This is a genomic window from Streptomyces sp. sk2.1 (assembly GCF_008120935.1).
Lineage (GTDB): Bacteria > Actinomycetota > Actinomycetes > Streptomycetales > Streptomycetaceae > Streptomyces.
On record NZ_RDBO01000016.1, the window covers coordinates 1 to 56384 of the forward strand.

General features: G+C 72.0%; 38 protein-coding genes and 5 pseudogenes. 27 read left to right on the plus strand and 16 right to left on the minus strand.

Annotated features, from left to right (window positions below; all coding sequences use genetic code 11):
* Positions 1-1105 (plus strand): CdaR family transcriptional regulator (locus EAO76_RS02860; RefSeq protein WP_148832991.1); only part of this gene is annotated, 1105 nt, incomplete at its 5' end.
* A gap of 1186 nt (positions 1106-2291) precedes the next feature.
* On the plus strand, positions 2292-2897 hold the full coding sequence (locus EAO76_RS02875; RefSeq protein WP_148832993.1) for a dihydrofolate reductase family protein: 606 nt from the start codon (positions 2292-2294) through the stop codon (positions 2895-2897).
* Between the two features lie 286 nt (positions 2898-3183).
* Here EAO76_RS02875 and EAO76_RS02880 read toward each other — a convergent pair whose 3' ends face one another.
* Both EAO76_RS02880 and EAO76_RS02885 read right to left on the minus strand, forming a co-directional pair.
* Positions 3184-3492, minus strand: a complete 309-nt coding sequence (locus EAO76_RS02880; protein WP_262375249.1) for a helix-turn-helix domain-containing protein — start codon at positions 3490-3492, stop codon at positions 3184-3186.
* Between the two features lie 143 nt (positions 3493-3635).
* Entirely contained in the window at positions 3636-4064 is a 429-nt protein-coding gene (locus EAO76_RS02885) for a hypothetical protein (protein WP_148832995.1), read from the minus strand.
* A gap of 302 nt (positions 4065-4366) precedes the next feature.
* On the opposite strand from EAO76_RS02885, the gene EAO76_RS02890 reads away from it, so the two are divergent.
* A complete protein-coding gene (locus EAO76_RS02890) occupies positions 4367-4639 on the plus strand; it encodes a DUF6225 family protein (protein WP_148832997.1) in 273 nt (90 codons plus the stop codon).
* A 433-nt stretch (positions 4640-5072) separates the two neighbouring features.
* Here the strand turns inward: EAO76_RS02890 and EAO76_RS02895 are convergent, their stop codons facing one another.
* Positions 5073-5876, minus strand: coding sequence for a phosphatidate cytidylyltransferase (locus tag EAO76_RS02895; RefSeq protein WP_187438443.1), 804 nt, complete (start codon positions 5874-5876; stop codon positions 5073-5075).
* Positions 5873-7636, minus strand: a complete 1764-nt coding sequence (locus tag EAO76_RS02900) for a histidinol-phosphate transaminase (RefSeq protein WP_148832999.1) — start codon at positions 7634-7636, stop codon at positions 5873-5875. Before EAO76_RS02900 ends, EAO76_RS02895 begins: the two co-directional genes overlap by 4 nt.
* 295 nt (positions 7637-7931) lie before the next feature.
* Between EAO76_RS02900 and EAO76_RS02905 the strand changes: the two are divergent.
* Positions 7932-8214: pseudogene (locus tag EAO76_RS02905) on the plus strand (transposase); the annotation flags it as partial.
* Positions 8215-8307: 93 nt separating this feature from the next.
* On the opposite strand, the gene EAO76_RS02910 reads toward EAO76_RS02905, so the two are convergent.
* Positions 8308-9237, minus strand: coding sequence for a LysR family transcriptional regulator (locus tag EAO76_RS02910; RefSeq protein WP_148833001.1), 930 nt, complete (start codon positions 9235-9237; stop codon positions 8308-8310).
* 114 nt (positions 9238-9351) lie between these two features.
* Here EAO76_RS02910 and EAO76_RS02915 point away from each other — a divergent pair, with 114 nt between their 5' ends.
* Positions 9352-9879 (plus strand): DapH/DapD/GlmU-related protein, encoded by a 528-nt coding sequence (locus EAO76_RS02915; protein ID WP_148833142.1) that lies wholly within the window; start codon positions 9352-9354, stop codon positions 9877-9879.
* Between the two features lie 320 nt (positions 9880-10199).
* Here EAO76_RS02915 and EAO76_RS02920 read toward each other — a convergent pair whose 3' ends face one another.
* The gene (locus EAO76_RS02920; protein WP_148833003.1) at positions 10200-10862 is read right to left on the minus strand and encodes a response regulator transcription factor; all 663 of its coding nucleotides are present in this window, start codon (positions 10860-10862) and stop codon (positions 10200-10202) included.
* Positions 10859-11986: a sensor histidine kinase gene (locus EAO76_RS02925; RefSeq protein WP_148833005.1), complete on the minus strand. Its 1128-nt coding sequence runs from the start codon at positions 11984-11986 to the stop codon at positions 10859-10861. The genes EAO76_RS02920 and EAO76_RS02925 overlap by 4 nt, the downstream gene beginning before the upstream one ends.
* Positions 11987-12213: 227 nt before the next feature.
* Here EAO76_RS02925 and EAO76_RS02930 point away from each other — a divergent pair, with 227 nt between their 5' ends.
* The 5 genes and pseudogenes from EAO76_RS02930 to EAO76_RS02945 all read left to right on the plus strand — a co-directional run bounded on the left by EAO76_RS02930 (position 12214) and on the right by EAO76_RS02945 (position 14369).
* Positions 12214-12648 (plus strand): DUF6223 family protein, encoded by a 435-nt coding sequence (locus EAO76_RS02930; protein ID WP_148833007.1) that lies wholly within the window; start codon positions 12214-12216, stop codon positions 12646-12648.
* A gap of 180 nt (positions 12649-12828) precedes the next feature.
* Positions 12829-12963: a hypothetical protein gene (locus tag EAO76_RS45815; RefSeq protein WP_262375250.1), complete on the plus strand. Its 135-nt coding sequence runs from the start codon at positions 12829-12831 to the stop codon at positions 12961-12963.
* A 248-nt stretch (positions 12964-13211) separates the two neighbouring features.
* Positions 13212-13433: pseudogene (locus EAO76_RS02935) on the plus strand (transposase); the annotation flags it as partial.
* A gap of 68 nt (positions 13434-13501) precedes the next feature.
* On the plus strand, positions 13502-14134 hold the full coding sequence (locus EAO76_RS02940) for an isochorismatase family protein (RefSeq protein WP_148833009.1): 633 nt from the start codon (positions 13502-13504) through the stop codon (positions 14132-14134).
* A gap of 4 nt (positions 14135-14138) precedes the next feature.
* Positions 14139-14369 (plus strand): phosphopantetheine-binding protein, encoded by a 231-nt coding sequence (locus EAO76_RS02945; protein WP_148833011.1) that lies wholly within the window; start codon positions 14139-14141, stop codon positions 14367-14369.
* A gap of 86 nt (positions 14370-14455) precedes the next feature.
* On the opposite strand, the gene EAO76_RS02950 is transcribed toward EAO76_RS02945, so the two are convergent.
* The 3 genes and pseudogenes from EAO76_RS02950 to EAO76_RS02960 form a co-directional block, all read right to left on the minus strand.
* Complete coding sequence (locus tag EAO76_RS02950) at positions 14456-14710, minus strand: twin-arginine translocase TatA/TatE family subunit (RefSeq protein ID WP_148833013.1); 255 nt, start codon at positions 14708-14710, stop codon at positions 14456-14458.
* Positions 14710-15711 carry a sporulation protein gene (locus EAO76_RS02955; RefSeq protein WP_148833016.1) on the minus strand — a complete coding sequence of 334 codons (1002 nt, stop codon included), beginning with the start codon at positions 15709-15711 and terminating at the stop codon, positions 14710-14712. The genes EAO76_RS02950 and EAO76_RS02955 overlap by 1 nt, the downstream gene beginning before the upstream one ends.
* A gap of 376 nt (positions 15712-16087) precedes the next feature.
* Positions 16088-16381: pseudogene (locus EAO76_RS02960) on the minus strand (electron transfer flavoprotein subunit alpha/FixB family protein); the annotation flags it as partial.
* Between EAO76_RS02960 and EAO76_RS02965 the strand changes: the two are divergent.
* Positions 16269-17339: a serine/threonine-protein kinase gene (locus EAO76_RS02965; RefSeq protein ID WP_148833018.1), complete on the plus strand. Its 1071-nt coding sequence runs from the start codon at positions 16269-16271 to the stop codon at positions 17337-17339. The pseudogene EAO76_RS02960 and the gene EAO76_RS02965 sit on opposite strands and share 113 nt — an antisense overlap.
* A gap of 43 nt (positions 17340-17382) precedes the next feature.
* On the opposite strand, the gene EAO76_RS02970 is transcribed toward EAO76_RS02965, so the two are convergent.
* A complete protein-coding gene (locus EAO76_RS02970) occupies positions 17383-18108 on the minus strand; it encodes a DUF4232 domain-containing protein (protein ID WP_187438445.1) in 726 nt (241 codons plus the stop codon).
* Between the two features lie 715 nt (positions 18109-18823).
* Here EAO76_RS02970 and EAO76_RS02975 point away from each other — a divergent pair.
* The 7 genes and pseudogenes from EAO76_RS02975 to EAO76_RS03005 all read left to right on the plus strand — a co-directional run bounded on the left by EAO76_RS02975 (position 18824) and on the right by EAO76_RS03005 (position 27652).
* Complete coding sequence (locus tag EAO76_RS02975) at positions 18824-20122, plus strand: sensor histidine kinase (RefSeq protein ID WP_187438446.1); 1299 nt, start codon at positions 18824-18826, stop codon at positions 20120-20122.
* A 30-nt stretch (positions 20123-20152) separates the two neighbouring features.
* Complete coding sequence (locus EAO76_RS02980; RefSeq protein ID WP_148833024.1) at positions 20153-20863, plus strand: response regulator transcription factor; 711 nt, start codon at positions 20153-20155, stop codon at positions 20861-20863.
* Between the two features lie 341 nt (positions 20864-21204).
* Positions 21205-22045: pseudogene (locus EAO76_RS02985) on the plus strand (helix-turn-helix domain-containing protein).
* A gap of 165 nt (positions 22046-22210) precedes the next feature.
* On the plus strand, positions 22211-23107 hold the full coding sequence (locus EAO76_RS02990) for an ABC transporter ATP-binding protein (protein WP_148833026.1): 897 nt from the start codon (positions 22211-22213) through the stop codon (positions 23105-23107).
* Between the two features lie 74 nt (positions 23108-23181).
* Positions 23182-24249, plus strand: a pseudogene (locus EAO76_RS02995) (iron-siderophore ABC transporter substrate-binding protein).
* A gap of 68 nt (positions 24250-24317) precedes the next feature.
* Positions 24318-26420, plus strand: coding sequence for an iron ABC transporter permease (locus tag EAO76_RS03000; protein WP_148833144.1), 2103 nt, complete (start codon positions 24318-24320; stop codon positions 26418-26420).
* A gap of 179 nt (positions 26421-26599) precedes the next feature.
* The gene (locus tag EAO76_RS03005) at positions 26600-27652 is read left to right on the plus strand and encodes a peptidase C39 family protein (protein WP_399461388.1); all 1053 of its coding nucleotides are present in this window, start codon (positions 26600-26602) and stop codon (positions 27650-27652) included.
* A gap of 274 nt (positions 27653-27926) precedes the next feature.
* Here the strand turns inward: EAO76_RS03005 and EAO76_RS03010 are convergent, their stop codons facing one another.
* Positions 27927-28580, minus strand: a complete 654-nt coding sequence (locus EAO76_RS03010; protein ID WP_262375251.1) for a TetR/AcrR family transcriptional regulator — start codon at positions 28578-28580, stop codon at positions 27927-27929.
* Between the two features lie 398 nt (positions 28581-28978).
* On the opposite strand from EAO76_RS03010, the gene EAO76_RS03015 reads away from it, so the two are divergent.
* Positions 28979-30592 carry an MFS transporter gene (locus EAO76_RS03015; RefSeq protein WP_148833032.1) on the plus strand — a complete coding sequence of 538 codons (1614 nt, stop codon included), beginning with the start codon at positions 28979-28981 and terminating at the stop codon, positions 30590-30592.
* A gap of 41 nt (positions 30593-30633) precedes the next feature.
* On the opposite strand, the gene EAO76_RS03020 is transcribed toward EAO76_RS03015, so the two are convergent.
* A complete protein-coding gene (locus tag EAO76_RS03020; RefSeq protein ID WP_148833034.1) occupies positions 30634-32340 on the minus strand; it encodes a hypothetical protein in 1707 nt (568 codons plus the stop codon).
* A 243-nt stretch (positions 32341-32583) separates the two neighbouring features.
* On the opposite strand from EAO76_RS03020, the gene EAO76_RS03025 reads away from it, so the two are divergent.
* Entirely contained in the window at positions 32584-33927 is a 1344-nt protein-coding gene (locus tag EAO76_RS03025) for an endonuclease domain-containing protein (RefSeq protein ID WP_148833035.1), read from the plus strand.
* Between the two features lie 795 nt (positions 33928-34722).
* Positions 34723-35718, plus strand: coding sequence for a helix-turn-helix domain-containing protein (locus EAO76_RS03030; protein WP_262375252.1), 996 nt, complete (start codon positions 34723-34725; stop codon positions 35716-35718).
* Between the two features lie 87 nt (positions 35719-35805).
* Here the strand turns inward: EAO76_RS03030 and EAO76_RS03035 are convergent, their stop codons facing one another.
* Positions 35806-44664 carry a non-ribosomal peptide synthetase gene (locus EAO76_RS03035; protein ID WP_148833037.1) on the minus strand — a complete coding sequence of 2953 codons (8859 nt, stop codon included), beginning with the start codon at positions 44662-44664 and terminating at the stop codon, positions 35806-35808.
* A 376-nt stretch (positions 44665-45040) separates the two neighbouring features.
* Here EAO76_RS03035 and EAO76_RS03040 point away from each other — a divergent pair, with 376 nt between their 5' ends.
* The 6 genes from EAO76_RS03040 (at position 45041) to sbnB (ending at position 51078) form a co-directional block, all read left to right on the plus strand.
* Positions 45041-45511, plus strand: coding sequence for a cobalamin B12-binding domain-containing protein (locus EAO76_RS03040; protein ID WP_148833039.1), 471 nt, complete (start codon positions 45041-45043; stop codon positions 45509-45511).
* Positions 45498-46781: a methylaspartate mutase gene (locus EAO76_RS03045; RefSeq protein WP_148833041.1), complete on the plus strand. Its 1284-nt coding sequence runs from the start codon at positions 45498-45500 to the stop codon at positions 46779-46781. Before EAO76_RS03040 ends, EAO76_RS03045 begins: the two co-directional genes overlap by 14 nt.
* An 83-nt stretch (positions 46782-46864) precedes the next feature.
* A complete protein-coding gene (locus EAO76_RS03050) occupies positions 46865-47878 on the plus strand; it encodes an asparagine synthetase A (protein WP_148833043.1) in 1014 nt (337 codons plus the stop codon).
* Positions 47875-49101 carry a glutamate synthase-related protein gene (locus EAO76_RS03055; RefSeq protein WP_148833045.1) on the plus strand — a complete coding sequence of 409 codons (1227 nt, stop codon included), beginning with the start codon at positions 47875-47877 and terminating at the stop codon, positions 49099-49101. Before EAO76_RS03050 ends, EAO76_RS03055 begins: the two co-directional genes overlap by 4 nt.
* Complete coding sequence (gene sbnA, locus EAO76_RS03060) at positions 49098-50045, plus strand: 2,3-diaminopropionate biosynthesis protein SbnA (protein WP_148833047.1); 948 nt, start codon at positions 49098-49100, stop codon at positions 50043-50045. The genes EAO76_RS03055 and sbnA overlap by 4 nt, the downstream gene beginning before the upstream one ends.
* A gap of 25 nt (positions 50046-50070) precedes the next feature.
* Positions 50071-51078 carry a 2,3-diaminopropionate biosynthesis protein SbnB gene (sbnB, locus tag EAO76_RS03065; protein ID WP_148833049.1) on the plus strand — a complete coding sequence of 336 codons (1008 nt, stop codon included), beginning with the start codon at positions 50071-50073 and terminating at the stop codon, positions 51076-51078.
* A 593-nt stretch (positions 51079-51671) separates the two neighbouring features.
* Here sbnB and EAO76_RS03070 read toward each other — a convergent pair.
* Complete coding sequence (locus EAO76_RS03070; RefSeq protein WP_148833051.1) at positions 51672-54452, minus strand: alpha/beta fold hydrolase; 2781 nt, start codon at positions 54450-54452, stop codon at positions 51672-51674.
* Positions 54449-56384 (minus strand): condensation domain-containing protein (locus EAO76_RS03075; protein WP_262375253.1); only part of this gene is annotated, 1936 nt, incomplete at its 5' end. The genes EAO76_RS03070 and EAO76_RS03075, both read right to left, overlap by 4 nt.

Sequence of the window (56384 nt, forward strand, 5' to 3'; positions counted from 1 at the left end):
GGACCGGAGCGGGCGGGTGCTGGCCTTCTCCAGCAGACAGGACGAGGCCGACGGGGCCAGGATCGCGACCGTGCTGGGCCGTCAGGTCCCCGCCGAGAAACTGCGAGCCCTGGAGATGGCCGGAGCCTTCCAGGCCCTCTACCGGAAGGAGGAACCCGTCTACATCGACGGTGTCTCGGACCGGCCCCGGGCCGCGATCGCCGTCCGCGCCGGCGGCGAGATCCTCGGCTCGATCTGGGTCGTCGTCGACGCCCCGCCGAGCGAGGACCGCACCCGGGCACTCCAGGAGGCGGCGAAGGTGGCCGCCCTGCACCTGCTGCGCCGCCGCACCGGCGAGGACGCCGAACGCCGACTGCGCGCGGACCTGCTCGCCACCGTCCTGGAAGGCGGCATGCACGCCCCGCAGGCCGCCGCCCGGCTCGGCCTGGCCGCGCAGCCGGCCTGCGTGCTCGCCCTCACGGTGACCGGCGAGCCGGCCGCGCCCGACCGGGTCGCCGCAGGCCACCGCGCCGCCGAGGCCCTCACCCTGCACCTGGCCGCGATCCACCCCCGCACTGCCACGGCCACCCTCGGGGGCGTCACCTACGCGGTCCTGCCCGCCGGATCGGACGAGCAGGGGCTGCGGGTGGCCGAGGCGTTCCTCGGTCGGGTCGGCGACCGGGTCCCCGCCGTCATCGGCGTCGGCCGGCTCGCCGCCCGCCCGGCCGAACTGCGCCGCTCCCGCACCGACGCGGACCGTGCGCTGCGGGTCCTCGGCTCCGGCCGCACCCGGCGCCGGACCGCCCGGCTGTCGGACGTCTACGCCGCCGCGCTGCTGGAGGAGCTGACGGACCGGATCACCGCCGAGGACGACCTGCCGGACGGCCCGGTCGTACGGCTGCTCGCCCACGACGCCAAGCACAACACGGCCCTCACGGACACCCTGGACGCCTGGCTGAGCACCTTCGGCGACGTCCCCGCCGCCGCGGCCGCCGTGCACGTCCACCCCAACACCTTCCGCTACCGGCTCAAACGGCTGGCCGCGGTCGCGGACATCGACCTCGCCGACCCGGAGGCCCGGTTCGAGGCGATGCTGCAACTGCGCCTGAGACCACCGCACTCCTGATGCCGCTCGCTCCGTCACCGTGGCACTGGGATCGATCCGGGCACCGGGCGGACGGAAGAGATCGACGGGCGAAGCCTCCGGGTGAGAGTAGGTGTGCACATCACCACCGCATATACCGACGTACCCGTTGCGGATCTTCACCTGACCGGGGCCGACTTCTGGTTCCGGCACATCCTCGATCCGCAGATCTTCCTTGCCGTAGAACATTGCTGCCTTCACGGATGCTCCTCATCCCCCGCCATGGCTCACTGAACGGGGCACCCGCAGACAGCGGTGCCCGTCGAGGATCTTTCGCTCCCGACGAATGGCCCACAACCGCCACGTGAGCGGGATCGAGCCTTCGCACACCGCAACACGCGCAGAGGGCGCGCAGGTGCCACTCGCGCACCAGTGTCCTGAGAGGGAATCCGATCCGGGTGGTTGGTGTCTCGGGATGTTCTTGTGGCTGTGGGACGTGGTGAACGCGATCCTCCGCGCCGGCCGCACCGGGATCCCGGGGGAGCACCTGCCGCACGGCTTTCCGCGTGCAGGACCATCGGCCCGCTCCTGCAGCGGACCTGCGCCGAACTCGTTGGCGGGCCGCTGGAGGGCCTGCTGCCGGACCTCCGCGGCTGGCACACCGAAGAAGCCGCCGACGGTGTCGCCCCGGCCACCGAGCTCTCCCGGTGGCCGGGCGGCCGCGCCCTGCACGACCCTCGCCCCGGCGAACCCCGCACACCCGGGCTTGGGGTGAGCTGCTGCTTCCACTGCTCCGGCCCGTCCGGCCGGCGCGAGCCCCACTCGCTCCGGGGCGCGGTCGGGCCGCCCGGCAAACCGTGCGTACGGGGCAGTCAGCCGGGACGACGGCTCGGCGAACGTCCGCCGCCCCACAGATGAAACGCCGGACCGTCAACCGGATCACAAAGCCCTGTTCAGCGAGTGGAAGGTCCTCCAGCCTGCGCCGGTATCGGTCGTGGACTCGGTCCGAGAGGGCGTACGAGGTCTCACGCGAGCCTGTCTCCTCACGATCGAACAACGTGGTAACGCTCCGCGACGACTCCCCAAGATCCGTGCCAGAACCTCTTCGTCATCGACAGAGCCACGTGATGGTTGGCCGAGTCGTTTTCTCGTGGCTCCACAGCGCGACCGATGAGTTTTTGACTTCCGGCCGGTCCAAGCTCGTGACATCCCAGGAAAGGACACCGCCATGTCGGAGCTTCTCGTCGACTTCATCACCTCCCTCGACGGCTACGCGTCGGGAAAGGGGTGGCCCGGGTTCTGGGGCCTCGAGGGCCCGGAGTACCTCGCATGGCTCGGCGAGCAGCCCGGGGCCACCTACCTGATGGGAGCGAACACCTACCGCCTGATGTCGGGCTTCGCCGCAGGCGAGGTCCCGGATGGCCAGGACGAGTTCAGGCCCGAGGAGGAGGCGTCCGTCGACGAGCTCACGCAAGCTTCCAAGGTGGTGTTCTCCTCCTCTCTCCAGCAGCCGCTGACGTGGGCCAACTCCACGCTCGTCCGCGACGACGCCGTCGAGGCGGTCCGCGCCATGAAGTCGAGCGGCTCGGGGCTCCTCAGCACGATCGGCAGCCTCAGCCTGTGCCGGTCCCTGCTGCGAGCCGGACTCGTCGACCGCTTCCGGGTCGTGATGTTCCCGGTGATCACCGGGGCCACGGGTGAAGAACGCATCTACGACGGCTATCCGGACGTTGCCCTGGAGATGATCGAGCACCGCACCTTCGACGGCCGCATCCAGTTGGTCGAGTACAAGCCCCACGTGCTCGAGCACCCGCCGCTCGACGTCCCTGCGTGACGACGCCCCGTCCGCCGGGCCGGACGGCCGGCGGGCCGACGCCGACGGGCCGCCGGGCCGCCGATGTCAGGGCGCCCGGCCCGCCTGGCCCCGAGCCGTCGCAGGTCAGCCCACATACGTCCGGGTCGGTCCTCGACCGTGCGAGCTTGAGCGAGCGGTCGAGCACGGTCGCGGCGGTCGCGGCGGTCGCGGCGGTCGCGGCGGTCGCGGCGGTCGCGGCGGTCGCGGCGGTCGCCATCAGGGTGCGGCGGTCGGCCGACGTCGGCTCGAGCCGTTCCCGCTCGGCTCAGGTGTGCATGGACCCGCCCCGGTCGAAATACAGCTGGGGTTGGGTCATGCGGCCGATCTCGCGTTCGGCCACGTCGTGCAGCCGGTGCGCCACCTCGGTGTGCCGAGCGTCAGGGCCTGCTTTCCGGACGGCGGTTGCCGTGGGGACTTCGGCGGCGCGGTCGAAACCGGGACCGGCCCCGGCGACGAGTTCTGAGACGGTGCTCGGGCTGCGGCCGATCTTCCGGGCGATGTCGCTGCGGCCCATGCCCGCGGCGTGGTGCCGGCGTACCGCTCGCCGGCCGGTTTCGGTGAGGGGTCGGCTCATGGGCGCGTCACCTCCTCACCGCGGGGCCCAGGTCCGGGCATGCAGAACGCCCCGTCGCGGCGAGAGGGCGACGGGGCGTTTGTTTCCGGGCATGCCGGGGCCACCCTGATCGGCTCACAGGCCGATAGCGGTCGGCAATGTCGTCACTTCGGGCAGAGCGTCTTGCGCAGCGCCTCGTTCAGCGCCTTGCCTTGTGCGTCCGTCAACGGTTGGGCGTCGTTCCCGAATCGCTGCGCCGCCGCCCAATCGATCTTGTCGTTCGGCTTCGCGAGCGAGGAGCACTGGTTCCGCCCGGCGTCGATCGCCTTCTGCTCGTCCACGATCAGCCGTTGGTCGACAGCCGCGATCGCGTCCAGGTACGCGTCACGGGCGTCACCAATCGGCGCATCCGGAATGCCCGCGGCCCTCTCGGCATCGCTGCTCTTCCCGCTGTCGTCGGCCGGCGGTTCCTCCGCGGCCGGGGCGGATGCCTCCGGCGCGGGCTTCGTGACGTCCTTCTCGTCGGCCGAGCAGGCGGTCAGGGCGAGCAGCGCGGCGGCGGACGCGGCGAGCAGGACAGCGGTTCTTCTCACGGTGGTACTCCGTACGTAGGTCTGTGCTCTGTGAGACAGGCGAGGCGGCCGGAGGGTTGTGGTGACTCCCCCGCACGACACGCGGGCCGCCCGGTCGACAGCGGGGCACAGCGTGGCATACGGGGGTTACTCACACGCCATACGGCCTGGTCAGGGGCCTGTGTGGTTGTCGTGTGGGGCGAGTTGGTGGGCGATGGTCCACGGCTTTCGCCCAGCCCTCCGTGCCCCCGAACCAGTGCTCTGTCCCAAGGTCACAGCCGTGTCTTCCCTGCCAGGGGCCCCTGCTCCGGCAGCCTGTGCCCATGACCGAAATCTTCGAGCACGCCCCGCAGACCTGGAACGCCGCGCAGCTCCGCGAGGCGCTGAAGGACCTTCCCGACGACTCGCCCATCCACATCGGTGTCGCGGAAGACCCCGGTGACTTCGACGGATACCGCGGGGGTGTTCTCGTGGACGCGCACCGGGTCGAGAACTGGTGGCCGGCCACCGCCACCGAACCGGAGCGCACCGAGACCGAGAAGGCGCTGACCCTGTTCGTCGACTGGGAACCGGGCGCGTACGACCGCCTCGACTGAACGAGACGCGCCCCAAGAAGACCCCACGACAACGCGCCGGCAGAACCACACCCCGGGGCTGCGCCGGCTCCTCCGGGCGTTCGAGGCCACGGATCCGGATCCGGGCCTCACTGCGCCCGGTTGTCCAGGACCGGAAGCGGGCAGGGGTCTTCGGGACTTCGGCCCCATGGCACGGAGGCGGTGACAGCACCGTCCAACGTGCCGGACCGGGCGGGCAGGGCGGCGAGGCGGGTCGGCGCTGCGATGGTTCCAGCGGTCTCGGGCCTTCTCGGGAATCTCGGGCCTTTTCTCGGGAATGGTGTCGTCCATGACGGCCTCGGGTTCCTGGGCGTCCGGGCCGGTGGCGGTCTTGATGCGGTCGATCACGAGGGCCGCGGCGTCGCAGAAGCTGAGCCGACGCCGCCTGCCGCGTACGAAGCCACCGCTTCGTGGCTCACCCCAGCACCAACAGCACCGCCAGAGCGACGAGGAGGGAGTCGATCCGGTCGAGGATGCCGCCGGAGCCGGGCAGCCAACGACCGGCGTCCTTGGCGTGGGCGCCCCGCTTGACCATCGACTCCAGCAGGTCCCCGAGCGGGCCGCCGACGGCCACGGCCACCGCCGTCTGCCACGTCAGGGAGGACAGCACGGCCAGCGTGAGGAGACCGGCCGCGGCCCCGGCCAGTGTGCCGCTCCACCGCTTGGCGGGCGACAGGGGGGAGAGCCGGGGGCCGCCGAGACGGCGACCCGCCGCGTACGCGACGATGTCGGCGATCGACACGGCCACGAACAGGACGAGGCCGAGGGCGCCGGACGATACGAGGCCGGCCAGGGCGCCCAGCCACACGAACCCCAGCAGGCCCGCCCCCAGGCGGTGGAGTCCGTGCTCCGCGTCACCCGAGAACAACGGCACCCCGGCGATCGCAAGCGCCCCGGCCGCCGCCACCCGGAGCACCTCCCCGGGGGCCAGCCAGGCGGTCAGGACGAGTCCGACGATCGCCGCGCCCAGCACCGCCCGGTCCACCGGCCCCAGCCGGAGCAGCCCGCCGAACTCCGCCACCGCGACCACACCGACCACGGCCGCGAGCACCGCGATGCCCGGTGGGCCGAGCCAGAACGCGGCGGTCACCAGGGGCACTCCGAGCGCCCACACACACCAGCGGACCAGCAGCTCACGGCGCCGGGTCGCCGCCACCGCGACGCCTCCGACCGCCAGTGCCCCACCGAGGTACGGCACGAGACCGGCGACCGTCGTCACCGGGAGCCTCGCCCCGGTGCGCCCGGCATCACCGCGACCGGCGTACGCAACACGTCCAGGGTGCTCCGGCACGCCGCCACGATCCGTGCGTTCTCCGCCGTGTCGCGGACGGCGATCCGGACGGTCCGCCCCTCGTACGCCGGGGACATCGGCGACAGGTCGCGCAGGAACACGTCGTGCCGTCGGCACTCGCGCACCAGCCGCGCCGCACTCGGTCCGTCCGGCGGCAGGGTCACCGTGAGGAAGTTCGCCACCCCCTCGTCGACCGAGGAGAACCCGTCCAACTCCCGGAGACCGTTCGCCAGTTCCCGGCGCAGCACATGGGTGCGGGCCCAGCGCCCCGCGTAGTACGCGGGGTCGCGCAGCGCCGTCACGGCAGCCAGCTGGGCCGGCAGGCTCACGGGCCACGGCGGCGTCCAGCGCCGCAGCTCCCCGGCCGTCTCCGGACCGGCCACCAGGTACGCGGCCCGCATCCCCGACAGCGCGTACATCTTCGACAGCGAGGTGCAGACCACGACCCGGGCGTCGAGCGAGGCGAGCCCGGCGAGCGAGTCCGTCGGATCGACGTACCCCAGGTATGCCTCGTCGATCCACCACCGGGTCCGCACGGGCGAGGCCTCGATGACCGCGCGCAGCGCGTCGGCCGGGGCGTGGCGGCCGGTCGGGTTGTTCGGGTTGACCACGACCACGAGGTCGTACCGTCCGTCGCCGGTCGCGGTGGCGAGCCGGGCCGGGTCGAGCAGCCAGCCGTCCTCCCGGCGCAGCTGGAGCCGGTCGACCCGGCAGCCGATCACCCGCTCGGTGACATGGGCGTACTCCCCATAGCCCGGATCGAGCAGGAGCACCCTGCTCTGCGGTGTCAGCCACCGGCCGAACGCGCGGAAGATCAGATCGGACGAGCCCGCCCCGACGACCAGCGACTCCACCGGCAGGCCGCGGACCCCGGCGATCTCCGCAAGCAGTCCCTCCGCGCCCGTCGGCGGCGAGGTCCGGGCCGCCCACCCCGGATCCTCCGCGAGGATCGCCCGGACCCCTGGGGACGGCGGGAACCAGGCGTCCAGCACATCCGCCGCGACCACCTCGTGCCGACGGGCCAGGGTACGGAAGTCGGTGCCGATCGCCGAGAAGAACGCCCCGCCGTGCTCACAGCCGTCCGCACGCGGCGCGAAGGGCACGTCGAGCTGCCAGTCGAGGCCCGTCCGCAGCCGTTCCAGGATTCGGCCGTGGCGCTCCGCGACCGTCCTCGTCAGCTCGGCCACGGAGCCGCTGAGGATCTCGAACGAGACCGCGCCCGAGCGGACCGTGCGCCCCACCGGCCGCAGACCGGTGGCGAGGTACATGTCGAGCAGCTCCGTACGACCCATCGCCACCACCCGGCGGCCGCCCCGCGCCGCGACCCAGCGCAGCGCCGCGTACATGAGGAGTGGCGCCGCCGCGGTGGACCGCCAGTGCTCCTCGACGGTCAGGACGCGGATCTCGAACGGCGCCTCCTCGGTCAGGACCGGCAGCTCCTCGCGCGTCAGGTACTTGTCGAGGGAGTAGCGGCCGACCCATGGCGGAGTGAGGCTGACGAAGCCGATCCGCGTCTTGCCGCGCGCGGCCACGAGATAGACGTTGTCGCCGTCGAGTCCGTCGCTCAGCCTTCCCGACGGATCCACCGGATGCTGGCCGAGCTCCTCCGCGTACACGCGGTGGCGCAGTTCGTGGATCCAGTCGTGATCCCGAGGCGTGGCGGTGCGCAACTGCAGGGCGTGGTTCATGCGTATGTCCCTCTGAGACGGTCCGACGTTCGCGCCCCAGCATGGAGGGGGCCGGCAGCCAGCACCTGAGTACGTGTACTCAGCGGGACAGTGGAGGAGTTGGAAGCGGTCCAGGTAAGGGCCGAGTCCATGGGCAGGCACCGAACCACCGGCGTCGACCGGGCCCCGGCAAAGACGTTCGGCCTCGCCGGCTTCCAACTCCGCGGGAAACCAGTCCTGTTGTCGTGAAGGACGGTGGTGGCGTCACAGAAGTTGTGCCAGAACCCCATGTGGTGAGTTGCTCGTTGGGCTGTCCATGGGGCGGGATACGTGGAGTTGGGTTGTTCCGGAGGGGCCGTGGGAGATCGCGAAGCCGTTGATCCCGCCGTCGAGGGTGCGGCCGCAGGGCGGCGGGACGCAGGACACGCCTGATGAGACCCTGTTCGCGACGATCGTCCACGTGCTGGTGAGCGGCTGTGCCCGGCGGGCTCTGCCGCCGTGTTTCGGGGTCCCGAAGTCCACCGGGCATCGCCGGTTTGCCATCCGGTCCAGAGCCGGAGTCCAGGGCCAGGCCGCACGAGGCCGTCATCGACCGCATCGCCGCCTTCTGCCGCTGCCGCGTCCGCTGCTGCTGCAAACGACTCGTCAAACTCACCACGTAGGAAACCGTCCGAGTCGAAGCGTTCGGCCGGTCAGCGGTCTGTCCAGTTCGGTGCCCACACGTCGTCCGGGGTGCGCAGCCCTGAGGTGCGCAGATGGTCGCGCAGCGCGGTCAGCACGGGGTGCTGGTCTCCGGTGCGGGACAGCAGCATGTGTGTGTACACCGGAGTCGGTTCGCGCAACGGGATGCGCCGCAGGTCGTGGGCCCGGGGCCACACATACCGGTCCCCACTGCCGACGAGGGTGGCCGGCGAGGCCGATTCGGCCAGCGCGTCCATCAGGGCCTCGTCACCGAAGTTGGGGCCGAGTGCGTCGATGCTCAGGCCGAAGTCCTCGGACAGTGCCCGATAGAACGCCGCCCACTCCGTGCCGGGCCTGATCCCGGGGATCCAGATGCGGTGGTCGGCCAGGTCCGCAGGCCTGACCCAGGGCGCGTCCGCCAACGGGTGACCGGGTCCGACCAGGAGCTCCAGAGGTCCGTCCAGGAGTCGTTCGGCACTGATCCCGGCCGGGACCTGGCCTGTCGGCAGAGCACGGAAGGACACGTCGACAGTCCCATCGACCACCGCCTGGGCGGCTTGGGCGGCATTTTTCTTGCTCAGTGTGACGACGTCGAGGTTCGTCTCGGGGTGGGAGCGGTAGAACCGGTAGACGGCCTGGGCAGGAGCGATGCGCCGGTTGAGGACGTCGACGCGCAAGGGCCGGCTGCCGGGGCGCACGGCCTGCTCGGCCTGCTCGACAGCAGTCAGGACCTTCTTGGCGTGCGGCAGGAAGACCTGCCCGTGCGGGCTCATCCGGGAGCCGCGGGAGGTGCGTACCAGGAGAGTGACCTCGAGGTGCTTCTCCAGGGTCGCGATCCGTTTGGAGACTGCCTGCTGGCTGATCCCGAGCTCGTCCGCCGCTGCCTGGAACTGGCCGGCCTCGGCGACGGTCACAAACGTCCGCATCGCTTCAACATCCACACTCCCACCCTAATTTCACAACGATTGGTTGTCGCTGGTCGGCCCCGAGGTTGTTTGATCGTGGGTTCTTCAGGGTGGTGGGATCAGCGCATGTCCACTCGCACAGATCAGATCATGTATGTCCAGAAGCCCGAGTTCGCGCGTCATGCGGAGCGGATCGTGGAGGTGACCGACGCGACGTCTCGACTGAACGCGCTTCCGTTCAGCGACAGTGAAGGTCGCGCGGAACTGCTTTCTGTTGTGTTCGGTGGCCCGCTGCCGGAGTCGGTGACGATCTACCCGCCGTTCTTCACCGAGCACGGGCTGAACACGACGTTCGGGGAGAACGTCTTCGTCAACCAGGGATGCACCTTCATGGACAAGGGAGGCATCCGTATCGGCAACGGCGTCATGATCGCCCCGAAGGTCAGCCTCATCACCGGAGGTCATCCACTGCCCCTGGCCGACCGCCGCGAGTACCTCTCCTTCGCCCCGATCGTCATCGAGGACGACGTCTGGATCGGAACGGCTGCCATGATCACGCAGGGGGTGACCATCGGCGGCGGTGCGGTGGTCGCTGCCGGTGCGGTGGTCACTCGTGATGTTCCTGCCGGCACCGTGGTCGCGGGAGTGCCCGCCCGGGTGATCAAGACGATCGACTGAGCCCGGCCGGGATGCCGACCGGGTGCGCGATACCTCTGCGGCCCGGTCCTGACGCCTCGTCACACCCGGCCGACTGGCCGGCAGTGGGACCGCATCCGACCTCTGCTGCCCTCCAGTACCGGCCGCCGCGGCAGGCCGCGGGCTCGCGTTCGACGGACACGCCTCACTTCGCGTCAACTTCCCTGCGGCTGGGGCGAGTCCCACGTCATCGACGCAGACGCCGTGGAAGCCGGATCCTGTGGTGATGCGCTGGTTCAACCAGCGCCCTCACTTTCTGACCGACGACTGCGGAGCTGGGCGGTGGTCGTGGCCCGTGGGTGTCAGGAGTTGCGCGGGGTGACCAGGCCGGATTCGTAGGCGAGGACCACGAGTTGGGCGCGATCACGGGCGTGGAGCTTGGCCATGGCCCGGTTGATGTGGGTTTTCGCGGTCAGGGGGCTGATCACCATGCGGTCGGCGATCTGGTCGTTGGACAGGCCCCGCGCGACCAGGGCGACGGCCTCGCGTTCGCGGCCGGTCAACTCTTCCAGCCCGGCCTCGGCACCGGTGTCGAGCGGCTGGGAGATGTACCTGTCGATCAGCTTGCGGGTGATCGAGGGGGCGAGCAGGGCGTCACCGCGTGCGGCCACACGGACGGCGTGCAGGAGGTCGTCCGGGACGATGTCCTTGACGAGGAATCCGGCTGCGCCGGCGCGCAGCGCGTCGAAGACGTATTCGTCCATGCCGTAGTTGGTCAGGATGACGACGCGCACCCGGGCCAGGGCTGGGTCCGCGGCGATGCGCCGGGTTGCCTCGATGCCGTCGACCACCGGCATCTGGATGTCGATGAGCGCGATGTCGGGCAGGTGTTCCCTGGCGAGCTCCAGGCCCTCCTCGCCGTCGGCGGCCTCGGCCACCACCTCGATGTCGTCCTCGAGGTCGAGGAGTGCGCGGAATCCGCTGCGGATGAGTGGCTGGTCGTCGACCAGCAGGACGCGGATCACGACGTGTGTTCCACGGGGAGTTCGGCCCGGACGGTGAAGCCGCCCTCGCCGCGCGGTTCGGCGCGCAGCAGGCCGCCGAGGGCGGTGACGCGTTCGCGCATGCCGAGCAGCCCGACGCCGGGCACCGGGGCAGTGTCCGGCGTGGCCTTGCCGTCGTCGTCGATGCGCAGCGCGAGGGCGTCGGGCCGGTAGTCGATCCGGACCGATGCCGTGGTGGCGGCGGAGTGCCGGACGATGTTGGTCAGCGACTCCTGAACGATCCGATAGGCGGTCCGGCCCACCGCGGCCGGCACGTCGTGCCGCTGCCCCTCGATCGTCAGCGTCGCTTCCAGACCGGTCCTGCCGGCCCGCTCCACCAGTTCCGGTACGTCGGCGAGCCCGCGTGGCGGGGTCGTGTCGTCGTCGCGCAGCGCCTCCAGGGTCGCGCGCAGCTCCCGGCTCGCCTCGCGTCCGGCCTCCTGGATCGCCAGCAGCGCTTCCGGCACCTTCTCGCCGCGTCTGCGGGCCACGTGGACGGCGACTTCGGACTGCACCTTGATGATGGAGATCTGGTGGGTGAGCGAATCGTGCAGCTCCCGCGCGATGTGCAGTCGCTCCTCGTCGGCGCGGCGCCGCGCGGTCTCCTCCCGGGTGCGCTCGGCTTCCTTCGCCCGCTGCTCCGCCTGCCGCAACGCTTCCCCCGCGGCAAAGGCGGCGATGAGCCAGGCGATCTCCAGGGTGCCGCGGGCCCGCACCAACGCCTCGCCCACGGGCCCGTCGCGGACGACCAGGGCCGTGAGCTGGAGAGCCACCAGCAGGGTCACGGACGCCGTCGCCGCGAGGGCGCGGTGCCCATCCCGCACCGCGCCGTACACCGCGACCAAGTACGCGACGGCGAGCACGTCGAGCCCGGCTGCCTGGTGCCCCACCGCACACAGCCCGGTGACGGCCAGGACGACGACCGGAGCCCGGCGACGCGCGGCCAGTGCCAGGCCGCCGAGCGCCAGGAGCGCGTAGCCGAGCAGGCCGGGCCCCGTGCCCGTGTGCTCCCCGGACCATCCGGTGCCCAGCATCAGCGCCGCCACGCCCACAGCGATCACCCGGTCCCCGGCCCCGGCCGGGACGGCGAACCGTCGTCTGTCCATGCGCGCACCCTAACCAGATGCCCGCGCGGGCGAGTCCTGCTCGCGGACGAGCGGCCCTCTACCGCGTCCGCAGTACTTGCGCGGTTCCTGCAGCGTCCGAAGCAGCCGCCTGTGCCATCGGCGGCAGTGCAAAGTGCCTCCGTCTGCGGGACGACCGGCGGTGGGCCCGACGGCCAGGATCCGACGACACCCAGCAGCAGGAGCTGCACGAGAAGAAGGAGCACCTCATGTCCGTCCGTTACGTGCTTGCCGTCGGCGCAGGCGCCCTGTTCGGGGGGTTCGGGCTTGCCGCACCGGCGGCCGCGCACGCCTCGGCCCAGCCGATCGCCGTCGATGCCCATGACCTGACCACCGGGCGGCTCGTGGGCACCGTGGCCGCACTGGTGGCGTTGGCCGGCGTGGTCATCGGCGTCCTGGCCCTGGCTCGCTCCGCCGGCCGAATCGGCAACGGCAACGGGAAGAAGGGGGCCCTGGTGTCCCTGGTGGCGGGGCTGATCGGCATCGTCATCGGCGTGGTGAATCTGGCCGTCGCCGACGGCGGTCCCGGCACCGGCAACGGAGTGATCGGTGGCGCCCTGGCCCTGCTGCTGGGGCCGATCGCAGCGGTCCTCGGCCGACTGGCCCGGGTCCGCTCCCGCCGCACCGAACGGCTGACCGGCTGACCGGCTGACCGGCTGACCGCCCCGGCTACGAGCGCGCGTTCGTGTGAGGGAGGGACAAGGACAGGGGCATGAGGAGGCGATGACGGCAACCGGAACTCCCCTGCGGGCGGGACTCCGGCGGGACCGGGTCGCTTCTGTTTCCGGCGCCGCCGCCTGGTTCTCCTGATTTTGATCGTCGGTGTGGTCGTGGTGTCGTTCGTCGGCTTCGGCTTCGGCGCCGCCCCTGACAACGACTTTTCCGGAGGAGACTCGCAGTCGGCCGAGGCACAGCAGCCGATGGAGAAGCACTTTCCCAGGAGCAAGGGGACCGGCTGACCCTCGTGATCGAGGCCGTTCAGGGGGTCGGCGATCCTGCCGCCGGGCGGAAGACCGGGAAGGACATCGTTGATCTCACCGACTCACCTGTGACCGGGCCCGTGACTTCGCCGTACCAGAACAAGAACCTGGTGATCCAGGACCGTCGCATCGCCCGTATGACCATCCCGCCTAGGGCCTGTGTGATGTCGTGATCAATCCTGTGGATCCGGGTCCGTCTGGAGGGCGGATCCGGTAGGAATGCGGTCGTGACGCGTAGGCAACTCACGGATAACCAATGGGAGTTGATCGAGCCGTATCTGCCGATCGGCGAGTACGGTCCGTACCCCGAGCGGCTGAGGGATCAGTTCGAGGGGGTGATCTGGCGGTTCAGGACCAGCGCGCAGTGGCGTGAGATGCCGGCCGAGTTCGGGCCGTGGCCGACCGTCTACGGGCGCTTTCGGGTCTGGCGGAACACTGGTGTGTTCACCCGTCACCACCCCCGAACCGGCCGCTCCCCGGCCGTCCGCCCCCGCACAGGACTGAACGAGACACCCACATGGCCCTGCCCAGGATCACCCCGTACCCCATGCCCGCCGCCGCGGATCTGCCGGCGAACCGGGTCGACTGGAAGGTCGACCCGGCCCGCGCGGTCCTGCTCGTGCACGATCTGCAGAACCACTTCCTCTCCGCCTACGACGTCGAGGCGTCCCCCGTCCCGGAACTCCTGGCGGGCGTGGCCGCCCTGAAGAAGCGCGCGGCACGACTCGGCATCCCCGTCCTCTACACCGCCCAGCCGGGCGGGCAGACCCGGGAGGAACGCGGCCTGCAACAGGACTTCTGGGGCTCCGGCCTGCCGGACGACCCCACGGCCGCGGCGATCGCCGAAGCCGTCGCGCCCGGCCCCGACGACGAGGTCGTGACCAAGTGGAAGTACAGCGGCTTCGCCCGTACCGACCTGGCGGACCGGCTGGCCGCCCTCGGCCGTGACCAGCTCGTCGTCACCGGCGTCTACGCCCACATCGGCGTGCTGATGACCGCCTGCGACGCCTGGATGCGCGACATCCAGGCCTTCGTCGTCGCCGACGCGGTGGCGGACTTCTCGGCCGAGGAACACGCCATGGCCCTGCGCTGGGCCGCCGGCCGGTGCGCCGTCGTCACCACCGCCGGCACCGTCCTGGAAGGGATCTGACCCCGTGGCACTGACCCTGCAGCAGATGCGCGAGGACATCGCCGACATCCTCGGTGAATCCGTCGACGACATCCCCGACGACGAGAACCTCGTCGACTACGGACTCGACTCCATCCGCCTGATGGCCCTGGTCGGCCGCTGGCGGGAGGCGCACGGCATCGACATCGCCGTCGCGGACCTCGCCGAGCGCCCGGCCGTGGAGGCCTGGGCCGAACTCCTGAGGGCCACCGCCTGACACGGCCCCACCCGGGAAGCACCACATCCCCGAACAGCCGTCGGGCCGCTCGCACGAGCGGCCCGACGGCTGTTCGGGGATATGGGTCAGGCGTGTCCCGGGGGCCGGCCCGTGTCCGGCCCCGGGGCCCCGGTGTCCCGGCGGTCGACGGTCTCGCCGCGGATGACGTGGGGCGGCGCGGTCTGCCCGTCGCCGTCCGGGTCGTTCTTCATGGCCCTGGCCTCGGACTTGAGGATGCGGGCCGACTTGCCCGCGGAACGGGCGAGGTCGGGGAGCCGCTTGGCGCCCAGGACGAGTATGACCACGATCAGGATGATCGCGAGTTCGCTGATCCCGAACATCAGTCGTCGCCCTCGTCCTCGTCGTCGCCTTCGAGGAAGTCCCCGACCTCGTCGACGACTTCGGCCGCGACCATGCCGCCGACGACCCCGACCGCGAGCCCGGCGGCGCCCACCGCGACGGCCGTGCCGATGCCCGGTCCGGAACGGTGGCCGTCGTCGTGGGAGTGGTGCCCGTGCCGGGCGGGGTACGGGCCGTCGTGCCCGTACGCGGATTCCGCCGCGTACGCCGACCGGTGCTCGACCAGCTGCCGCAGCCAGCCGTCCACGAGCGCCGTCCAGTCCTGGTGCTCCACCCCGTCGTGCGGGACCGTGAACCGGCTGAGCGCGTCGTGCCCGTCGGAGAAGGGGCCGCCGCGCTTGTCGGCCTCCAGGACCACTTCCATGCCGCCCGGCGAGACGAGGAAGGTCACCTCGATCTCGTTGACCGCGTGCGCGTACTGTGGCGCCGGGGACAGCTCGATCTCCTGGTAGAAGGGGAGCTGCTGACCGGTGCCGCCGATGTGCCCGTACTCCAGGTCGGCGGACTTGAAGCCGAAACCGAGCCGGCCGAACGCCTCCAGGACGGCCTCCTGCACCGGCAGCGGGCGGACGGTGAGCCGGTCCAGGTCGCCCTTGTCCTTGGCCCCGGCCACCGCCAGCTCGGTGCGCACGCCGAGGACGATGCCCAGGTCCTGCCCGTACAGCTCAGTGATCGGGGTCTCCCACGGCAGGGCGACCGTGAACGGAACGCTGCGCTGCTCGCCCTCGGCCAGCCGGAAGCCGCCGCCGACGGTGAGGCGCTCGAAGGCCACGACGCCCTCGCTCTCGCCCTCCTCGTGCTCGGACTCCACCCGCGCGACGAGCTCCAGCGTGATGTGCTCGATGTCGAAGTCGGCGTTGCCGCCCTTGAGACGGACCTGACCGGACAGCGGCCCGCCCGGGGCGACCGCCCCGGGATCGAGGACCGTGTCGACGGTGGGGCCGCCCACGCCGAGCGAGCCGAGCAGTCGTTTGAACACCATGGCGGCGTTCACTCCCTTATGTGCGTACGAGGGGTGCGGGGAGCACGGGCACATCCGGAGGAAGCGCCAGAACTCTACAGACGTGTAGAAGCATAGAGCCGGTGAAGGGGGTGCAGGAGCCGTGCGGGCCCTGCGGGCGGGAAAGTCCGAAAAGGATCGCCCGCGAGGTCCGGGGAGCCGCTTGACGAGCGCGTTTTGCCGTGCTTTTACCGTGCCCCGGTGAGCGTACCGCCCGGCGCCGCGCCGTGGCGCACGCGTCGGGGCGGAGCCCGGTCCGGGTGGTACGCGACCGGCCCCGCCGACGCGGGGGAGCGTCGGCGGGGCCGGTGGACGGATCACCGCGCGCCCCGGTCCCGGGGCGCCGCGGTCCGGGGTGTCAGCCCTTGCGGGTGTTGACTTCCTCGGTGAGCTGGGGGACGACCTGGAAGAGGTCGCCGACCACGCCGTAGTCGACGAGGTCGAAGATCGGGGCCTCGGCGTCCTTGTTGATCGCGACGATCGTCTTGGACGTCTGCATCCCGGCCCGGTGCTGGATCGCGCCCGAGATCCCCGAGGCGATGTACAGCTGCGGCGACACGCTCTTGCCGGTCTGCCCGACCTGGCTGGAATGCGGGTACCAGCCCGCGTCCACCGCCGCCCGCGAGGCACCCACCGCGGCACCCAGCGCGTCGTCGGTACGCATCGGACACCCCCATGTCCTCGCCCCTGTCGACTGGTTCGTCCGCGACGGCGAGGCATGGCTGGTGCTGCCCCTGGTCCGCGGCGGCACGCTCGCCGGACTCCTCGCCGACTACGGCGAGCTGCCGCCCGCCGTGGGCCTGCTCCTGGCCGAACAGCTCCTGGACGCGCTCGCCGCGGTACATGCCGCCGACCTCATACACCGTGACGTCAAACCCTCGAACGTCCTCCTCGCCGCGACCGGGACCGCCCGCCCCCACGCCTGCCTCGGCGACTTCGGCATCGCCCGCGTCCTGCCCCACCTCCGGCTCACCGCTCCCGCCTTCGTCCCGGGCACGCCCGACTACCTCGCCCCCGAGATCCGGGCCGGGGCCGACAGCTCCCCCGCCCAGGACGTCTACGCCGCCGGGCTCGTACTGCGTGCTCTGGGCGCCCCGCCGACGCTGCTCGCCGCCATGACCGCGGAGCGGCCCGAGCACCGGCCCACCGCCGCGGCGGCCCGCGACGCGATCGCCGCCGCCCGCGTCGCCCTCGGGCCCGAGAACTGGCCCCTGGAGTGGCAGGACGAGACCTTCATCGTCCCCGACCAGTTCGGCGACGCGCCCCTTCCCGCCGCCGACCGGTCCCCCCACCGCCGACGCCCATGGGTGGCCCTCGCCGCCGGTGCCGCACTCCTCGCGGGCCTCGCCACGACGGCGGTGCTGGTCGGCGGCGATCCCGGCGGCCCGACCACGCCCGGTGGGAGCAGCCCGTCGGGCGCCCCCACCCGCACCGTTCCTCCCGGCGCCGAGCGCGGCCCCGCCGACCCCGAAGGGCCCACCGCCTTCCACTCCTGCCCCGCGGATCAGGAGTACGGTGTCGCCTTCAGCCCCGAGGGCTACGCCCTGTCGTGCGCGCACGTTCCCGGCACACGACGCTACGAATGGCAGCCGATCACTCCCGAGGACTGACCACGGCCGTTCCTTCCCGGCCCCGTGACCGGGATCGCGGGGATCACTCGGCGAGCGACTGCTTCACGGCCAGGTCCTCGCTGCCGGTCCAGTACGTGACCTCGGGGTCGTCGTCGATGTTCACGAAACCCGTTCCGCCGGGCAGCGGGACGTTCTGCTCGTAGCCCTCCGAGGAGAGGCTGACGCCCATCTTCTTCACCGCGGTCGTCGGCATGCCGGTCCGGAAGAGGCGGACGCCCGCGTACGCCTTCCTGCCCGGCTGTACCAGGAACTCCTCGAGCTGGGACTTCATGACGCTCGCCTGATGGTTCGCGTCCTCGAAGACCACGGCGGGATATCCGCCCAGGACGCACGCCTTGTCACCGGTGTTGGTGGCAGTGAGGAGGATGTGCTGGAGCGAGTCGTGCGGGGAGGTCGACGCGGTGATCGTGAAGCTGTCGTCGGTACACAGGGGGCCGGGAACGCCGTCGCCACCGACATCGCCCTCGCCCTCGCCGCCCTTGCCGCCCGATCCGCCGGAATTCCCGGGTCCGGTGGCCGTCCCCTTCTGCCCGTCGCTGCCGTTGCCGGCGCCGGGCGCGGTGGAGCCGGGTGGGGTGGAGGGAGTCGCGCTCGTGCTTTCTCCGGTGCTCGCGCTCGCGGTGCCGGACGGTGTGGTTCCCGTGCTCCCGGCCCCTGAGTCGGGGCTGCAGGCGGCGGTCGAGAGCAGCGCGGCGACGGCCGCGGCTCCCAGGGCGCAGTTCCTCATGGTCTTGCGTGCGGTACGCATGGTGGTTCCCCCGTATGCGGTTGCGTGATTGCCGTTGCGTGATGCGGCACGCCCTGTCGAGGGCATGCCGGTGGCGACTTCCCCGGTTCGCTTCCGATCGCGGCGCCGGTGGTCCTCCGGACCGTCGTGACCTCAGAAGATACGGACTGCCGCCGGGGCCGGCGTCCCACACGGGGTTGAACCTCCGCGCCAACTCCTGCCGTATCTCCGTGGTGCGCCGGTCCGGTGCCGTCACCCTCCGGTTGACCGCTGCCGCCCCGCGGCATGGTCGGGGTACCGCGCCGGTTGACCTTCGCGGGCCGGACGACTCCGGAAGTCGACGGGACCGGTGAACTGCTGCCGGATGCCCACCGTGTCCGCCTTCTCTATGGTCGGCGTACCGGATGGACGAGGAAGGCGAGAGTATGGCGCCTTGGTCGTACCGCCGGGCCGGCCCGCTCGGCAGGGGGAGGTTCGGCCACGTCGGGCCGCGGCCCGGCGCGTGCCGACCGACGAGGGGGCCCACGACGGTGCGGGCGGCAGGAGCGGCGACGGGGGAACGCTCCTGCCGCCCGTGACCGGGCGGGTACCGGCACCTGCCGATGCCCGCGGTCACCGGCGGCGCCGGTGCCCGTGCCGACGCCGAGTTCAGCGCCTGTCACCAGCGAGGCCGGCGACCACTCTTCGACTCACCCTGAGGAACGAGCAGTTGGGGACCCTCATCTACCATGTCCGGATGCCCGAGCTGCAGGCCCTCCGCCCACGGTCGGCCTCGGTGGCTCTGGCCGTCGGTTTCGCCGTCGCCGGCTGTCTGGTCGGCACCTTCTACCACCCGGAGCCGTGGCGGCCGTTCGGCCCGGGGGCGTACCTGCTCACCCTGCTGATCGCCCTGCCTCTCGCACTCCGGGAGAAGTGGGTGTCCGGCGTGCTCGTGGTCACGGCGGCGGGATTCGCCGGATATCTGCTCCTGGGACACCAACCCTCGCTCAACTTCTGGTGCCCGGCGGTCGCGTTCGTCTCCGTCTGCGCCAGGGAGCGGCGCGGCCGTGTCGTCCGCGGTGCGGTGCTGCTGGCCGCGGTCATCGCTCTCAGCGGGACGTGCGGCCGGCTGCCCTGGCCCGTGACGGTCGTACAGGCGTTGATCGTTCCCGCCGTGGCCGGTGCCGTCGGGCTCACCCAGCGCCGACTCGCCCAGCGCAACGCGGAGTTGCGACGGCTCACCGTCCTGCTCGACGAGCAGCAGCGCCAGGAGGCCCGTCGGGCGGTTCTCGACGAGCGTTTCCGGATCGCGCGCGAGCTCCACGACACGATCTCGCAGCACATGACCATCGTCACCCTGCAGACGGGCCTCGCCCAGTACACCTTCCACTCCGACCCCGCCGCCGCCCACCAGGCGCTCGGCGTCGCAGCCACGGCCGGGCGGGACACCCTGGACGACCTGCGCCGGCTCCTGGTCGTGCTGCGTACGTACGATCTCGGCGGCGCGACGGGCGGACAGGGCCCGTCCGCGCGGGAGGACCCGTCCGCGCCGATCCCCGACGACCTGCTCGCCGACATCGACCGCGTCCCCGCGCTCGCCGAACGTCTGGAGGCGGCCGGCCTGCGCGTCGCCGTGCACTTCTCCGGGGCACGCCGGCCCCTGCATCCAGGCATCGAACTGTGCGCCTACCGCGTCGTCCAGGAGGCGCTCACCAACGTCGTGAAGCACTCCACGGCCGGTGCCGCCGACGTCACCGTCGACTATCTGGACCAGGAACTGCGCGTGACGATTCTGGACGAGGGGGCGCCGGATGCCGCCCCGGGGGCGTTGGCGAACACTCCCGGATCCGGGCACGGCTTGATCGGAATGCGGGAACGGGCGAAGATTTGGCACGGCTCGCTGACCGCCGAAGCACGCCCCGGGGGTGGATTCCAGGTACGCCTCCGCATCCCTCTGGGAGAGGAAGGCGCTTCCCCCGCCCCGGAGAAAGACGCTCTCCGGGGTCGGGCCCAGGTTCAAGATCCGGATCGGGATCGGGACAGCGGCCGACCATGACGTGAGCAACACCCGAGGGCGAGGAGCGCCGTGGCCCGCATCCTGGTGGTGGACGACCAGCACCTCATCCGTGCCGGCATCGTCACACTGCTGCGCACGGTGGACGGGCTGGGCCCGATCATGGAGGCCGCGGACGGCGAGGAGGCCGTCGCCGCGGCCCGCGAACACCGCCCCGATCTCATCCTGATGGACATCTACATGCCCCGTCTCAGCGGCCTCGCCGCCGCCGAGCAGATCCTCGCCCTCGGTCTCGATCCGGCTCCACGGATCGTCGTCCTCACCACCTTCGACGAGGACGAGTTCGTCCACGCCGCCCTGCGCGCCGGCTGCAGTGGCTTCCTGCTGAAGGACATGCCGCCCGAGCAGCTGATCGGCGCCGTCAACGCGACTCTCTCCGCCGACCTCCTGGTCGCTCCGGCCCGCATCCGCCACCTCGTCCAGAAGCACGCCCGGGATCAGCAGCCTCAGCAGGCGGTCCGGCCCGGGGCCGACGCGACGGGCCTGCTCACCGAACGCGAGACCGAGGTGCTCGGCCTGGTCGCCCGGGGCCTGGCGAACGGGGAGATCGCCGAGTGCCTGTGCGTCAGCGATTCCACCGTCAAGACCCACCTCCACCGGCTGATGGCCAAGCTGAACCTCCGCAGCCGCGCCCAAGTGGTGGTGTTCGCCTACGAGTCGGGCATCACGCGAGTCGGGGAAGGTTCCGTGCTGCCGGACGGGCCGGGCGGACCAGGGGTGTGACATCGCCGCACGGCGGTGCCGACCCGGTCATGTGTCGGTCGCCGCGCGGGCATGCGTCGACCGGACATCGGGCCGGGCAACTACCATGTCGCCGATTCGGGCGCCCGGTGGAGTGAGGACCGACCGATACCGCGCCCGATGGATGCGCAGACCTGTCCCCCGAGGACTGCGACGACCACCTTGCCCGCCGTCCGGTCCAGGACCGCCGGCCCCTCGTCAGCCCACGGGTCCGGGCCCTCCCGCCCGCTCACGGCGACCGCCCCGGGCGTACGGCGTCGACGCGGGCCCTGGATACACTCGCCCGCATGGTCGAATCATCCCGTAATGGTGCGAGCTCCGGGATGTGGCGGCGCGAAACGGGCACCGTGGTGCGCCGGGCCACGAAGCTTCCGGGGCGGGCTACGGCGCCCTTCGCCATCCTCGCCGAATCGCAGGTTCCTCCCGTTCCCACGGAGTGGGCGCCGCACTCGCACGATCTGCACGAGCTCGTCTGGGTGCGCGGGGGGACGCTGACGTCCCGGGTGGAGGACCGGGTCTTCACCGTGTCCGAGGGGCACGGGCTGTGGATGCCGGCCGGAGTGGTGCACGGGGGGGCGGACGACGGCGGGTGTGGAGTTCCACGACGCCTTCTTCGCTCCCGACCGCACGCCGTTCGCGTTCGAGGGACCGACGGCGATCACGATGACGCCGGTGTTGGAGTCCTTGCTGACCCATCTGACCCGCACGGATCTCGACGCCGCGGCCAGGGCGCGGGCGGAGTCGGTGGTGTTCGACGTGCTCCAACCGTCGGAGCGCCAGTTCGCGCTGCAGCTGCCCGGCGACGCCCGGATCGATGCGATAGCCGAGGCACTGCTGGACGATCCCTCCGACTGCCGTTCGCTGGACGAGTGGGCGCGCACGCTGGGGATCAGTGACCGCACGATCGCCCGTGCGTTCCGCCATGCGACAGGACTCTCCTTCGCGCAGTGGCGGCAGATGCTGCGCGCCCATCGGGCACTGACACTGCTCTCCGAGGGCCTCGATGTGCAGGCCGTCTCCGAGGAGCTCGGCTACGCGCAGCCCAGTACGTTCATCGCCGCCTTCCGGCGGGTCATGGGAACCACTCCGGGCGCGTTCTTCGCCCCGGCCGACGATGCCCCGGCCGGTGTCCGGAATCCCGTATCGGGTGTCCGGAACTCCTGATTGCCGACAGAGCGAGCGAAAGATAGCCTCCCCTTAGTTAGGTAACCCTTAGTTGTTGCTCGCCGGGTCCGGTCGTACCGGAGACGGGGGAGTTCGCGGCCCGGTCGGCGACGACCGGACGGAGGGTGCCGCAGTCGTTGCCCCTCCAGTCACCCGGATCCACCGATGCTCACAGGCTCTTCCCGGCGCGCCGAACGGCATGCCGTCGCCCCCGCCTCCCCGACGACCACCCTCAACGGCCACGACCTGGTACTGCGGTACGGCAGGACGCCAGTCGTCCACGGCGTCTCGCTGACCCTGGAGCCCGGCCGCGCGACCGCTCTGGTGGGACCGAACGGCAGCGGAAAGTCCACCCTGCTGCGCGCGCTCGCCCGGCTGCACCCGGTGGACGACGGCCGGGTGACGCTCGGCACCCGTGACGGGCACCCCGAGCGCGCGGCGGCCCTGCCCAGCGCACGCCGGTTCGCACGCGAGGTCACCTTGTTCTCCCAGTCGAGACCCGCGCCACAGGGACTGACGGTTTCGGAGGTCGTGGCGTTCGGACGCCACCCGTACCGGCGCGGCTTCACCGGCCTGTCCGCCGATGACCGGAGCGCCATCGAGCACGCCATGGACGTCACCGGCGTGCGGGACATGGCCGACCGGCCGGCCGGGGAACTCTCCGGCGGGGAGATGCAGCGTGTCTGGCTCGCCGCCTGCCTGGCGCAGGACACCGGCGTCGTACTGCTGGACGAGCCGACGAACCACCTGGACCTGCGCTATCAGATCGAGACGCTCGACCTGGTGCGCGACCTCGTCGAGGAGCACGGCGTCGCGGTGGGCATCGTGCTGCACGACCTCGACCACGCCTCCCGCGTCGCGGACACCCTGGTCCTCATGCGGTCCGGCCGCGTGCACGCGGCGGGCCCACCCGTCGACGTCCTCACCGCGGAGAACATCGGCGAGGTCTACGACATCCGCGTCGAGGTCGAAGTGGACCCCCGTACGGGCCGTCTTCGCATCGACCCGCTCGGGCGGCACTCCGCCCGGAGCGGCACATCGGCCGCTCCGACGAATCGCTGAGGGTCGCTCCGGCAGGCTCTGCCCGCCACGGCGCTTGAAATCGCTCCACCGAACCACCCGGAAGAGGAACCCCCATGAACCGTGCCCGTCGCCTGGCGGCAACAGCCGCCACAGGGCTCGCCGTCGTCCTCACCGCAACGGCCTGCGGCACGACCAGTGTTGACAGCACGACGACGGCCGCAGGCGGTGACGCGTCGCCCTCGTCGAAGAGCTGCGCGGACGACACCACCACGACATCGACGAAGCCGGTCTCCATCAAGGACGGCGTCGGCCGTCAAGTGAAGCTCGACAAGCCCGCCGAGCGGATCGCGGTCCTGGAATGGCAGCAGATCGAGGACGCGCTCACCCTGTGCGTGACCCCCGTCGCGGTCTCCGACGCGAAGGGATACAGCACCTGGGTGAGCGCGGAGAAACTGCCCGACGGGGTGAAGGACATCGGTACCCGTGAGGAGCCCGACCTCGACACCCTCTTCGCGACGAAGCCCGACCTCGTCGTCGTGGAGGCGTTCAAGGCCGACGACGAGATCATCAAGAAGCTGGAGAAGCGGGGCGTGCCGGTGCTGGCCACGCTGGGGGCTGATCCGGCCGACCCGATCAAGAACATGCAGAACGTGTTCAGCATGATCGGCGAGGCCACGGGGCGCACCGAGCGGGCCGATCGGGTACTCCAGGAGTTCGACGAGCACCTCGCCGCGGCCAAGAAGCAGGTGACCGCCGCCGGTCTGCCGACCAAGGACTTCCTGTTCTTCGACGGATGGCTCCAGGGGGGCAACCTCACCGTCCGCCCCTACGGCGAGGGCGCCCTGTTCACCGCGATAGGCGAAGAGCTCGGCATGACCCCCGCCTGAACCGACGACGTCGACAAGGCCCACGGGAACGGGGGCGTCGACCCCTCCTACGGCCTTGCGCAGACCGATGTCGAAGGACTCTCCGCCGTGGGGAAGGCCAACCTCTTCCACGCCGACGACGAAGGGGCGGGAGGATACGTCGCGGCGCTGGAGAAGAACCCGATCTGGAAGTCGCTCCCGGCCGTGAAGGAGGGTCGCGCACACGCGTTCCCGGCGCGGGTGTGGGGCGCGGGCGGTCCGCGCTCCTGCGAGCAGGCGATCGACGCGTACGTCGACGTGCTCGACAAGAAGTGAACCCTCGGCAGGAAGTGAACGCTCAGCAAGAGGTGAACCCTCGGCAGGAGGCGGACGTCCGGCGAGAGGTGGGCACACCGCCGGCACCGGTCCCCGGACGGAAACCTGAGCCGCGCACCGATCACGGCCGCGGCTCCACCGGGGCGGCCGTCCTGGTGCTCCTTCTCGTCGGGGTCGCCGTGGTGGGCATGTGGCACCTGACCCAGGGGACGTCGGGTGTGGGCGTCCGGGACCTGGTTCGGTATCTCGCCGGGGACCGGGAGGACACGGGCGGGGCGCCGGTCGGTGAGATCTTCACCGGCTCGCGCCTGCCGCGCCTGCTCGCGGGCGTGGCGGTGGGCTTCGCCCTCGGCGCCGCCGGCGCGCTGCTGCAGTCCGTCACGCGCAACGCGCTCGCCTCCCCCGACACCCTCGCGGTCACGGCCGGGGCCTACTTCACGCTCTCGCTCCTCGCGGCCCTCGGCCTCACCGTTCCGCTGTGGGCATCGGGCGCCGTCGCCTTCGCCGGCGGCCTGCTCGCGGCGGCGCTCGTGCCGGCCCTCGCGGGCCGGGCCGCCGGCACCTCGGGCACCCGCCTCATCCTCGCCGGATCGGCGATGGCGATGGCCCTGGACTCGGCGACCGCGATGCTGCTCATCCTGTTCGAACAGAACACGACCGGCCTGTTCGCCTGGGGAAGCGGTTCGCTCGCGCAGCTGAACATCGACGCGTCGGTACGTGCCTTCCCCCTCATGGCCGTGGTGCTGTGCGTCGCCCTGGCGATGTCCCGGAAGCTGGACGTGATGGGCCTCGGCGACGACGCCGCGTCCTCCCTCGGCGTGCCGATCCGTGCCACCCGGGTGACCGCCGTGCTCTGCGCGGTGCTCCTGACCAGCACGTCGGTGACGCTCGCGGGGCCGATCGCCTTCGTCGGACTCGGCGCCCCCGTCCTGGCCCGCCTGCTCGCGGGACGGGTCCGGGCGCTGCGTCGGCACCTCCTCATGGTGCCCGCCTCCGGGATGCTCGGCGCCTTGCTCATCCTGCTCGCGGACGCGGCGCTGCGCGCGGTGCAGGGCGCCGGGGAGGCCGCCTCCATTCCCACGGGCGTACCGACCGCGCTGCTCGGCGCCGTCGTGATCGTGGTCCTCGCACTCCGTCTGCGCGACGCGGGCGGACTCCGGCAACCCCCACGCGCGCGGGTCGCCGTCCGGTCGCGCCGGGCGTTCCTCCTCGTCGTGCTCGGCGCGGTGGCGCTCCTGGCCGCGGCGGTCCTCGTGGCGACCCTCGCGGGGAGCCTCTGGCTGCGGACGGGGGACATCGCTCTCTGGATGCGGGGAGCCGCCCCGGACCTGATCGGCCAGGCACTCGACGACCGGGTCCCGCGCGTGGTCGCCGCGGTGCTCGCCGGCGCGGCGCTGGGGCTGGCCGGATGCGTCGTGCAGAGCTCGGTCCGCAACCCGTTGGCGGAGCCGGGAGTCCTCGGCATCACGGCGGGTGCCGGGCTGGGGGCGGCGGGCGTCGCGACGTCGGGCCTGTCCGGCGGCCGGCCGGTGCTCATCGCCGCGGCGGTGGCGACGGGGCTCGCCACGTTCGCGGTGATCGCCCTGCTGGCCTGGCGCGGCGGCTTCCTGCCCGACCGGTTCGTGCTGATCGGCATCGGCTGCGGGTACGGCCTCAGCTCCGTCACCACCTTCCTCCTGCTGCGTGCCGACCCGTGGAACACACCCCGGATCTTCACCTGGCTCTCCGGCACGACCTACGGGCGTACGCTGCCCGACGTCGTACCGGTCGCGGTGGCCCTGGTACTCGCGCTCCCCGTGCTGCTCGGCATGCGTCACCGGCTCGACCTGCTCGCCGTCGACGAGGACACCCCGCGCGTGGTCGGCGTCGGGCCGGAACGCACCCGCTTCGCCGCACTGGCGATCGCCGCGGTGCTCGCGGCGCTCAGCGTGATCGCCGTCGGCGTCATCGGTTTCGTGGGGCTCGTCGCCCCGCATCTCGCCCGGTCCCTGGTGGGCGCCCGGCACGGCCGGGTGATCCCGGTCGCGATGCTGCTCGGCGGAGTGCTGGTCTGCGTGGCCGACGCCCTCGGCCGCACTCTCGTCGCACCTGCCCAGATGCCGGCGGGCCTCATGGTCTCCCTGGTCGGCGCTCCGTACTTCATCTGGGTGCTCCGGAGGTCCCGCGCATGACATCGGGCGCAGCGCTCCGGACCGGGGGCATGGTCCCCGGTCCGGAGCCCTCCCCCGGGTCACCGATCGCCCGGACCTCCGGACCGAAGTCCGCTCGGTCGTGGAGACCCGCTGCCGCAGCCCCGTTCCCCGTCCCCTCCGACCCCTTGAGGAGTACCGGAATGCCGCCCCGTCGGGCCATGTCCGTGAAGAGCACCGTCGTCCCGTTCGAGCCCGCCGCGCCGCCGGCCCCGTTGAGCCGGCTCGTCCACCACGACGTTCTGGAACGCTGGCGCGCGGCCGACCGCTCCGCCCACGCCCCGCACATCGTGGCCGTTCCGAGGGGCGACGGCGAGGACTGGGCCGCCGCCGCGCTCGTGACGGCACGCCCGCACACGGCCTACCTGAAGATCGTCGATGCCGTCGGCGATGTACCGAGAGCCGTCGAAGCCGTGGTCTCCCACGCCCGCCACCGGGGGCTCGCGCAGGTCAAGTGGGAAGGGTGGACGGTGGGCCCCGGGGCCGCCACCGCCGTCGGCTTCGTCCCGCTGAGTGCTCCGCGCACGCCCGCGGAGGAGGCGGGCGGGCCCCGCGCGGGCTATGTGCGCCGGTTGCACGACGGTGCGGTGGCCGAGCCCCCGTACTACGGGCAGACGACACACTTCACGTGCGGCGCCGTCACGGCCCTGGTCGCGCAGGCGCACGCGGGGAGGCTGCCGCGGGAATCGCTCGACCGCCGGGCGGAGCTGACGCTGTGGCGCGACGCGACGAACTTCCCCGCGTGCGAGCCCGTCGGACTGGGTGTCGCCGTGCGCCGGGCGTGGCCGTCGTCCCCGGTCACCGTCTTCCTCGACGCGGACCGGCCCGTCCTGCTCGACCAGTACCCGGCGGACGAGCAGGAGTGGCGGGCCGTGCTCCAGCGTGCCTCTCGGGCGGAGGCCGGACGGGTCGGTGTCCCGATCGACTCGCACCGGCTGTCCATGACCGCGATCCGGAGCGCGCTCGGCCGGGGGGAGCAGGTGCTGCTCCTGGTCTCGCTCGCCGGCATGCAGGGGTTCGACGTACCGCACTGGGTTCTCTGCCACGGCGTCGTGCCGGGCGCCGTCGTGATCGAGGACCCATGGACCAACACCGCCGCGGGGGACACCTGGGTCGACGCCCACCTGCTGCCCGTGCCGGACCTGTCGCTCGACACGATGTCGACGATCTCCCCGGACGGTTTCCGGGGTGCCGTGATCATCGGCCCGGCGTGAGCGGCGGGCCGTCACAGGGCGGTCGCCGACCGGTTGCGTGCTCCTCCGCCGGGTTCCCCATGTGCGATCGATGTGCGGTCGGCGGTGTGGCCTTGCCGCGTACGTCTCCGCGTGACCGGAGCGTGGGAGGCGTCGGCCACGGCGAGACGGCGCCGTTGCAGTCGCCGTCGTCCTCGTTCTCGGCGGCTGCCCGCAGGATGCCGTACGTGCCGGTTCCGTACGGTCCGCCGCTGTTCGGCCTGCCGGAGAAAGAGGGCCGCCGCACCCGGCATGCTCAAACGGTGTCGGTGCGTCGTCGTGCCAGGTCCGCTGCGATGCCGTCCAGGACACCGGCAAGACCTGAGGCGAACAGGGAGTCGAGATCCCAGGGGTCGGCGCCCGCTCGCATGGCGCGGGCCAGCCGGGGATACGCCCCGGGTTCGTACAGCGGGCTCTGCGCGCCGTCCGGGGCTTTCGCCCCCTGTTTCGTGGAAGCCTTCGACTGGCGCTCCGCTTCCGCGTCGCTCACGAGGATCAGCGCCACGCCTTGCACGTAGGAGGCGAACATGAACATGTAGCGGAAGGCATCGGCCGGTTCGAGGTCGAGCCCGTCGAACGAGGAGAAGGCGCTCTCGCTGTCCGCCGCGAGTGCGGGGCTGAAGTACGCGCGGGTCGTCATCATGACCCTCGGCAGGATCCACGGATGGCGGTGATACAACTCCCAGTCGCGGTGCGCGGCGCGTTCGAGGCCGTGACGCCAGTTCCGCGGGGGTGAGTCGGGCAACGGCACGTCGGTCATCGCGGCTTCCACCATCAGGGTCACCAGGTCGTCCTTGGAGGCCACATGCCGGTAGAGGGACATCGCGCCGGTGCCGAGTTCCGTGGCGACCCGGCGCATCGACAGCGCGTCGAGCCCCTCCGCGTCCGCGATGACGATCCCGGTCCGCACGATGCGCTCGACGGTGAGGTGCCGCGCACCGTCATCGCTCTCCGGGGCACGGACCGGTGCTTCCTCCCGGCGCGTTCGGTAGGCCCTCGCCTGGCACGCACGGGAGCAGTAGGTTCTCGGCCGTCCCCGCCCGGTGGACTCAAGCGCCCTTCCGCACGACGCGCATGTCGACTGCACGGACATCTGCACACTCCTTTTCGTCACAACCATGGCGTGTGACGTAATCCTATTACATCGACGTCGATCACTCCGATCTGATTCAAATTGGCAGCTCAAAAAGCCTTTGCGGCAATTTCGCGCGCATGCGTACCCTGTATGCCGTCAACGCGTACGACGTACGCGTCCGGAGGGTGACCAAAACCCGTCCGGACCTTGCACGGATCAGGAGAGGGCTGGGCATGACCGCACAAGAAGGAAGAGCCGGGAACAGGGAGTGGGCCGGTCTCGCCGTCCTGGTGCTGCCCTGCCTGCTCGCGTCCATGGACATGTCCGTCATGTTCATCACCCTCCCGTCCCTGGCGGCCGACCTCGGCCCGAGCAGTTCCGAGCAACTGTGGATCATGGACTCCTACGGGTTCCTCCTTGCCGGGCTGCTCATCACCATGGGCACACTCGGTGACCGCTTCGGACGGCGGCGGGTGCTGCTCGCAGGCGCCGCGGCCTTCGGCGTCGCGTCGGTCCTGGCGGCCTGCTCGACCAGCCCGGGGACCCTCATCGCGGCCCGCATGCTCCTGGGCATCGCCGGCGCCACGCTGGCACCGTCCACCCTTTCCCTGATCCGGAACATGTTCCACGACGCCGCGCAACGGGCCACCGCAGTCGGCATCTGGACAGCCGGATTCGCGGGCGGCGCCGTGCTCGGCCCGATCATCGGCGGCCTGCTCCTGGAGCACTTCTGGTGGGGATCGGTCTTCCTCATCAACGTGCCGGTGATGGTCCTGCTGCTGGTCCTCGGTCCGCTGCTGCTCACCGAGCGCCGCGACCCCGAGCCGGGCCGTTTCGACCTGCTCGGCGCCGCCATGTCCCTCGTGGCCGTGCTCAGCATCATCTACGGCATCAAGACCATGGCGGAACACGGCCCCGGGTGGGTTCCCCTGGCGTCCGGCGCCGCCGGGCTCGCCGTGGGCGCGGCATTCCTCCGCCGCCAGCACAGGACTCCGAATCCGATGATCGACATGCGGCTGTTCCGCACCCGCCGGTTCACCGTTCCCCTGCTCATCGACGCGCTGGCGACGTTCGGGCTGGTCGGATTCAGCCTGTTCAACTGGCAGTTCATGCAACTCATCCTGGAAATGGGGCCATTGGATTCGGCTCTGTGGTCCCTGCCCACCTTCCTCGTGATGCCCGTGGGTATCGCGCTGGCGACCGCCACCGCCCCCCGCATCGGCAAGCACAACGTGGTCGCCGCCGGGCTGCTCGTGGCGACGGCCGGCTACGTCGTGCTGACCCTGCTCCGGGCCGAATCGGGAATCATCCACCTCGTCGGCGGCATGACCGTCGTCTCGATCGGCATCGGCGCCGTCTCCGCCGTCGTCACCGAGGTGATCCTCTCCGCCGCACCGCCGGAACGGGCCGGGACGGCCTCCGCCCTGGCCGAGACCTCGGCCGAATTCGGCGGCGCACTGGGCATCGCGCTCCTGGGCAGCATCGGCACCACCGTCTACCGTTCCGTACTGGCCGCCAAGGCTCCCGACAGCCTCACGCCCGAAGAACTGGAGGCGGCGAAGAGCACCCTGGGCGGCGCGGTCGAGACCGCCACCACCCTCCCGACGGGCACCGCCGACGCACTGCGGAACGCAGCCTTCGACGCCTTCACCCAAGAGGCCCGGATCGCCTCGGTCGTCAGCGCCGTCCTGATGACCGGAGCAGCTGTCCTCATCGCCATCCTGCTGCGCACCACCCGCACACGGACCGGGCCCGAGGTCACCCGATCCGCAGCGGAGCGCCATGACGGGGGCCGGTCTGGGAACCCGCCCCAGGCAGGCGTCGGCCCTGTCCATCCAGTCCCTTGAGGTGCTGGTCAGCGGCGTAGCCGCGAAAACGCTCCGTCTGCTCAGCCCTGCTCGTCCCGTGCTGCGGCCAGGCTCGCCTCGATGGCCTCCTCGTCCGACATCCCGCTCCTCTTCAGGTCGCGCGGGCGCCACGGGTCGTCGCTGCTCGTCCAGGTGCGGTTGATCGCCTCCTGCAGCCGGGACAGATAGGCCTCACCGTCGCGTTCGTACTGCCGCACCTCGGCGGCCTCCAGGCGGATCAGCCTCGACCCGTCCACGGCGCTGTACCAGCAGCGCGCGTTCATGAAGAGATGCTCGCCCACGGCATACAGGACCCAGGTGTTTTTGTCGGTCGCGATCCGCTGCGGGCGTTGTGCTTCCCGCGCGATCCGGGCGGCATCGCCCCACCGCTCCACCGGCGGTACCTTCTCCGGGGGCCGGCGATAGGTGTCGTTGAGCGAGACGTACTCGAAGGTCGGGTCCGCGTCGCGGTGCAGCGCGAAGAGGATGTGCCGGTGGCAGATCGTGCAGCCCAGCTGTGCCTCGACGCGTTCCATCAGTCCGGAGTCGTGCAGGCGGAGCATGTCGTCCAGCGCCACCCGGTTGTGCGCCCGGCGGAGACGTCCGGCGGCGACCCCGGCGCGCAAGGCCGTGATCGTCGCGTCCACGTCGACGCCGCCGGGCGCCGATGCCGCCCTGATCAGCGTGCCCGCGCAGCCGGGGCAGCGCTCGTCGGCGGGATCGGTCCCGGCGTACGTGTCCTCCGCCGTCACCTGGATGAGCTTCAGACGGCCCGGTGCGTCCTTCTGGGCCCACCCGTCGTAGAAGACCTTCACGAACCCGTTCCCGACGGCGTAGGTCGCGTTCGGGCTCACGCGTCCGGCGATCGGCTCACCGAGTGCCGCCTCCACCTGGCTTCTCGAGGCGTCCCGGCTCAGCCCGGGGATCAGGGTGCCGAGCCCCGTGAAGCCGTGCGGTGCGGCCTCGGTGGGCCGGACGTGGAAGAGGATCGCCGTCACCACCCCGTCCCGGAGCATGATCTCGCCGCCGGAGCCGAACGTCAGGTACCGGTCGTGGTGTGCGGGCGCACCGACCTCGAACTCGCTGATCACCGGGTCCGATCCGAGCAGGCCGACGACACGCCGCACGGTGTCGTCGCGCTCGGCCGTCAGGAGGGCGTCGTTGTACGGCTCGAAGGCCTGCCGCACCGCGGTTGCCCGGGCCGCTGCCCGGCGTTCCGCCTCCTGCGCGCGCCGGGCGCGCTCCGCGTCGCTGATGATCAACGGCTCGACGCCGAACCACAACCGCTTCTCGAACGCCTCGCGGTCCCGGGAACGTGTCAGATCGACCTGGCACAACGTCGCCAGTGAATCCCGAAGACCGCCCCGGAAGCGCTTGTTCGTCATGGTCAAGTACTGCTCGACCTGGGAATCGGCGCCCCCGAGGATCATGTCGATCACCCGCCGGCATTTTCCCGGCGGCCGCGCCGGGGCGGCGTCGGAGTGGAAAACGGCGAGTTCACCGAAGAGCACGGCGAAGACGGCCCAACACCGAAGTGCGCTGCGCTCCGCGGCGGCGATCTGCTGCGCGGTCACCTCGAAGCAGAAAAGATCGTTCCGGCCGTTCCGGGCGACCTGCACATTCAGCGTCCCGCGACCGTCCCCGCGGACGTCGATGAACGGCTCGTCCCCGCCCTGGTCGGGCAGCAGCCACAGCCGCCGTACGCCCCTGCCGGGCGTCCGGTCCCGCGGGCTTCGCCTCCTGCTCATGGCCCCTCCTCCTACGTCTCACGCTCGCGCCGCTTCCTCTTCCCCACGAGGTCCCGCCGCACCTCCGGCCTCCCGACCGTCCGTGCCGACGCCCGGAGGGTCACCGCCACTCCCGGCATCGTGCCGGCGCGGCCCCGTACGGCTCGACGGAACCCTCGGTCATTCTCGTCGATGATGCACGGGGCGATGCGGGCCGAGGCGCTCGGGATCCGTTGCCGCGTCGCGGGCCGTTAGTCTGTCGGTATGTCGGAGCGTGTCGTGCCCGGCCGCACGGACGGCCTGATCACCCCGGTCGCCGCGGACGCCCTGTGGGCAGATCTGACGGCCGGCAGTGCTGTGCCGACGGCTTCCGGGGTGTTCACCCGCTCTTCTGCCCGTGTCCGGGCGGGGTACGTCCTGCTCGGCGGCCGTGTGGTGGCGGCGGTGCGGGCGGGCGACGGCCGGTGGGGGGTTTTGGAGGTCGAGGTGCGCCGGGCGGCCGCGGAACTGAACGCGGTGGGGATGGACCGGCGGGACCTGGTCCGCATCGGCCCGTTCCGCGAGGCGCCGGGGCAGGAACACGACGGGGAAACACCGCTGCGCTGGCGCCGGCACATCATGGGGGAACTGCGGGAGCCGGGCGGCTCCGACCGGGCAGCACGACGTGAAGGCGGCCGGCCGCACCATCTGGCGGGGATCGACTGGCGGCAGATGCTCGTGGAACGGACCCGCGGCGGGACGCAGCGCACGTGGTGGCTGCCGCGCGCCGCGGTCAGGCTGCTGGACGCGGCCGAGCACGCCGAGAAGCAGTGGGTGCAGGCCGCACGGACCGGCCGGGAGGGCGCAGCCGTCACCGGGCCGCCCTCCCGCCCCCGGCAGGCCCGGGACGCCGACGCTCGGCGGACGACGGGTCCCGAGAACCCCACCGCCGCACTGCGCCCGTACGGCAAGGAGCTGGAGGGCCAGCTGTACTCGGTGCTCAGCAGGAAGCCCGGCACCTCCCGCAAGGTGGCCGGGTGGGCGTGCGCCGTCTGCCGCACCGCGCCCGCCGCCGTGCTCGACCACTGCCACGAACACGGCTACGTCCGCGCCCCCGTCTGCCAGTCCTGCAACACGCAGGAACGCCCCGACCACCTGTACAGCAACGACGTCCGCGTGGCGAACCGCTACAGACGCCTCTTCCACACCGATGCCGACGCCTGGCTCCGCCACTGGCACCGCTGCCCCGGCTGCCGTGCACGCACCACGCTGCCCCTGCCGCACCTCGCCGCATGGACCGCCCACGTGGCCTGCCGGTCGCTGCGCCCGACCCACCGCGCTCCCCGCGGGCGCAAGCCCTGCGGTGTCCTGCGCGTGTCCTGGACGGGCAGTCAGAACGCGCCCCGTTCCTGCCTGTTCACTGTCGCCGTCGACTTCTGCCCCTCCGGCGAGCACCGCGTCCTGGCGCGGGTTCCCTACCGCGAAGCCGTCGAGCGGTTCCGTGCCTGGCTGGCCGAGACGGCCCCCGCCGTGGCCGCCGCGGCCGGTCCCGACCGCCTGGACGGCCTCCCCACCCGATTCCGGCCGGTCATCGCGGACACCAGCGGCAAGGGGCTGGAGCTGTTCTGAATGGGCACCGGGAGACCTGACATCCCGGAGAAGTGTGCGGCAGGGCCCTGCGGGGCGGGGCCGAGGGGCACGGTCGTTGGAGTCGCGTGTGCGGCTGGACCGGCCATGGGCAAAGATCGCAGATGTGCCGTGATCCCGCATGGGGGACTGTCCCCCATATCCCCGGTCCCCTCGCCGGTGGGGCAGAGGGGTGCACGGGATGCCGCGGCGTCGGAGGGCGGCCGGTGGCGGCCGTGCCGTCCGAGGCGGCGGGTCGGCGGCGTGCGGCCGGGTGATGGCCGGCCGAGGGAGTACGGCCGGGCGGTCGGTCCGGCGGGTATATGGGGGCAGGCGCGACACGCCATGGGGGACGCACGCGCCTCCGGTCGGCACCGCACGGCCCGGTCCGCCGCGCCTGCCTGTCGTGCGGGCCCACGGGGCTCGGCCGGTCGCCCGGTCGTCGTGAGCATGTGGCGGCCCGATCGGCCATCCGGTCGCCCGGCGCCGATGCGGCCCGCGCGGGCTCCGTCCGGTCGCACCCGCCGGTGAGCACAGTGGTGTGCGCTCCAGCCGCGGGAGGGCGTCCCGTCGAGGCGCGGGAGCCGTCCGTGGAGCGCCTCGTCCGCCCCACGAGGGCTTGCCCCGAAGGAACTTGGGGGATCATCCCGCATCCGCCGCCGCTGCGGCACCCGTTCTACTGATGTCCGGCCGGCGGTTCCCGCGGTGGCGTCCCGAGGGAGTGCCGTCGGTCCGAAATCTACTCGTGTCCCACAGCCAACAGGTGCCGTACGAACAAGACATACAGGAGCGCACGACATGCGGACCTCTCTGGGTATCGACTCCGTTGCACGGAGGGTGTACATATCGATGGTCGACCGGCCCGGCGCGGAGGTGCCCGAGCTGGCCGAACAACTGCAGGAGACCGAGGAAACGGTCCGGGACGGGCTGGAGCGGCTTTCCGCCCTGCTGCTCGTCGTCCCGGGCGACTCCGCCAGCGGCTGGCGGCCGGTCGACCCGGAGGTCGGGCTGGCGGCGATGCTCACCCGGCAGCAGGAGGAACTGGCCCGCCACCGGCTCCAGGTGGAGGGCAGTCGGCTGGAGGTGACGCGGCTGCTGTCGGAGCGCGGGCGCGGCGGCCGGGAAAGCGTTCCGGACGTCAAGTGGCTGGCCGGCGCGGACGCCGTGTGGCGGCACATCACCTTCCTCGCCGATGAGTGCGCGAACGAATGGCTGACCGTCGGTCCGGCCGAGCGGCCGGACGCGGCGGCCTTCGAGGCCGGCCACTCGCTGGACGAGATCCTGCGGCAACGCGGTACGCCCGCTCGCGCCATCGTGCTGGAGAGCGTCCGCAACGACCCGGAGGCGACGGAGCGCCTGCGCCGGAACGAGGAGTGCGGCGGCGCCGTCCGCACCCTGCCGTCGCTGCCGGTGTGGATGATCGTCTCCGACCGCAGGCACGCCGTCGTGCCGGTCACGAGCGGCCGCAGTGTGGTCGGCGCGATGGCGTGCGGCGTCGAGTCGGTCACGGAAGCCTTCGCGACCCTGTTCGCCCGGCTGTGGAAGGAGGCCCTGCCGCTCGCGGAGGCACGCCCCCGTACCCGCGGCAACCTCTCCCTCCAGGAGCAGCACGTGCTCCGGCTGTGGGCGCAGGGGCTCACGGACGCGGCGGCGGCCCGCCGGATGGACGTCTCGCTGCGCACGGTGCGCCGGCTCTCGGAGAAGCTGACCGACCGGTTCGGTGCCCAGAGCCGGTTCCAGCTCGGCGCCCTCGCGCTCGCCAGCGGCGGCATCCGCGCCGAGGACATGGCCTGAACCGTCTCGCCCTGTGCGACTGGGCCCTGAAGGGGCCGGACCTCGTCGTCGAGGTCCGGCCCCTTCACGGTGTGGCACGGGGTGCGGTCACCCGGCCGGTGCGAACTGTGCCGTGATCTCCGCCATCATCAGGTCGGCGATGGCCTGGGCGAGCCGCGCCGGGGTGGGAGAGTCGAACACGGCTCGCACCGGCACGTCGATCCGCAGCGCCTTCCGCAGCCGTGAGGCCACCTGCGTGGCGAGCAGCGAATGCCCGCCCAGCTGGAAGAAGTCGTCGTGCACGCCGACGCGTTCGATGTCCAGCAGTTCCTGCCACACGGTGGTGACGGTCCGCTCGACGGCGTTGCGCGGTGCCGTGTACTCGCTCCCCAGATCCGGCCGCTGGTGGTCCGGCACCGGCAGGGCCGCCCGGTCCACCTTGCCGTTGGCGGTCAGCGGGAGGCGCTCCAGCGTGACGAACACCGCCGGGATCATGTAGTCGGGCAGGAACCGCCCCAGATGGGCGTGGAGGTCCGCGGTGCTCGGCGCGTCCGCGCCGGTGGCCACGAGATACGCCACGATCCGTTTGTCGCCGGGCGTGTCCTCACGGACGATCACACAGACCTCGCCGATGCCGGGATGAGTCAGCAGGGTGGACTCGACCTCGCCGAGCTCGATGCGGTTGCCGCGGATCTTCACCTGGTTGTCGATCCGCCGCAGGAACTCGAGCTGCCCGTCCGCCCGCCACCGCACGAGGTCACCGGTGCGGTAGACCCGGGTGCTCACCCCTTCGGCCTCGTACTCGACGAACTTCTCCTCGGTCAGATCCGGCCTGCCGCGGTAGCCGCGGGCCACCGGTACGCCTCCGAGGAGGAGTTCCCCGGGCACCCCGACCGGCACCGGCCGGCCGTGCTGGTCCACCACGAACACCAGGGTGTTGGAGATGGGCCGGCCGATCGGCGGGACCACGTCGCCGGGTTCGACCACTGCCGAGGTGACGATGACCGTGGTCTCGGTGGGTCCGTAGTTGTTGATCACACGGAACGGCAGCCGTGCCCGCGGTGGCATCCGCAGCCGGTCACCACCGGTCAGCACGTACTCGAGGGTGTTGTCCGCCTCCCACGGCAGCGCCGCCAGGGCCTCGAGCATCGGCGTGGACAGGAACGTGGCGTGGACGCGCTGCTCGCACAGCCAGTCCCGCAGCAGATGCGGGGTGAGCCGGACGGTCTCGGTGGTGACGCAGCAGGTCGCGCCGCGGGTCAGGCCGAGCCACAGCTCCCACGCCGCCGGATCGAAACCGATGCCGGCCAGCAGCGCGATCCGCTGCCCGGGTTCCAGCCCGTACTCGCGTACCGTCCAGTGCACCAGGTTGACCAGGCTGCGGTGTTCGACCTGGACGCCCTTGGGGCGGCCGGTGGAACCGCTGGTGTAGATCAGGTAGGCGAGGTTGTGCGCCGCGGCGGCCGGCCGGGGATCGGTCTCCGGCTCGTCGGCCAGCGTCACGGTGTCCTCGTCGAGCAGCAGCAGCGGTACGTCCGAGGGCAGCCGGCCGGTGTGCGCGGAGCCGGTGAGGACGACCGGGGTCCCGGTGTCCCGCACCATGTACGCCAGCCGCTCCTCCGGGTAGTCCGGGTCCAGCGGCACGTACGGCGCCCCCGCCTTCAGGACGCCCAGCACGGCCGTCACCAGATCGGGGCCGCGCTCCAGGCACACCGCGACCGGCATGTCCGGCCGTACTCCGTACCGGGTGCGCAGGTGATGGGCGATCCGGTTGGCCCGGGCGTTCAGTTGGCCGTAGGTCAGAGTGCCCTGCGGCCCCTCGACGGCCACCGTGTCCGGCTGCTGTGCCGCCCGCTCCTCGAACAGGCCGTGCAGCGTGGCGGTGTCCGGGAAGGCGGCCCCGGTGTCGTTCCACTCGACCACCGTCCGCCGCCCTTCCCCGGCGGTGAGCAGGCACAGCCGCGACAGCCGTGCCGCGGGCTCGCGCGCCACCGTTTCCAGCAGTGTGCCCAGGTGGCCGGCCATCCGGGCGACCGTGTCCCGTTCGAAGAGGTCCGTCCGGTACTCCAGGGTGCCGCGCAGTCCGCCGTCCGCGTCCTCGGACATCATCAGGGTGAGGTCGAACTTGGCGTCCGGAAGTGTGACCGCGAAGGGTTCCACGTCCAGCCCGGGGAGGCTCCAGCCGTGCTCGTCCGGCGTGTTCTGGAACACGAACATGGTCTGGAACAGGGGGTTGCGGGACGGGTCCCGGTCGGGGGCGAGTTCCTCCACGAGGCGTTCGAAGGGCAGGTCCTGGTGGTCGAAGGCACCGAGCGCGGTGTCCTTGACCCGGTCCAGGAGTTCGGTGAACGCCGGATCGCCGGACAGGTCGGTGCGCATGACCAGCGTGTTCACGAAGAAGCCGATCAGGTCCTCCGTCTCGGCCCGGTTGCGGCCCGCGACCGGGCTGCCGACGGTCACGTCGTCCTGGCGGGCGTACTTGACCAGCAGCACCTGGAAGGCGGCCAGCAGCACCATGTACAGGCTCGCGGTGCCGCTCATGGCCGCCTTCCGCAGCCCGGCGGCCACTGCCGCGCCCACCTCGAACGTCACGGTGTCGCCGCCTCCGGCCCGCCGCTCCGGGCGGCGGTGGTCGGTGGGCAGTTCCAGGGGTTCGATCCCGGCGAGCCGCTCCCGCCAGTACGCCAGCTGTCCCTCCAGCACGTCACCGGTGAGCTGCCGGCGCTGCCACACGGAGAAGTCCGCGTACTGCACGGGAAGTTCCGTGTCCTCGGACGGGATGCCGGTCGTCGCCGCCCGGTAGCCCTCCCTCAGTTCGCGCGCCATGACCGGCTCCGACCAGCCGTCGCAGACGATGTGGTGCACCGTCAGCAGCAGGTGCGCCTCCTCGTCGGCCAGTCGCACCAGGTGTGAGCGGAGCAGCGGTCCCGTCGTCAGGTCGAACGGGCGGGCGGCCTCCGCGCGGGCCAGGTGCCATGCCTCCTCCTGGCGTTCCTCGGTGCCGGCGATGTGCCGCAGGTCGTGGACGGCCGTGCGCACCGGCTGCGGCGGATCGACGATCTGTACCGGCTCGCCGTCATCGGCGGCGACGAACCTCGTCCGCAGGGTCTCGTGCCGTGCCAGCATGCGGGTCAGCGCCGCGTCGAGGGCGTCGGTGTCCAGCGCACCGCTGACGCGCAGTGCGAAGGGCACGACGTACTCGGCGCGTCCGGGCTCCAGTTGGTCGAGGAACCACAGCCGCTGCTGGGCGAAGCTCAGGGGCAGCGGACCGTCGGTCCGGTCGGCCGACACGATGCGCTCCGCACCGGCCGTCCCGTCGGCGGCGAGTTCCGCCACGGCCGCGGCCAGCCCGGCGACGGTGGGTGACGCGAACAGCTCCCGCACCGGCACCTCCACGCCCAGCGCGTCCCGCAGCCGTGACGTCACCTGGGTGGCGAGCAGGGAGTGGCCGCCGAGCTCGAAGAAGTCGTCGTCCGTGCCGGTGACCTCGGTGCCCAGCACCTGGGACCAGGCCGTGGCGATCGCGCGCTCGACCGGGGTGCGGGGGGCCGGGCCGCCGGCCCCGGCCGCGCGGGGTTCGGGCGCGGGCAGTTCCCGCCGGTCCACCTTGCCGTTCGGGGTCAGTGGCAACCGTTCCAGCGTCACGAACGCGGACGGCACCATGTAGTCGGGCAGTTCACGGCGCAGCCGCCCGCGCAGGGCCTCGCCGTGGGCCGTGGCGCCCGCTGCCGGGACGACGTACGCGACCAGTCGCTTGTCGCCGGGGGGGTCCTCGCGGACGACGACGGTGGCCGCGGCGATGTCGGGGCCGGCCAGCAGCACCGCCTCGATCTCACCGGGTTCGATGCGGTGCCCTCGCAGCTTCACCTGGTCGTCCAGCCGTCCCAGGAACTCCAGTTGCCCGTCGGCCAGCCAGCGCACCCGGTCGCCGGTGCGGTAGACCCGGCGCGGTGTGCCGTCGACGTCGGCGGTCACGAACCGCTCCGCCGTCTGGTCGGGCCGACCCCGGTATCCGCGTGCCAGTCCGGCACCGCCGACGAGGAGTTCGCCCGGCACCCCGGTCGGAACCGGCCGGCCGTACCGGTCCACCACGTACACGAAGGTGCCGCGCACCGGGCGGCCGATCGGTGGTACGGCCGTGCCGGGGACGATCTCGGCCGAGGTCGTCACCACCGTCGACTCGGTCGGCCCGTAGTTGTTGACGACGCGGAAGGGCAGGTGCAGCCCGGCCGGCAGGCGCAGCGCGTCGCCGCCGGTCAGCACGTACTCCAGGGAGGTCGGCTCCGACCAGTCGAGGGCCGCCAGTGACTCCAGCACCGGTGTCGAGACGAAGGTGCCCGTGATCCGCCGCTCGCCCAGCCAGCGCCGGAGCAGTGCCGGTGTCAGTCGCACCGTGTCGTCGGGCACGCACACGGTGGCACCGGTCGCCAGTGCGGGCCACAGCTCCCACGCCGCCGCGTCGAATCCGATCCCTGCCAGCAGCGCGACGCGCCGTCCCGGGGCCGCGCCGAAGGTGTCGGCCGTCCAGTGGACCAGGCCGGCCAGGCTGTGGTGCTCGATCTCGACGCCCTTGGGCCGGCCGGTGGATCCGCTGGTGTAGATCACGTACGCCAGGTCGCCGGAGGACGCCGCGGGTTCCGGGTCGTGGGCCGGCAGGTCCGCGAGGGACGGCCAGTCCCGGTCGGTGAGGAACCGGCCGGGCTCGTCGGGCAGCCGTGCGGCCCGGGCGCTGTCGGTGACCACGAGCGCGGCCCGGGCGTCCGCGATCATGTGGGCGAGCCGGTCGGCGGGGTGCTCCGGGTCCAGCGGCAGGTAGGCGGCGCCGGACTTGAGGACCGCGAGCAGTGCGGTGATCTGGTCGGGGCCGCGTTCCAGGCACACGGCGACCACGTCCCCGGGGCCGGCTCCGCGAAGGCTCAGGTGCCGGGCGAGCCGGTTGGCCCGTGCGTTCAGCTCCCGATAGGTCAGTTCCCCGTCGGCCGAGAGCACCGCCGTCGTGTCCGGTCGCAGGGCGGCGCACTCCTCGACGAGCCGGTGCACCGTCGTCCCGGCCCCGGTGTCCGTGATGGCCGCCGTCCCGCTCCACTCGGCCAGTACCCGGTGCCGTTCGGCACCGGTCAGCACTTCCAGTTCGGACAGGCGCCGCTCCGGGCCGGTGACCGCCGCGCGCAGCAGCGTGGTGAAGTGCCCCGCCAGCCGTTCCGCCGTGTCCGGTGCGAACAGGTCGAGGGCGAACACCAGATCGCCGGCGAGCGAGCCGTCGGGCCGCTCGGTGAGGATGAGGGTCAGGTCGAACTTGGCCTCCTCCTCGCGGACGGCGAACGGCTCCACCGCTGCTCCGGGCAGCTGCCAGGCGTGGCCATCGGGGGTGTTCTGCAGCGCGAACATCGTCTGGAAGAGGGGGTTGCGGGACAGGTCGCGGTCGGGGGCGAGTTCCTCCACGAGGCGTTCGAAGGGCAGGTCCTGGTGGTCATAGGCACCGAGCGCGGTGTCCTTGACCCGGTCCAGGAGCTCGGTGAACGCCGGATCGCCGGACAGATCGGTGCGCATGACCAGCGTGTTCACGAAGAAGCCGATCAGCTCCTCCGTCTCGGCACGGTTGCGGCCCGCGACCGGGCTGCCGACCGCGATGTCCTCCTGGCCGCTGTACTTCGCCATCAGCAGCTGGAACACCGCCAGCAGTGACATGAACAGGCTCGCGCCCTGTCCCGCCGCCAGCCGCCGGGCCGCGCCGGCCACGTCGGCGGGCACCGAGAAGGACACCGTGCCGCCCCGGCCCGACCGCTCGGCCGGCCGCCGGTGGTCGGTCGGCAGTTCCAGCGGCCGTATTCCGGCGAGCCGCTCCCGCCAGTACGCCGACTGCCCCGCCAGCGCCGGACCGTCCAGCACCTCGCGCTGCCAGCTCGCGAAGTCCGCGTACTGGAGGCCGAGGGGGGCCGGGGCGCACGGCAGGCCGGCCACCGCCGCGCCGTACAACTCGCCCAGCTCCCGGGCCAGGATGCCCTCCGACCAGCCGTCGGAGACGATGTGGTGCACCGTGAGCAGCAGCAGCCACTCCGTGTCGGCCGCCCGCACCGCCATCGCGCGCAGCAGCGGCCCGGTGGCCAGGTCGAACGGCCGTCCCGCCGCCTCCCGCAGCATCTCGCGCGCGGCGTCGGCATCGAGGTGCCGGGCGTCGTGGACGTCCACCACCACTTCCCGCACGGCGTCGACGACCTGGAAGGGGCGTCCCGTGGCGTCCGCGACGAACCGGGTCCGCAGGATCTCGTGCGCGGCGGTCAGGGCCGTCAGCGCGGCACCGAACGCGTCCGGCGCGAAGTCCCCCTCGATCCGCAGCCCCACCGGGATCGCGTACTCGGCCCGGCCCGGTGCCAACTGGTCCAGGAACCAGAGGCGTTGCTGCGCGAAGGACAGCGGCAGGGCATCCGTCGACCGGTCCGCCCGCGGGATCGCGGCGCAGGTCCCCGGATCCAGCGCGTCCACGGCCGTCGCCAGCAGCGCCGGTGTCGGCGCGTCGAACAGCGTCCGGTACGGCACGTCCACCCCGAGGTCGCGGCGCAGCCGGGCGGCGACCCGGGCGGCCAGCAGGGAGTGGCCGCCCAGCTCGAAGAAGTCGTCGTCCGCGCCGACCTCGTCGACGCCCAGCAGCTCGGCCCAGATCCCGGCAATCGTTCGCTGGGTGGGTGTGCGCGGCGCGGCGAACGCGGCGGAGACGTCCGGGCGGTGGCCCTCGGGCGCGGGCAGCGCCCGCCGGTCCACCTTGCCGTTCGGGGTGAGCGGCAGCCGTTCCAGTACGACGTACCGGGCGGGCAGCATGTGCTCGGGCAGTTCCCGCGCCAGTGCCGCGCGCAGTCCGGCCACGGCCACGGCCGTGCCGCCGGCCGGCACCAGGTACGCCACCAGGCGCTTGTCGCCCGGAACGTCCTCGCGGACCACGACCGTGGCCGCCGCGACGGCAGGCCGGGACAGCAGGGCGTTCTCGATCTCCCCGAGTTCCACCCGGTGCCCACGCAGCTTGACCTGGTCGTCCATGCGGCCCAGGTAGACCAGGCGCCCGTCCGGCAGCCACTTCACCAGGTCGCCGGTGCGGTACACGCGTGCCTCGGGGTCGGCCGAGAACGGGTGCGGCACGAACCGCAGCGCCGTCAGATCGGGTCGGTCCAGATAGCCGAGGGCCACGTTGACGCCGCCGATCAGCAGCTCACCGGGGACTCCGACCGGCTGGACCTCGCCGTGCGCCCCGACGACGTACACCTCGGTGTTGTCGATCGCCCGGCCCATCGGCACGTGGTCCGCCGCCGGGTCCACCGTCGTCGTCCGGCTGACCACGTTGCCGACGGTCGCCTCGGTCGGCCCGTACTCGTTGACGATCGCGGTGTCCCCGGTGCCCAGGGCCAGCGCCCGGTGCGCCAGTACCGGTGCCAGGTCCTCGCCGCCCACGACCAGCGTGGCGATGCCGTGCCGGACGCCGTCCTGCTCCAGCCGGGCGGTCAGCAGCTCCAGGTGTGCGGGCGTCGCCTTGAGGAAGCTGATCGGGACACCCGTCGCGACGATGTCCACGGCCGCGTCGAACACACCGTGTCCCGGCTCCGGCTTCGGCACCACCAGGCACAGCCCCTGCACCAGCGGCAGGAACAGCGCGGTCACCGTCAGGTCGAAGGCCGCCGACGAGCACAGCAGCGAACCGATCCGCGCACCGGGCGCCGGAGGATAGTTCCGGTCGCACCAGTGCAGGTAGTTGACGACGCCCCGGTGTCCGACCCGCACGCCCTTGGGGCGGCCCGTCGAACCCGAGGTGTAGATGACGTACGCCATGTCGTCCGGGCCCGCGGCGGCGACCGGGGCGGTGCCGGTGCCGGCCGGCCACTCCCGGTCGGCCAGCAGCAGCGCGGTGCCCGGCGCGAACAGGTCCGCGTGCGCGGACTGCGTCACCACCACCGGCGCGGCGCTGTCCTCGACCAGGTACCGCAGCCGCTCGGCCGGGTAGGCCGGGTCCAACGGCACGTACGCGGCACCCGACTTGAGCACGCCGAGCAGCGCGCACACCAGGTCCGGGCCGTGGTCCAGGCACACCGCGACCAGCGCGCCGGGGCCGACGCCCCGCTCCGCCAGGTACTGCGCCAGCCCTTCGGCCCGCTCGTCCAGCTCCCGGTAGGTCAGCCGCCGCCCGTCGTACTCCAGGGCCACCGCGTCGGGCCGGTGCGCGACCTGTTCCTCCACCAGCCGGTGCACGGTCGCGGTGTCCGGGAAGGCGGACCTCGGCCCGTTCCACTCGGTCAGAATCCGGTGCCGCTCCGGCTCCGTCAGCATCTCCAGCGTGCTGAGCGGTTCCCCGGGCGTGTCGGCGGCGGAACCCGCGAGCGTCGCGAGGTGCCCCGTCATCCGCTCCGCCGTGGCCCGCTCGAACAGGTCGGTCCGATAGCCGAGGACACCGCTCAGCCTCCCGCCGTCCGCGACGACTTCCAGCGTGACGTGCGCGTCCGGCGGGAACGCGGCGGCCTCCCGGCCGGCTGTGCGCCACGCGAACCACGCCACCGCGACCCCCGTGCCACCGGCCGCGTCGGCCAGCGCCGCGAGCGGCACCGGGCCGCGGCCGACGGCGTCCGCCATGCCCCGCGCGACGTGCGCCAGGGCCTCGGTGAACGCCGGGTCGCCGGCCGCGCCCCGCACCACGGTCGCCGCGTCCGTGTCCCGCGCGCCGTCCGCCGGCACCGCCACCGGGACGTCGCCCCGGCCGGCGTGCCGCGCCAGCAGCGTGTGAAACACCGTCAGCAGGACCGCGGGCAGTTCCACGCCCCGGTCGCGGGCCAGCGCGGTCAGCGCGTCGGCGGTGCGGACGGGCACGTCGAACGGGACCCGGTCCGCGGGACCCGGTCCGTCGTCCGACGGCCGGCGGTCCGACGGCAGTTCCAACGGTTCGAGGCCCGCCAGTGCGTGCCGCCACTCCCCCAGCTGGTGATCAGCCACCGTTCTCTCCCCATCGTCAGAACATCGTCAGCGGTACAAGCGGTTCACGGGCGGCACGTCGTACGGCGCGCGGCAAGGGGCGGGGCGGGGGCCTCCGGGCGGGCCGGGGACCGTGCCGCCGGCGGAACCGCGGCCGCCGGCGCCGAACGTCCGCGACGAGCAGGCTAGGACGGGCGGACGCACGACCCCAGTGGACACAAATGACTCCCCCGGGGATGGTCACAACTGCCCAGTGCCGCTCGCGATCACCGCTGGCCACCATGGACGGCGTTACCAACGCCCAGCCCGGACGCCCCCACGGAGGGCGATTTCACGGGTACCCGGCCCGATCACAGTGGTCGCGGCCCCATCACGGTGTCGAGAGGAAAAGCCGGTCGTGTACCCGCATAGCCAGCCCCCGGACAGTCCGCGCCACGCGGTCCTGACCACCATCGCCTCGGACTCGCACACCTGGAACCTGCTCTTCCTGCAGCTACTGCTGGAGGAGCAGGGCTGGGAAGTCACCAATCTCGGTGCGTGCGTCCCGGTCGACGTCCTGATCGAGGAGGCCACGGCCCGTACGCCCGACCTCATCGTCGTCAGCACGGTCAACGGACACGGTGCCGAGGAGGCCACGGGCCTGGCCCGCGCGGTGCGTGCCGTGCCGGCGCTGGCCGAGGTGCCGCTCGTCGTCGGAGGCAAGCTGGACACCTCGGGCGCCGTCGCCCCGGAGGTCCACGACTCGCTCACCGACGCCGGCTTCGACGCCGTCCTGACCGGCCCGAACGCCGTCCCCGGGCTGCTCGCCCTGCTCGACGCCCTGCCCGAGCACCGGCACGGAAGGCCCCACGCCGATGCCGTCCGCTGAACCCGCCCCCGCCGGCGGCGCCTTCCACCGCTTCGTCGCCGAGGCCGCCCGCACCGGCAGCCTCGTCGTGCAGCCCCGCATGGGCTTCGCCGACCCCGCCCTGATGCGCACCGGCCTGATCGCCACCCGTGCCGCCGACGCCACCACCGTCGGCACCCTCACCCTGGACAGCTTCACCCGCGTCGGTGATTACGCCGCCGCCGCCCGCGCCGTCGCCCAGGACCACCACCTCAACGGCTACCCGCTGGTCAGCATGCCCGTCGAGACCACCACCGGTCTCCTCGACGGCGTCCACGGGCCCGAGTTCCCGGTCCAGGTACGGCACGGCTCGGCACGGCCCGGCCGGATCGTCGAAGCCCTCATCGCCGCCGGGCTCGACGCCACCGAGGGCGGCCCCGTCTCCTACTGCCTGCCCTACGGCCGCACCCCGCTGGCCACCTCGGRCCAGGCCTGGYCCGAGGCGTCCCGCAGGCTCGCCGCCCTGCGCGAGACCGGCGCCGAACCGCACCTGGAGACCTTCGGCGGCTGCATGCTGGGCCAGCTCTGCCCGCCCTCCCTGCTCGTCGCCCTCTCCGTCCTGGAAGCCATGTTCTTCCGCCGGCACGGCCTGCGCAGCGTCTCCCTCAGCTACGCCCAGCAGACCAGCCGCGAGCAGGACGAGGAGGCCGTCCACGCGCTGCGCGCCATCGCCGCCGACCAACTCCCGGACGTCTCCTGGCACGTGGTCGTCTACGCGTACATGGGCGTCTATCCGGAGACCTGGGACGGTGCGCTGCGGCTCGTGGCGGACGCCGCCCGGCTCGCCGTGCGCACCGGCGCCGCCCGGCTCATCGTCAAGACACCGGCGGAGTCGGCCCGCATCCCCTCCGTCGAGGAGAACGTCATCGCGCTGGAGACCGCCGCCGCGGCCGCCCGCACCACGCGGCCGGCCGCTCCGCCGCCGTCCACCGGCATCGAGGCGGAGGCCCGCTCCCTCGTCGAGGCCGTCCTGAACCTGCACGACGACCTGGGCCAGGCCCTGGTCCGCGCCTTCGCCCACGGCTATCTCGACGTCCCCTTCTGCCTGCACCCCGACAACGCGGGGCGCACCCGCAGCTTCATCTCCGACCGCGGCCGGCTGGAGTGGTCCCGCACCGGGTCGCTCCCGCTCGGCCGCCCCACCGCCGCGCAGCCGTCCCGGCGGCTGACCTCGTCCGGGCTGCTGCAGGCGCTCAACCATGTCAAGAACCGCTACGACGATCCCGCGGCCCGCCTCGACAGGGCGAGCTGATCCGAGCGGCCCCGCCCCGGCGCCCCTCCGCCACCAATGGCTGGTGCCCCGACCCGGCAACGACAGGACAGGACACGACAGACATGACACTTCAGACAGATCTCCCGCCGACACCCGAGGCCGCCTCGCTGCCCTCACCACTGGAGCACCTGCGTGACCCGCGCACCCGGGCGGCCCTGCGCGTCCAGCAGGCTCTGGTGGCCGGTGCCCGTTCCTTCCTGCGCTCCGACGGCGCCGTGGAGATGGCCCACCCGATCATCGGCCCCGTCACCGACCCGGGCTCGCGCGGTGCCAAGCAGGTCGACGTCGACTACTACGGCCACCGCTACAAGCTGATGACGAGCGCCATCCTCTACAAGCAGGCGTCGCTGCTGGCCTTCGACCGCATTTTCCTCGTCGCGCCCAACGTCCGCCTCGAACCCGTCGAGACCAGCAGTACCCACCGTCACCTCACCGAGTTCCGGCAGATCGACGTCGAGTACGCGGGCGCCACCCGGGACGACGCCATGGGCGTCGCCGAGCGGCTGGTCCGTCACGCCGTGACCACCGTCGTCGACGAGTGCGGCGACGACCTCGCCGTCCTGGGCCGCGACCCCGACGCCCTGCGCCGCCTCGTGGCCCGGCCGTTCGCCCGCGTCCCGCACGGCGAGGTCGTCGACGGCCTGCGCCGCGACGGGTACCCGCAGGCCGCCGGCACCGAGATCGAGTGGGAGGCCGAGGAGCGCATCTCCCGCCAGGCCGACGCCCCGTTCTTCATCGTCGGCTACCCCAAGGGCTCCCGCGGCTTCTACGACAAGGAGAGCCCGGCCGAGCCCGGCACCCTGCTCAACTTCGACCTCATCGCCCCCGAGGGCTGCGGCGAACTGTGCAGCGGCAGCGAACGCGAGTACGACTACACGGCCCTGGTCACCCGGATGCGCGAAACCGGCGAGAACCCCGCCAAGTACGCCTGGTACCTCGACGTCGCCCGGCACGGCATCCCCAGCAGCGCCGGCTTCGGCATCGGCCTGGAGCGCCTGACCCGCTGGGTCACCGGCCTGGACTCCGTCTGGCGGACCACGGCCTTCCCGAAGATCGCGGGGGTCGTGTCGCCGTGACCCAGCTGGCTGCACCCGGCCTGCCCGAGGACACTGTCCGCGCCCGGGCCCGCGACGGCGCCGCCGCCGTCTTCCCGCCCCTGGACAGCTACGGCACCACCGTCTTCGGCGCCGTCCCCGAACCCGCCGGCGACGAGATCGACGCGCTGCGCCTGGCCCCGCCCGTCTTCATGCCGGACCGCCTGGCCAAGCTCATCGACCTCGGCCGCGAACCCCTCTACTCCGACGTCCGCCTCGACACCGCCCTCGGCGGCTTCACCGCCCCGTTGCCGGTCTACCTGTCGGCACTCGGCTCCACCCGCGTCACCAGCACCAGTCTCGCCCTCAGCCGCCAGGCCGGACGGCTCGGCATCCCCATGGTCATCGGCGAGAACGTCGCCCCCATGAACGGCTTCCGCTCCAGCGGCGACGACCACCGCAAGGGCCTGTTGGAGCGCGTCCAGGCGTACTGCGAGGAACTCCCCGACGGCGTGGGTGGCATCTGCGTCCAGCAGAGCACCGAGGACGCCGACTCCGAGGTCTGGAACCACGTCTACAGCGACCCCGCGGTCACCGGGCTCCTGACCACCGGCCGCCTCGGCTTCGAGCTCAAGGTCGGCCAGGGTGCCAAGCCCGGCCTCGGCGGCCTCACCATGATCGGCGAAGCGGTCGCGGCCGACCTCGCCGGACAGTACGCCGTCGAACGGCTGGGCCCCGGTGCCTCCTCGATCCTGCGCTGCGCGAGCCCGGGCACCTTCACCGACGAGATCTTCCGCCGGCAGATCCAGCTCATGCGCAACAACTACCCGCGCGCCCGCTGCTGGGTGAAGCTCTTCCCCGGCCGTGACGTCGGCCGGGCCGCCGCCATCGCCTGGGACGCCGGTGCCGACGCCGTCGCCGTCGACGGTGCCGAGGGCGGTACCGGCTGGGCCCCGACCGGCTTCCTCGGCCACGTCGGACTGCCCCTCGCCGAATGCCTGCGCCGCGTCGACCCCGCCGGCCGCACCCTCCTCGCCAGCGGACGCGTCTGGGACGGCATCCGCGCCGTGAAGCTCCTCGCCCTCGGCGCCCGTGCCGTCGGCCTCGGCCGCGCCGCGCTGATCGCCGCCGACGAGGACCCCGGGCACGGCCTCGAACGCCTGCTGGAGGCCATGACGCTGGAACTGCGCATGGCCGTCAGCGCGCTGGGCCGCTACGCGGCGCAGGAGACCGGCCCCGAAGATCTCTGGGAGCCCCGGTCATGATCTACGAGCACTCCTACGAGCTGGTCACCGACGACCTCTTCGTCCTGCTGCCCCGGCTGGTGCCCGGCTCGGACCTCTTCCTGAAGATCGAGGGCCTCAACCCGGCCGGCTCCGTCAAGCTGAAGACCGCGCTGAGCCTCATCGAGGACGCCGAGCACCGCGGCGTCCTCGCGCCGGGCGCCCGCGTCATCGAGTCCTCGTCCGGGAACCTCGGTATCGCCCTCAGCTCCATCTGCGCGACCAAGGGCTACCGCTTCACCTGCGTCGTCGACCCGAACACCAACGCCACCAGCATCGATCACATGCGTGCCCTGGGCGCCGAGGTGGTCGTCGTCGACACCGTCGACGCCAACGGCGGCTTCCTCCAGTCCCGCATCGCCCACATCCGGCGCCGGATCGAAGCGGACCCGACCGTGGTCTGGCTCAACCAGTACGCCAACCCGGCCAACCCGCGCGCCCATTACGAACAGACCGCGCGCACCCTGCTCAAGACGGTCCAGCACCTCGACTACCTGTTCATCGGCGTCGGCTCCACCGGCACGTTCGTCGGCTGCGCGCAGTATCTGCGCGAGTTCTCGCCGCACACCCGGATCGTCGCCGTCGACGCCCTCGGCTCCGTCCTCTTCGGTGCCGCCCCCGGCCCGCGGCACATCCCCGGACTGGGCGCCAGCCGCATCCCCGAACTGTTCGAGCCCGACCTCGCCGACGACGTGGTGATGGTCGCCGAGAAGGACGCCGTACGCGAGTGCCGGCTGCTCGCCCGCACCCACGGCCTGCTCACCGGCGGCTCCACCGGCTCGGTCCTGGCCGCCGTCCGCCGCCGCGCCGACACCATCCCGGCCGGCTCCCGCATCGCCGCGATCTCTCCCGACCTCGGCGAGCGCTACCTCGGCACGGTCTACAACAACGACTGGGTCGAGCGGAACTTCGGTGTCCTCACTTGATCCCGCCCGCGAAAGGCAACCACCGATGTCAACCTTCCACGTGATCGACGGCTCCGTTGCCCAGGACGTCATCGGCTCCGCGCCGTCGGACGTCATGGATCTCGTGCGGGAGACCTACCTCCAGCACAGCCGCGGGGCCACCGTGAACCCCAACAGCCACTTCCTGCGCTTCCCGCACGATCCCGGCGCCCGGATCATCGCTCTGCCCGCCCATCTCGGCGGCGACGCACCGGTCTCCGGCCTCAAGTGGATCGCCAGCTACCCGCAGAACGTGAACCAGAACCTGCCGCGCGCCTCCGCCGTCCTCCTGCTGAACGACGCCGAGACCGGCTACCCGTTCGCCTGCCTGGAGGCGTCCGGCATCAGCGCCGCCCGCACCGCGGCGTCCGCCGCGCTCGCCGTGGAGACCCTCGCCGCCGACGACGGCCCGAAGACGGTGCTCTTCGTCGGCGCCGGCATCATCGGCCGGACCGTCTCCGACTTCCTCGCGGCACGCGGCACCGACGTCCGCGAATGCCTGGTCCACGACCACGTCGACACGTACGCCAAGACCTTCGCCTCCTACGCCGCCGACACCCACGGCTGGCAGACCCGCACCGTGCCGCAGGTCGACGCGGCCCTGGCCACCGCCGACCTGGTCGTCCTCGCCACCACCGCCCCGGCGCCCTGGCTGACCGACCAGCAGACCGTCCTGCCGGGCCAGCTCATCCTGAACCTGTCCCTGCGCGACATCCACCCCACCGTCATGATCAAGTGCAACAACGTCCTGGACGACATCGACCACTGTCTCACCGCACAGACCTCGCCCCACCTGACGGAGATGGAGTACGGCACGCGCGACTTCATCAACGGCACACTGGCCGACGTGCTGCGCGGCGATGTGACCCTGTCCCACGACCGCCCCACCGTCTTCTCCCCGTTCGGCCTCGGCGTCCTCGACCTGGCCGTCGGCCACCACATCTACCGAACCGCCCTGGCCACCGGCCGCGCCACCGAGATACCGGGCTTCTTCCCCGAGCTGAAGCGCTGGTGAGCCGGGCGGCACCGGCCGCTTCCCTCCGACGCCCCGGTCTCGCGCTCCCACCGAACACATGGTGGGAYCGACGAGACCGGGGCCTCGGCATGTGCGCCGAAAGAGGCAGGGAGGAGCGGGGAGGGGAATGCGGCAGGGCCGGGGCGGAGGCTTCACCGGCAGCGAGGTCGGGGCAACGCCGGACAGGGAGCCCGCGGAGCCCCAGGGTTCCGAAGCCCTGGACCACCCCTGGCCGCCCTGGACCGACGGCGCGGGACGAGGCCGGGGCCGGACTCCCGCAGCGGCCTCCGGCCCGGTGCACCGCGCGGTCCGGCCCGGCGGAGCGGGGCGGACCGCGCGGTGCACCCGCGCGGTCCGGCCCGGCGGAGCGGGGCGGACCGCGCGGTGCACGGCCGAGCGGTCCGGGCAGAGGCCCGGTGGGGCCGGGTGGGATGACCGGGCGGGGTGGTGTGCTCCCCCGGGCCACGGCCGTCGCCACCGCCGCTCATGGATGGCGGAGAGCCTGTCGGCGGACGCGACGAGGGCCCACCACATTTCCGTGGTGGGCCCTCGTCGCGTCCGCCGGCTCCCGTTGCTCCGGCGACGGTCCGCGGTCAGACCTGCAGCAGCTCCCGGTCGGTGTCGTCGGCCGGCGCCGTCTCCCGCAACGCGGAGACCACGGCGTCCAGTTGCTCGTCGCCCCTGACCATCTCCATGTGCCGACCCGGCATCGTCCGCTGGGTCAGACCTTCCGGATAGAGCCCGCGCCAGTGGGCGAGGTACTGGGCCTCCGGCACCTCGTCACCGCTGCCGTCGCGCACCGTGTCGCTGACGAACAGCGTCGCCCTGGCCACCGAGCGGCCGGGCCGGTAGGCGGCGAGCGAGCGCACCTCGGCCTCCAGCACCTCGAAGGGGAGCCACTCGTCGAGCGTGACCATGTCCTCGCCGATGTTCATCTCCGGAGCCAAGCGCTTCAACTCCCGCTCCGTCGCGGCACGTTGGGCACCGCGCTCGTCCTGGCCGCGGTGCCACAGCTCGTTCACCCGGCGGTAGACCTCGGCGTACTGCTGGAAGCGGTCCCGCTGGTCTTCGCCGGTCACCGCCGGCTCCAGCAGGTAGAGCCCGGCCACCTCCTCCGGGGCCCGTACACCCATCGCGTGTGCGATCACCGCGCCGGTCGACCATCCGAGGATGGCGCACGGACCCGTGGGCCGTACACGGCGGATCTCCCGCCAGTACCGGTCCGCGATCGACTCGAACCCGACGAGCGGCGCCTCGTCCGCGTTCAGCCCCGGCGCCTGGATGCCGTACACGGTGAACCTGCCCGTCAGGCACCGTGCGAGAGCCCGGTAGGGGTGGGTGCTGCCGCCGCCCGGGTGCACACAGAAGAGGGCGGGCAGCTCCGGGTCCGCCACGGACGACAGGAGCACCACCAGCCCGGCCGAAGCCGCCTGCGGGACATCCAGCGCGGCCGCCAGCCGGGCCACCGTCGGGTGCCGCACGAACTGCTGGAGGGTGACGCCCAGGCCGGCTTCCCGCAGCCGGGAAACCACCCGCACCGCGCTGATCGACTGTCCGCCCAGTTCGAAGAAGTTGTCGTGGATGCCGATGGTGTCGATGCCGAGGACGTCGGACCAGACCGCGGTGATGGTCTCTTCCGTCGAGTTGCGGGGTGCGGTGTAGGTGGTGGCGAGTTCGGGGCGGTCGTGGCCGGGTGCGGGCAGTGCCTTGGTGTCGACCTTCCCGTTGGGGGTGAGGGGCAGCCGGTCGAGGGGGACGTAGAGGGCCGGGACCATGTAGTCGGGCATGCCCAACAGCGTGGCGATCAGCTCCGGCGAACGATCCAGACACACCCCGACCAACGTGTCCGGGGAAATACCCATGCCCCGCAGATGATGGGCCAGCCGGTTCGCACGCGCGTTGACCTCACCATAGGTCCAGCACCGATCCCCATGCGTGACAGCAACCACACCCGGCCCCGCCGCCACACGCTCCTCCACCAGCCGGTGAATGGTCGCCGTATCCGGATACGGACCAGCCACACCATTCCACCCGACCAACACCTCCCCCAACTCCCCCACCGTCAACATGTTGAGATCGCCGATTCGGGCGTCGGGCGAGTCCACCACGGAGGTCAGCAGGCTTTCGAGGTGGCCGGCCATGCGCTCGATCGTCTGCGCGTCGAACATGCTCCGGTCGTAGACGAAGCGGAACTCCAGGGCCCGGCCCGCCGACACGACGAGGGTCAGCGGGTACCCGGTGCGTTCCACACAGTTGACAAGGCGTCGGGTCAGTCCCTCGGGAAAGTCCGACGGCTTCTGAACCACCGGATAGTTCTCGAAGACGAGGATCGACCGGAACAGTGGCTCGCCGCGCGGGATCCGGCTGTGCTTCTGCACGTCGACGAGGTGGCAGTACTCCCACTGCCGCATCTCCAGCTGTTCGTCCTGGAGATCCTTCAGCCACTCGGAGACGACCAGGTCTCCCGTGAGCCGGCCGCGGACCGGCAGCGTGTTGATGAACAGGCCCATCATCGACTCCACGCCGGGCAGATCGATCGACCGGCCCGAGATGGTGGAGCCGAACAGCACCTCGTCCTGGCGGCTGTACCGTGAGAGCAGGATCGACCACAGGCCCTGCACCAGTGTGTTCATCGTGACGCGCTGGGACTTGGCGTAGTCCCGGGCCCGTGCGAACAGCTCCGCGGAGGCACATACCTCGAACTCGCCGATTCCCGTGTCACCGGTGTCCCGGTCGACGTTCAGCGCGGTGGGCTCGCCGACGCCCGCCAGGTAGTCGGTCCAGAACGCCGCGGAGCCGTCGTCCTGACGGGAGTTGAGCCACTCGATGTAGCGGCGGTAGGGGACGGTCGTCGGCAGTTCGGCGGAAGTGCCGTCGAGCAACGCGCGGTAGAGGGCGAACAGTTCCTTCTGGAGGATCTGCACACTCCAGCCGTCGAGGAGGATGTGGTGGAACGACCAGACGACGATCCGGCGCTCCTCCCCCGTCAGCAGCACGGTGACCCGGACCAGCGGGGCCCGTGAGAGGTCGAATCCCCGGTCCCAGTCCTCGGCCAGGAAGGCGCTCAGCCGGTCCTCCTGATCGGACAGGCCGCGCAGATCCCTCACTTCGAAGGGCAGCGGAGCTCGGCGCTGCACCACCTGCATCGGCTCCGACACCCCCTCCCACACGAACGCGCTGCGCAGGATCGAATGCCGGTCGACGAGCTGCTGCCAGGCGACTCCGAACAGCGCCTCGTCGAAGGATCCCTCGACCTCCTCCGTCATCTGCACCATGTACGGGCGCGTGTCGGAAGTGTCCTCCAGCGAGTGGTAAAGCATGCCGAACTGCAGGGGCGAGAGCCCGTAGACGTCTTCCACGTTGTGCGCACTCATATCGAGAACCTCTTCAGGATCGCGGCCATGTCGGCGTCACCGACATCGGTGAGGGGAACACCGGGGGACTCCCGGCGGGCGTCGGCGGCTCCGTCCGCACTGCCGGCGACCAGCTCGCGCAGGTGGCCGACGATGCCTTCGGCCAGGCGCTCGACGGTGCGCCGCTCGTGCAGCGCGGTCGAGTAGTTGATGTACAGGCCGAACGTGTCGCCCTCGACTGCGGCGGTCACGTCCAGCACGTTCCAGCGCATGCCGTCCGGACTGATCGAGTGGCCCTTGGACTCGCCGGGACCGGCGTACCGCCCGATGCCGGGCAGCTCCCTGGTGAACTGCCCCAGGTAGTTGAAGTTCACTTCCGGGGTGGGTTGCCGGCCCAGCACCGCGGCCACGTCCGGGGCACCGAGATGGCGCAGGATGCCGTAGCCGACGCCCTTGTTGGGGATCCGCGCCAGCTGCTCGCGGACGGAGTCGAGCGAGGCCACCGGGTCGGTGGCTCCCGGGGCCAGCCGCAGCGCGACGGGGAAGACGGACGTGAACCATCCGACCGTTCGCGACAGGTCCACGTCCGGGAACAGGTCCTCACGGCCATGTCCCTCCAGACCGACCAGGATCTCGTCGTCCCCCGTCCAGTCCCGCAGGGCGTGCGCCAGTGCGGTGAGCAACGCGTCGTTGATCTGGGTGCTGAAGGCCCGTGGCACGTCGCGCAGCAGGGCACGCGTCTCCTCGGGGCCGAGCTCCGCCATGACACTGGCGGAGGATCCCAGGTCGTTGCGGCCGTCCAGGTCACGCGGCACCCGGCCGGCCGGCTTGGGCTCGGCCCAGTAGGCGTACTCGGCCCGTGCCTGGGCGGAGTCGGCGAAGCCGTTCAGCCGCTGGGCCCACGACCGGAACGACGTCGTCTTCGCCGGCAGCAGGGGCGCGAGACCGGCAACCCGCCGCTCGTAGCAACTTCCCAGGTCCTCCAGGAGGATTCGCCAGGACACACCGTCGACCGCCAGATGGTGTACGACGGTGAGCAACCGCTGCCCGCGCTTCGGCCCCAGCTCCAGCAGGGCGGCCCGCAGCAACGGGCCCTTGGCCAGGCCGAGGCTCTGCTGCGTCTCCTCCGCGATGTCCAGCGACACCGCCGCCAGGGACTCGTCCGGGACTCCGGACAGGTCGTGCACGTCGAGGATGTCGGTGTCCGCGGTCTCGTCCAGGTACTGCCGCCAGCCGTCGGGCCCGTCCACGCAGCGCAACCGCAGCGCGTCGTGATGCTCGATCAGGTCGGCCAGCGCGAGCCGCAGCACGTCGGGGGCGAGCCCGTCGGTGACGAGGAGTTCGGCCTGGTTGAAGTGGTCGAACGTCGGCAGGTCCTTCTCGAAGAACCAGTGCTGGATCGGTGTCAGCGGGACCTCGCCCGCCACACGGCCCTGCTCCGCGTCGACCGGCGCGGCCGCAGCGGCGTGGACCGCGATCTCGGCGATCGTCTGGTTCTTGAAGATCAGCCGCGGAGTCAGGTGCACACCGAACTTCTTGGCCCGGGCGATCATCTGAATGCTGACGATCGAATCCCCGCCCAGTTCGAAGAAGTTGTCGTGGATGCCGATGGTGTCGATGCCGAGGATCTCGGACCAGATCGCGGCAAGGGTGCGCTCGGTGTCCGTCCGGGGTGCGGTGTAGGTGGTGGCGAGTTCGGGGCGGTCGTGGCCGGGTGCGGGCAGTGCCTTGGTGTCGACCTTCCCGTTGGGGGTGAGGGGCAGCCGGTCGAGGGGGACGTAGAGGGCCGGGACCATGTAGTCGGGCAGCTGCCGCTGGAGATGGGTGCGGAGTTGGTGTGCGGTGGGGGTGTTGCCGGGAGTGGCGACGATGTAGGCGACGAGCTGTTTGTTGCCGGGGGTGTCTTCGCGGGTGGTGACGGTGGTGGTGTGGATGTGGGGGTGGATGTGGGGG

Excerpts from the sequence above, each read along its gene's own strand:
- EAO76_RS02875 (WP_148832993.1), top strand. The coding sequence starts at position 2,292 with ATGTCGGAGCTTCTCGTCGACTTCATCACCTCCCTCGACGGCTACGCG.
- EAO76_RS02880 (WP_262375249.1), bottom strand. The coding sequence starts at position 3,492 with ATGAGCCGACCCCTCACCGAAACCGGCCGGCGAGCGGTACGCCGGCAC.
- EAO76_RS02890 (WP_148832997.1), top strand. The coding sequence starts at position 4,367 with ATGACCGAAATCTTCGAGCACGCCCCGCAGACCTGGAACGCCGCGCAG.
- EAO76_RS02900 (WP_148832999.1), bottom strand. The coding sequence starts at position 7,636 with ATGAACCACGCCCTGCAGTTGCGCACCGCCACGCCTCGGGATCACGAC.
- EAO76_RS02915 (WP_148833142.1), top strand. The coding sequence starts at position 9,352 with ATGTATGTCCAGAAGCCCGAGTTCGCGCGTCATGCGGAGCGGATCGTG.
- EAO76_RS02925 (WP_148833005.1), bottom strand. The coding sequence starts at position 11,986 with ATGGACAGACGACGGTTCGCCGTCCCGGCCGGGGCCGGGGACCGGGTG.
- EAO76_RS02930 (WP_148833007.1), top strand. The coding sequence starts at position 12,214 with ATGTCCGTCCGTTACGTGCTTGCCGTCGGCGCAGGCGCCCTGTTCGGG.
- EAO76_RS02940 (WP_148833009.1), top strand. The coding sequence starts at position 13,502 with ATGGCCCTGCCCAGGATCACCCCGTACCCCATGCCCGCCGCCGCGGAT.
- EAO76_RS02950 (WP_148833013.1), bottom strand. The coding sequence starts at position 14,710 with ATGTTCGGGATCAGCGAACTCGCGATCATCCTGATCGTGGTCATACTC.
- EAO76_RS02955 (WP_148833016.1), bottom strand. The coding sequence starts at position 15,711 with ATGGTGTTCAAACGACTGCTCGGCTCGCTCGGCGTGGGCGGCCCCACC.
- EAO76_RS02965 (WP_148833018.1), top strand. The coding sequence starts at position 16,269 with ATGTACAGCTGCGGCGACACGCTCTTGCCGGTCTGCCCGACCTGGCTG.
- EAO76_RS02970 (WP_187438445.1), bottom strand. The coding sequence starts at position 18,108 with ATGCGTACCGCACGCAAGACCATGAGGAACTGCGCCCTGGGAGCCGCG.
- EAO76_RS02975 (WP_187438446.1), top strand. The coding sequence starts at position 18,824 with ATGCCCGAGCTGCAGGCCCTCCGCCCACGGTCGGCCTCGGTGGCTCTG.
- EAO76_RS02990 (WP_148833026.1), top strand. The coding sequence starts at position 22,211 with ATGCTCACAGGCTCTTCCCGGCGCGCCGAACGGCATGCCGTCGCCCCC.
- EAO76_RS03005 (WP_399461388.1), top strand. The coding sequence starts at position 26,600 with ATGTCCGTGAAGAGCACCGTCGTCCCGTTCGAGCCCGCCGCGCCGCCG.
- EAO76_RS03015 (WP_148833032.1), top strand. The coding sequence starts at position 28,979 with ATGACCGCACAAGAAGGAAGAGCCGGGAACAGGGAGTGGGCCGGTCTC.
- EAO76_RS03020 (WP_148833034.1), bottom strand. The coding sequence starts at position 32,340 with ATGAGCAGGAGGCGAAGCCCGCGGGACCGGACGCCCGGCAGGGGCGTA.
- EAO76_RS03025 (WP_148833035.1), top strand. The coding sequence starts at position 32,584 with ATGTCGGAGCGTGTCGTGCCCGGCCGCACGGACGGCCTGATCACCCCG.
- EAO76_RS03030 (WP_262375252.1), top strand. The coding sequence starts at position 34,723 with ATGCGGACCTCTCTGGGTATCGACTCCGTTGCACGGAGGGTGTACATA.
- EAO76_RS03050 (WP_148833043.1), top strand. The coding sequence starts at position 46,865 with ATGACACTTCAGACAGATCTCCCGCCGACACCCGAGGCCGCCTCGCTG.
- sbnA (WP_148833047.1), top strand. The coding sequence starts at position 49,098 with ATGATCTACGAGCACTCCTACGAGCTGGTCACCGACGACCTCTTCGTC.
- sbnB (WP_148833049.1), top strand. The coding sequence starts at position 50,071 with ATGTCAACCTTCCACGTGATCGACGGCTCCGTTGCCCAGGACGTCATC.
- EAO76_RS03070 (WP_148833051.1), bottom strand. The coding sequence starts at position 54,452 with ATGAGTGCGCACAACGTGGAAGACGTCTACGGGCTCTCGCCCCTGCAG.